Raw genomic sequence first — 55684 nt, 5'->3', positions numbered from 1 at the left:
CGAGCCCGTGAGCTAGCGCACGGACGTGATGTAGGCGTCGACGTTCACCGGCGAGAGCACCTCGCGCGCGACCATGATGGCGGCTCCGAGTACGGCCGCGCGCTCGCCCGCCTGCGTCTGCACGATCGCGAGGTGCTGGGTCGCGAGAGGGATCGACCGCCGGTAGACGACCTCACGGACTCCGGCCAAGAGGTGCTCCCCGGCGCGCGCGATGCTGCCACCGAGCACGATGATCGAAGGGTTCAGCAGGTTCACCACGGTCGCGAGCACCTCACCGACGTCGCGGCCCGCCTGCCGGGTGGCCTCGATCGCCGTCACGTTACCGGCACGGACGAGTTCGACGACGTCCGAGCTGCTGTCTGCGGCAATGCCCTGGCCGCGGAGCGCCTCGGCGATCGCGGACCCGCTGGCGAGGGCCTCCAGATCGCGCTCCTCGCCGGGGGCACGGGTGGATTCGGGGGAGTAGGGCACGCGGACGTGGCCCATGTCGCCCGCCGACCCCTGCGCTCCCCGCTGCAACTGCCCGCCCGCGATGATGCCGGCGCCGATGCCGGTCGCCACCTTCACGAACACCAGGTCCGTCGCGTCGGGAAAGCTCGTGGCCTGCTCGCCCAGGGCGAGGACATTCACGTCGTTGTCGACGAGGACGGGAACGTCGAACGCCCGTTGCACGTACCCGGGGACATCGAAGCGGTCCCACCCGGGCATGATCGGGGGATTGTAGGGGCGACCCGTGGAGTGCTCCACGGGTCCCGGGACGCCGATGCCCACGCCGACGAGCCGGATCCCACGCGCCTCACCACCCTCCAGCAGACGGCGCCCCTCCGTCAGGACCGCGTCGAGCACGGGCACAGGTCCGGCGCTGATGTCGAGGTCCTGAGTGCTCAGTGTCAGGATGCGGCCACCGAGATCGGACAGCGCGATGGTCGCGTGCGAGGCGCCGAGGTCAGCCGCGAGGACCACGCCCGCGCGAGGATTGAAGGCGACGCGGGACGGCGGACGGCCACCCGTCGAGGCTCCCTCGCCCGCAGGCATGACCAGGCCGGACGCGACGAGTGCATCGACGCGGGAGGAGACCGTCGAGCGGGCCAGGCCCGTGAGATGCACCAGGTCGGCCTTGGTGCGGGCGTGCCCGTCGAGGAGCAGCTGAAGGATGTCGCCGGCTCCCGGGGACGCGCCGGCGGACAGTCGGTCGGCGTCGCTCATGGACCTCAGTTAACCACTTCCGGTGCGCTGATGCGCAACATTTGATTTCTGACAAAAAACTTCTGACGAAGGACTAGCAAAAGTAGGTGAACCTGTGTCAGGATCATCCGCATGACAACGGACGTCACTGACACCGGCGTCGGAATGATCCGATCCGGCTTCCTCGGCGGGGGCTTCATGGCCCAGGTGCACAGTCGCGCGGCGCGCGCGGCCGGAGCCGCGATGGCAGCCGTCGCCAGCTCATCGCCCCAGCGTGCGGAACGCGCGGCGCAGCAGCTGGGCATCGGCCGCGCCGTCGGAAGCGTCGAAGAGCTGCTGGCGGGGGACAGCGACATCGTGCACATCTGCACGCCCAACGCCACCCACGCCTCGCTCGCCCTGCAGGTGATCGCCGCGGGCAAGCACGTCATCTGCGAGAAGCCACTCGCCACGACCCTCGTCGACGCGCGCGCACTCGCGGATGCGGCCGCGGAACGAGGCGTGGTCGCCGCCGTGCCGTTCGTCTACCGCTACCATCCGATGGTCCGTGAAGCCAGGGCACGCATCGCGGCGGGGGAGATCGGCTCCCTGCTCACGGTGGATTGCGGTTACCTGCAGGACTGGATGCTGCTGCCCACCGACGACGACTGGCGGGCCACCTCGGCATCGGGCGGCCCTTCGCGCGCCTTCGCCGACATCGGCTCGCACCTCTGCGACCTGCTCGAGTTCGTGACGGGGGACCGGATCGTCCGCCTCACCGCGCGCACCCGTCGGGTGTTCGACGAGCGCGGCGGGCACCCCGTCGCGAACGAGGACGCCGTCGCGATCCTCGTCGAACTCGCCTCCGGCGCCATCGGCACGCTGCTCATCTCGCAGATGGCCGCCGGACGCAAGAACGCCCTCACGCTCGAGCTGCACGGCGCTGACGCGAGCATCCGCTTCGACCAGGAGCGTCCCGAGGAGCTCTGGGTCGGCGGACGCGAGGAGAACCGGCATCTCTTCCGCGACCCGAGCACCGCCCATGAGGGCGTCGCACGGTTCTCGCGGGTGCCCGTCGGGCACGCCCAGGGATACCAGGACGCCTTCAACGGATTCGTCGCCGACGCCTATGCCGCGGTCGCAGGCGAACAGCCCGACGGACTTCCGACCTTCGCCGACGGCGTGCGCGCCGCGCAGCTGACCGAGGCGGTCCTCCTCGCCGCCCGCGAGGAGCGCTGGATCGACGTCGGCGCCCTCGACACCTGAAACCCACCTCTCGAACCGAACAGGAACAGCAGCATGTCAGACGTCTACGATCTCGTCATCGTCGGATCGGGGCCGAACGGCACCATCATCGCCCGCGAGGTGCACGAGCGGAATCCCGACGCGAGGATCCTCGTGCTCGAGGCGGGCTCACGCATCACGGGAGTCGACGGCGAGCACCTCGTCGAGGTCGACGAGAACGCCATGAACGCCTCCTACGAGGACCTCATGCGCCGTGCGCGGCAGATCGAGTACGTCAAGGGCGCCGCCTCGATGAACAGCATTGAGGGCGACAGCTGGGACCCGTCGTCGACCGGCGTGTTCCCCGCCGCGTTCTTCGGGCACAACTTCGCACAGTTCCCCGGCGCCTCGCTCGCGTGGAACATCGGCGGCATGGGCGTGCACTGGACGGCGGCCACGCCCTGGCCCTACGCCGAGGAGGTCCCCGACTTCCTGCCGCGCGACGAGTGGGACGCCGATCTGGAGACCGCCCGCAGCCTGCTGCGCACCTACGTCGGGCCGCTCGTCGAGAACCCCTTCACCGAGCCGATCTTCGAGGCCATCAGGGCCGCCGTGCCGAGCCCGGATCCGGAACGGGAGTTCGGGTACATGCCGATGGCGGGCGTGCCGCATGCCGACCGGCCATTCGCCCGCACCGGCCCGCGCGACATCGCGCCCTACCTGTTCGACGCCAGCGAGCCGGGCCTCGAGCTGTGCACCGGCGTGTTCGTCACCCGGCTGGAGCACAACGGCAGCCGGGTCACCGGCGTGGTCGCCCGAGACCTGGTCGGCGGTGAGGAGATCGTGTTCCACGGGCGCGAGGTGCTGGTCGCAGGCGACGCCCTGCGCACGCCGCAGCTGCTGTGGGCATCCGGCATCCGCCCCGAGGCGCTCGGGGTGCGGCTCAACGAGCACGCATCCATCGACGGAGACGTCGTGATCGACGCCGCGCGCCTCGGTCTCACCGACGCCGACATCCCTACACCGCCGGCCGGCGAGCCGTTCATCGGCTCCTACTGGAGTCCGTCGATCGGAGCCGAGCGTCCCGCGCACGGCCAGCTCATGGAGCGCGAGTTCGAAGGCCAGCACCTGCTCGGCGTCGGCTGGTACTGCGCGACCGAGATCCGACCCGAGAACCGGATCGAGTTCTCCGATGAACTCACCGACGCCCTGGGCATGCCCCACATGACCGTGCACTTCTCCTACTCCGACAAGGACATGGACGTGATCCGCCAGACCATGCAGGTGCAGCGGGCCGCGGCGAACGCGATCGGCTCCTTCCCAGACGGCGACTCCGAGATCCTCCCGCCCGGGGCATCCCTGCACTACACCGGGTCGGTCCGCATGGGGGCGGCCGACGACGGCACGAGCGTCGTCGGCCCGGACGGCCGCGTGTGGGGCTTCGAGAACCTGTCTCTCGCCGGGAACGGCGTGATCCCGACCGCGCTCACCTGCAACGCCACCCTCACCGGCGCCACGATCTCGGTGCGCATCGCCCGCGCGCTGAGCTCCCGGCTCTGACCACCGACACCCCCACCCGAACACAGCACCACCCGACAACAAAGGAGTTGATAGCGATGCACACCCTTTCCCCGCGTCGCCGGAAGGCCATAGCCGCCGGCGTCGCGATCGTCGCCTCCGCCTCACTGCTGCTCACCGGCTGCGGCCGCGGCGGCGACAGCACCGGGTCGTCCGGCGCCGACGGCCCGAAGATCGACGACAAGCCCGCCACCGGGACGCTCGAGATCTGGGCGGAGGGCGCCGACGGCGCGAAGCTGCCCGAGATGTTCGAGAAGTTCAAGAAGGACAACCCCGACCTCAAGATCAACATGACGCAGGTGCCCGACACCGACTTCGTGTCGAAGATGACGGCGGCCATCACGGCCGGCACGGTTCCCGACCTGATCTACTCGTTCACCGAGCACCAGTCAGGCCTGCTCTCCACCGGAGGGTTCGACGCGGTGCCGGACGGCCTCGTGAACAAGGACGACTTCTTCCCGGCGATCTGGGACAACTCGGTCATCGACGACGTCGCCTACGGAGTGCCCTGGTACGCCTACGCCGACATGACGATCTACCGCAAGGACCTGACCGAGAAGGCCGGCGCCGAGGCGCCGACCGACTGGGACGGCCTGCGCTCCTTCGGTGAGAAGCTCAAGGAGTCGGGCGTCGAGTTCCCGCTCGCGCTCTACGTCAACTACGACTCGTACACCGCGCGCCAGCTGCTCACCTTCGCGAAGCAGAACGGCGGCGGCTTCATCTCCGACGACCAGAAGACCTGGACAATCAACTCGCCCGAGAACGTCGAGGCGCTGGAGTACTGGTCCGGTCTGATCAAGGACGGGCTCGCCTCGCCCGACGGCCCCGAGTTCCTCGACACCGTCTCGTGGTCCACGACCGGCAAGAACGCCGCGATCATCGACGGCGGCCCGTGGTTCATCGGCTGGTTCGACGATGCGAACGGCAAGGGCTGGGCCGAGGAGCACATCGGCGTCGCCGTCGGGCCGGCCGGCCCGAGCGGCGAAGAGGCGACGACGGTCGGCGGCGGAAGCTGGCTGGTGCCGACGGACTCGAAGAACAAGGATGCCGCGTGGAAGTTCACGCGCTTCATGTCGCAGCCCGAGAACCAGGTGCAGTGGTACAAGATCTTCCACAACATGCCCGCCCTGAAGGCGGCGTGGGATGACCCCGCCATGCAGGACGACCCGGTGCTCGACACGGTCAAGAAGGGCCTGGAGACCGGAGTCACCCTTCCCAAGGTCTCGACCTGGACCCAGGTCGGCGACGTCATCGGGCAGCAGATCGAGAAGGTCGTCCGCGGCGGCGTCTCGGCCAAGGACGCCCTCGACGAGGCGCAGAAGCAGGCCGAGTCGATCGGCACGGGCAGCTGACACGCCATGTCCACCACGGCAACCCGTGCCCTGACCACCGCGGAGGCGCCCGCGCGGCGCCTCCGCGGCAGCAGGAGATCGCATGAGGGCACCAGGGCGGAGGCCGCAGCCGCCTGGGTGTTCCTGACACCATTCCTGGTGCTGTTCGCGCTGTTCACCGCGATCCCGACCGTCCTGGCCGTCGGCGCCAGCATGACCGACATGACCGCGCGCGACATCCGCGATCCGCTCGGGGTGAACTTCACCGGGCTGGACGCGTTCGCGCGGATCCTCGGGAACCCGGCATTCCAGAGCGCGTTCCTCAACACGATCATGTTCGTGGCGCTGTGCGTGCCGCTCAGCATGGGGCTCGGGTTCGCGCTCGCCCTGATGCTGAACCGCGGCATCCGGCGGCTGCGCACCTTCTTCCGCGCCGCGGCCTACGTGCCGGTCATCACGAACATCGTCGCCGCAGCCGTGATCTGGCAGTACGCCTTCTCGATCTCCGGTCCGATGAACAACGCGCTGGGTGGCCTCGGTCTGCCGCAGCCGAACTGGCTCGGTGAGCCGGGATGGGCCATCACCACCGTGGTGATGATGGGCGTCTGGCGCACCACCGGAACCTGCATGATCCTCTTCCTGGCCGGCTTGCAGGCCGTGCCCGAGGAGATCTACGAGGCCGCATCCACCGACGGCGCTGGTCGCTGGCGGATGCTGTGGTCGATCACTCTCCCGCTGCTGCGGCCGACGACCCTGCTGGTCACCGTGCTGCAGACAGTGTCGTTCCTGAACATCTTCGAGGAGCCGTACCTGCTCACCAGAGGCGGGCCGCTCGGCTCCACGAAGTCGATGGCCCTCTGGGTGTACGAGCAGTTCGGGTTCGGCAACATCTCGGCGTCCATGGCGGGCTCCGTGCTGCTCCTGCTGCTCGTCGGCATCGTCGCGATCATCCAGTTCCGAATGCTGAGGCCGAAACATTGAGAACTCCATCTCCGACCCGCCAGGCGCTGACCTACGCGGCGCTGGCCGCGATCACCGTCTTCATGCTGCTGCCCTTCGTCTGGGTGGTCTTCGGCTCGTTCAAGACACAGTCCGAGTTCCTGCACAGCCCGGGTGCGTGGTTGCCCGAAGCGTTCCAGGTGCAGAACTACGTGCAGCTGTTCGCCGACCGCGGCTTCGGGCACTACATGATCAACAGCCTCGTCGTGTCGGCCGTCGCGGTCATCGGCAACGTGATCTTCAGTGCGATGGCCGGCTACGCACTGGCCAAGCTGCGCTTCCGGGGGAAGGGCATCGTCTTCCCGCTCGTCATCGGCTCGATGATCGTGCCCTACGTGGCCCTGTTCGTGCCGCAGTTCATGGTCGTCGTGCAGATGAAGCTCGTCGACACGCTCACCGCCATCGTCCTGCCGGTGCTCGTGCTGCCGCTGAGCGTGTTCATCATGCGCCAGTTCGCGCACTCGGTGCCGTTCGAGCTGATGGAGGCGGCGCGCCTGGACGGCGCGGGGGAGGCGCGGCTGTTCTTCCGGATCTTCCTGCCCTTGACCGGACCGGGCCTCGCCACGGTCGCGATCCTGTCGTTCCTCAGCTCCTGGAACAACTTCCTCTGGCCGCTGGTCGTCGCCCAGTCCCAGGGCACGTACACCGCGCCCGTCGGCCTCTCGGTCGCGTCGCAGGCCTCCAACACGATCTCGTTCGGCCTGCTGCTCGCCGGCGCGGTGATCGTGCTGCTGCCGATCCTCATCCTGTTCCTCTTCCTGCAGAAGTACTTCATCCAGGGCGTCGCCGCCACCGGACTGAAGTGACCGGCAGAGCCGCACGACCACCACAACCGACCAGAAAGGCTCCGCCATGCCCGTGAAGGACCTGAGGTTCGCCCTCAACGCGATCCAGTGGATCAACGTCAAGGAGGACCCGGCCGACCTCGACAGCGCCAGCCTCTGGCGTTTCGCCGACCCGGCGTTCGTCGCCGAGTACCCCGACGTGCTCGGCGCGATCCGGGATGCCGGATTCCGGGCCACGATGATGGAGGTGCTCGACACGCAGACCCTGCAGAGCTATGCGCGGATGGTCGAGGAATCGGGACTGGAGCTGGCCCCGGGCTACGCCGAGGTGCCGCTGCCCAGCGACCACGGCGACCGGCTGCAGAAGGGCTCCTTCGAGCGCATCCACTGGTTCGACGGGATCCGCCGCAAGGCAGAGGAGTCCAACTTCTTCGGCCTGGACACCATCTTCCTGGCTGCCGAGGTCAACCAGCAGGGCGTGCGCTGGCAGAAGCCGGCCGTCGGGCACGACTTCTCGCAGGATCGGCTCGACGAGCAGACCGAGATGATCGCCGAGGCGGTCGGCGTCCTGGTCGCCGAGGGCGTGCGCCCCGGGCTGCACAACCACGTCGGGACCTGGATCGAGACGCAGCACGAGTACGAACACGTGCTGAACAGCATCGATGCGTCGCGGCTCGGCGCGTCGTTCGACATCGGGCACCTGGAGTGGGCCGGTATCTCGGCGCGCGACACGATCGCGCGCTGGGCGGACCGCGTGCAGGACCTGCACCTGAAGGACCTCGACCTCGAGATCGCCCGGCGCAGCCGCGACGAGGGCCTCAGCTACGAGCGCGCCACGGATCTCGGGCTGTACCGTGAGCCGGGACTGGGGCAGCTCGACCTGCCCGGCATCCTCGAGGCCCTGCCCGCCGACTTCGGCGGATGGGTCATCATCGAGGTGGACAGGGCGAGCATGGATCCGGTGGACAGCGCCAGGCACACGGCCCGCTGGGTCGACGAGCTCACGGACTGAGAGGAGACGGCGATGGCACTCACGCAAGACCATTTCTCACTGAACACGCTGCAGTGGATCACCGTCTCGCTCGGCGACTCCACCGGCGAGCCGGGAAGCGTCGGCTGGGAGTTCGACCGCCCGCGGTTCCTGGAGCGGCAGCCGGTCGTGCTGCAGCAGGTGCGCGACGCGGGTTTCTCGTCGGTCATGCTCGAGGTGCTGCCGACACAGACGCTGCAGTCGTACGCCCGCGTGGTCGGGGCTTCGGGGCTCCGCGTGACCCCCGGTTACGTGCACATCGGCCTGCCCGAGGAGTTCGGCCGCGATCATGCCGGAGACGACGAGGCGCACTTCCGGTGGTTCGACGGCATCCGGCGCCGCGCGGAGGAGAGCCTTTTCATGGGTCTGGACCGCGTGTTCCTCGCGGCGGACATGGCGCCGGGGCGCCCGCGGATCGACGAGGCCGCGGCGATCGGTCACGCCTTCGACGCAGCGCGCCTCGACCGTGTCGCGAACATCATCGGCGAGGCGGCAGAGGTGCTCGCCGCAGAGGGCGTCACGCCTGCGCTGCATAATCACGTCGGAACCTGGATCGAGACCGAGGACGAGTACGAGCACGTGCTGAACGCGGTGCCCGCATCGATCCTCGCGGCCGGTCCGGATCTCGGGCACCTGGCGTGGACGGGAGCCGATGTGGTCGCTTGGGTGGCGGCGCACGCCGACCGCATCTCGGATCTCCACGTCAAGGACATGGACCTCGCGCTCGCCGCCGAGGCGCGGGATGACCGCACGCCTTACTTCGACGTCATGGCCCGGCGGTTCTTCCTGGAGCCGGGGCTCGGCGACGTGCCGATCGCCGCGGCGCTCGCTCAGCTGCCCGAGGACTTCGACGGCACCGTGCTGATCGAGGTCGACAAGCCCAGCATGGAGCCGTTCGCGAGCGCCAGGGCGAGCTGGTCGTGGATCGCCGAGAACTATCCGAAGGAGAGCGCATGAGCACCCATCCCGTCACGCTGTTCACCGGTCAGTGGGCAGACCTGCCATTCGAGGAGGTCGCCAGGCTCGCCGCGGAGTGGGGCTACGACGGCCTCGAGATCGCGGCATCCGGCGACCACCTCGACCTGAAGCGCGCCGACGAGGACGACGCGTACGCACGCGAACGACGCGAGATCCTCGATCGGCACGGCCTGAAGGTGTTCGCCATCTCCAACCATCTCGCGGGTCAAGCGGTCTGCGATGCCCCGATCGACTTCCGCCATCAGGCGATCCTGCGCGACTACGTGTGGGGCGACGGCGAGGCCGAGGGCGTGCGACAGCGCGCCGCCGAGGACATGAAGCGCGCCGCGCGGGTGGCGCGCAAGCTCGGCGTCGACACCGTCGTCGGCTTCACGGGGTCGTCGATCTGGCCGTTCGTGGCGATGTTCCCGCCCGTGCCTGCGTCGGTGATCGAAGCGGGCTTCGAGGACTTCGCCGCCCGCTGGAACCCGATCCTCGACGTGTTCGACGGCGAGGGTGTGCGGTTCGCGCATGAGGTGCATCCCAGCGAGATCGCTTACGACTACTGGAGCTCGGTGCGCGCGCTGGAGGCGGTCGACCATCGCGAGGCGTTCGGGTTCAACTGGGATCCCTCGCACATGATGTGGCAGAACATCGACCCAGTCGGCTTCATCGTCGACTTCGCCGACCGCATCTACCACGTCGACTGCAAGGACACCCGGATGCGGCCGCAGAACGGCAGGGCGGGCGTGCTCGGCTCGCACTTGCCGTGGGGCGACCCGCGGCGCGGGTGGGACTTCGTCTCGACCGGTCACGGAGACGTGCCGTGGGAGGACGCCTTCCGTGCGCTCGACGCGATCGGATACGACGGACCGATCTCGATCGAGTGGGAGGATGCCGGCATGGACCGCCTGCACGGCGCGGCGCAGGCGGTCACGTACGTGCGGTCACTGCTGTGGCCGCAGCCTGCGGCGTCTTTCGACGCGGCGTTCTCGAACCAGTGAGGCGATGCCTCACCGCTCGCGCAGGCGCACCAGCCGCTCGTGCCCGCTCTCCTCGAGCTCCGCGATGTCGTCGCGCGAACGGAGGAAGTCGTTGAAGGAGCGGAAGCCGAGCGCCTTCTCGCTGAACGAGGGGTCCATGCGGCGCATCTGGGTCTTCACCGCTGAGGCGTGCAGCCACTCGTCGGCATCCGCCTTGTCATGGCCGAGCTGCAGAGCGCGCTCCAGCAGCAGCGTCGCCTCGCCCTGCTCGTCGGGCTTCGTCGTGGCCTTCGATCGACGAGTGGTCGCCGGCTTCTGATCGGCCTTCGCCTTGGCATCCTTCGCCTGGCCGGCAGGCGCGGCATCCTTCTTCGGCCGCACCACGCCGGGCAGCGAGTCGTAGGTCGCGAACTCGTCGCAGGCCGCGGCGAGCGACTTCGCCGTGGAACCGGCGACCCCCACCCCGATCACATAGCGGCCGAGCCGCTTGCAGCGCTGCGCGAGCGGCACGTAGTCGCTGTCGCCGGCGACCACCACGACGTGGGTGAGGTCGGGCAGCCGGAACATGTCCTCGACGGCATCCACGGCCAGGCGGATGTCGGCGCCGTTCTTCGCGTACGCCGCTGCGGGGAACAGCTGCACCAGGTCGACCGCGCGGGCCACCAGCTGCGAGCGGTACTCGGCGTTCACCGGTGACGACCAGTCGGCGTAGGCGCGTGTGAGCACCAGAGTGCCGAACGAGGAGGCGTAGTCGATGATCGCGCCGACCTCGATCATCGCCTGCTTGAGCCGCTCGACCACCTCGGCGTCGTGCGGGTCGTCGGTGATCCTCTGGCGGTCCTTGCCATAGGCGTTGCGGCCGTGCACCCGGTCGTACCAGGAGATCACGATGTTGTCGAAGTCGAGGTAGACCGCGACTCGTCCGGTCGTCTCCGCCATGATCAGCGGGCCTCTCCCCGCAGGGGTGCGTCGTCGACGCCCGGGTAGACGACCCCGATCTGCCGGCGGATCTCGTCGAGCGTGCCCATGATCGCGACGGACTCGGCGATCGGCAAAGCCAGAAGAGGACCTGCTGGATCGCCGTGCAGGACTGCCTTCTCGGCGGCGGCGGCTTCGAGGTGCAGGCCGCGCGGCCCGCCATCCGGCATCCGACCGTCGAATTCCTCGATCAACGTTCCGTCGGTGGAGAAGACGCGCAGAACGCTCGGCGCCCAGAAGAACCGTTCGATCTCGACCCTCCCTTCGGTGCCGACCACGTAGGCGGCGTTCGGGCCCGCCGCGCGGGAGGAGGAGACGCTGGTCGACACCGCGCCGCCGGCGTGCGTCATGACCGTCGCGACCTCGGCATCCGCTCCCGTCTCGATCAGGCGGGCGGATGCCAGGATGGTGGCCGGCTCGCCCAGCACGTCCCAGATGAACGAGATCGGGTAGATGCCCAGGTCCAGCAGTGCACCGCCCCCGAGTTCCAGCGCGTTCAGGCGATGCGCCGGATCGGTGGGCAGGCTCTGCGTGTGGTCGGCCATGACCGAGCGGATCTCGCCGAGCGTGCCGTCAGCGATGATCTCGCGGAGGCGCACCATGTGCGGCAGGTAGCGGGTCCACATCGCCTCCATGACGACCAGGCCCTTCTCTGCGGCGATCCGCTGCAGGTCCCCGGCCTGCGCCTGCGTGACGGTGAACGCCTTCTCGACGAGCACGTGCTTGCCGTGCTCCAGCGCGAGCCGGGCGTTGTCGTGGTGCATGGGGTGCGGGCTCGCGACGTAGACGATGTCGATGTCCGGGTCGGCGACGAGCGACTCGTAGGAGGCGTGCGCACGGGGGATGTCGAAGCGCGCGGCGAACGCGTCGGCGGATTCCTGCGATCGGGAGCCGACCGCCTGCAGGTCGTGTCCCGCGGCGCGCAGGTCGGATGCGAAGGATGCGGCGATGCCGCCCGTGGCGAGGATGCCCCAACGAAGACCGGTCATGGGATCAGCGTATCGGGCGTCGCCGTCCGTCTCGCGCGAGGTTCCCGTGCGCCCTTCGTCTCGTCGCTCCGCTCCTCGCTCAGAAGCAGGAGAGGGGACTCAGGGGGCTGTCGCCAGCGAGCGCTGACCCACCAGCGGGAAGACCTGCTCGGCGATGCGGTCGAGCTCTTCGTCCAGCGGCGACGCCTGGATCAGCAGCAGGCTGATGCCGGCGTCCGCGTACTCGTCGATCCGCTCGGCGACCTGCTCGGCCGTGCCGACGAGATTCGGGCGCAGGCCGCGCGTGCCGACCGAGTACTCCCGACGGGACAGCTCCAGCGACAGGTTCGAGTTCTGCCTGAACTGCTCGAAGGAGGCGTAGCCGGGGGAGTTCGGGTCGACGGTGGTGATCCGGTCCAGCTCACGCTGCGCTTCGGCCTCGGTGTCGCGCACGATCACGTACGCGGGCATCCCGAACTCGGCGATCGGCCGGCCGTGCAGGCGCTCGGAGCGGGCGTTCATGTCGGCGACGTTGGCCCGCACCTCATCGAGCGTGCCGCCGTGCATCACGTACGCGTCCGCGAAGCCCGCGATCGCCTCCCGGCCGGCGTCGCTCTCGCCGCCCGCGAAGATCACCGGGTGGCTGGAGGGCTTGGGCTCGACGATCGTGCCGTCGAAGTCGTAGTGGTCGCCGCGGTAGGTGAACGGAGTGCGCTCCCACAGCCCGTTCAGCACCTCGACGAACTCGGTCGCCTGGGCGTAGCGGGCGTCGTGCGCGGGGAAGACTCCGCCGAACTGCCGTGCCTCCTCCGCCCACCACGCCGCGACCACGTTCAGCGCCACGCGCCCTGGAGCGATGCTGTCGAGCGTGGACACGGTCTTGGCCAGGACGGCAGGCAGGTGGAACCCGGGGCGCACCGCCGTCATCACCCGCAGACGGTCGGTCGCGGCGAGGATGGCCGCGGACAGCGACCACGCCTCCAGACTCGGGGCATCCGTGCCCTTGCGGTCGTTCAGATACAGCTCCGGGACCAGCGTGGTGTGGAAGCCGAGGCGGTCGGCCTTCACCGACACCTCGCGGATGTACTCCCACGTGGCGGCCATGCGGCCCTCATCGCGGACGTTGCGCAGGAACCCGCCGTAGACGGGCGTCCAGTATCCGAGGTCGATGGCCATGAGGGTCCTCCTGGTGCTTCGGGTTCAGAGTGCGGCGTTCAGGCGATCGCGAGCGCGCGATCGAGGTCGGCGATCAGGTCGGCGGGATCCTCGATCCCGATCGACAGGCGCACGGTGTTCAGCGAGATGCCCGCCGCCGCACGCTGGGCGGGGGTCAGATGCGAATGGGTCATGGATGCGGGGTGCGCGACCAGGGAGCGGGCGTCGCCGAGGTTCGCGACCAGGCGGAACACGCTCAACTCGTCCACCAGCCGGGCGATGCGCGCCGGGGCCTCGTCCTCGGGCCCGTCCACGTCGAAGGAGAACACCGAGGGCGCCCCCTTGGGCAGGTAGCGCTGAGCGAGAGCGTGCCACGGGCTGCCCGCGAGGCCGGGATGGTTCACCCGGGAGATAGCCGGATGCTGCGCCAGATGCTGTGCGATCGCCAGCGCGCTCGAGGACTGGCGGGTGACGCGCAGGTCGAGCGTCTCGATGCCCTGCAGGATCTGCCAGGCGTTGAACGGCGACAGCGAGGGCCCGAGGTCGTGCACGTACTTGGACTTGACCAGGGCTGCGAAGGCCTGCCCCTGCCCGAAGCGCTCCCACAGCACGAGCTCTCCGAACCGCTGGTAGGGGGCCGTGAACTGAGGCCAGCGCTCCGGTTCCGCGCCGAAGTCGAAGGTGCCCTGATCGACGACCACCCCGCCCAGCGAGGTGCCGTGACCGGAGAGGAACTTCGTCGCCGAGTGCACCACGAAGTCCGCGCCGTGATCGCCCGGGCGGATCAGCGCAGGGGTTCCCACCGTGCTGTCCACGACGAGCGGCACACCTGCCTCATGGGCGATGTCGGCGATCAGGCGGATGTCGAGCACCTGCGCGACCGGATTGGCGACCGTCTCGGCGAACAGCGCCCTGGTCTGCGGCGTGACGGCGGCCCGCCAGGCATCCGGATCATCCTGATCGACGAAGGTGACCGGGATGCCGAAATCGTCGAACGTCTCCTGCAGCAGGTCGACGGTGCCGCCGTAGAGCTGATCGGCGGCGACGATGTGCCCGCCGCGACCCGCGAGGGCGAGCAGGGTCACGGCGACGGCCGCCTGACCGGATGCGACGGCGACCGCGCTCGCACCGCCCTCGAGGGCGGCGACCCGCTCCTCGAGGATCTGCTGGGTGGGGCTGGCGTTTCGGCTGTAGATGATGCCCGCCTTGCGCAGCGAGAACAGATCGGCGGCCTCCTGCAGAGAGGAGAACTCGTAGGCGGCGGTCTGATGGATGGGTGGCACGGCGCTGAAGGAGGGGAGACCCACCGCATAGCCGCCCTGCACCTGAGTCGTGGCGAATCCCCCGGTCATGCTGCAGCTCCCCGTTCGCGCGCGGGCACGGCGCGGCGGATGACCGGCTCGTGAACGTCGCCGGCGCGGAGCCGCTCCAACCACAGCACGATGCTCGCGGCCACGCTGCGATGACTCGCATCGTTCAGGGCGTCGTGCAGGCCGCCCACGGTCTCGACGACCTCGAGGTCCGGGATCGACGTCAGCGCCGCCGTGGCCTGTGCGAACGGAGAGACGGGATCCGCCCCGCCGTGCACGGCCAGCACCGGCACCGCGATCGCGGCGAGGTCGGCGGGCGCGGGAAGGGACGCGATCACGTCTCCTTCGGAGTGGTCGCCGTGCTGCTCCGCGAGGACGCCGAGGTGCACCGGGCACGCCGTGCGCTCGGCATCCGTCGGAGTGCGCTCGGCGTCGACCACGACGCCTGCGACGATCGCCGCGTCTGCGACGTCGCCATGCGTGAGGGCGGTGAGCACCGCCGACGCTCCGGTGTCGGAGCCGACCAGCACGCGAGGGGCGTCGTCCTGCGCGGAGAGCCAGCCGGAGGCCGCATCCGCGGTCCCGAACACACCGACCGCGTACCCGTCGGCGCTGATGCGCGATCCGAAGCGGCGGTACACCGCGGCGGTCTCATCGCGCCCGGCGACCAGCGCGAGCGTCCCTCGGACGCGGGAGGGCGGGTTGAAGACGGCGGCGGGCTCGGAACTCATGCGTTCCATCTTCGGGACACGTGCTCCGGTGCGCCTCGGATGTGTCGAACTGTTGCGTACCGTGACCTCGCGCTTCAGATCGCTTGTGGAGCCGGGTTCCGCGCTCCTAGCTTCACTGCCATGACCTCACACAACCGACTCCCTGCCCTCGCCGTGCTCGCCGTCGCGACTCTCGCGATGGCCGGCTGCAGCGCGTCGGCGGGTGCGACACCCTCGGAGACCACCTCGCTCACCTGGGGCTGGCGCCTGCCGACCAGCTGGGATCCGGTCACCTCGACCGCCGGCTGGGACACCCACGCGCTCGCCCTCGTCTACGACGGACTCACCCAGCTCGACCCTGCCGGCGAAGTCGTCCCTGGCATCGCCGAGAGCTGGGACTACAGCGCCGACGGCACCGCCATCACCTTCCACCTGCGCAAGGGCGCCGAGTTCAGCGACGGCAGCCCGATCGACGCCGAGGCGGTCAAGGAGAACCTCGAACGCGGCCGCGACCAGGAGAACTCCACCCTCGCCGGGCAGCTGCGCATCGTGACCTCGGTCGACGTGAAGGATGCGAACACGGTGACCGTGCATCTGGATCAGGCCGACTACCAGGTGCCCTACCTGTTCGCCGGCAAGACCGGGTTCATCGTGAACCCCGCCGCGTTCAAAGACGTCGCCTCGCTCGCCACGCAGCCGGAGGGCTCGGGGCCGTTCGAGCTCACCGAGTACGTCCCCAACGCCCGCGCCGACCTGCAGAAGAACGACCATTACTGGAACGCCGACAACATCTTCATCGATCAGTTCCACGTGGTGCCGGTCACCGACGACGCGACGGTGGTCGCGGGCATCGACACCGGGCAGTGGGATGTCGCGATCATCCCGCCCTCGCAGGCGAAGGCGGCCGAGGGCGCGGGCCTGGACGTCGAGGAGATCAAGGCGCTCACCGTGCGGGCGCTGGACGTCAACAGCACGGTCGCGCCCTTCGACGACCAGCGCGTGCTGCAGGCGATCAGTCATGCGACCGACCGCAAGGCCCTCATCAAGGCCGCGTACTTCGGTCGCGGCACGCCGAACTGGCAGCCATTCCCCGACGGCTACTCCGCGCACGACAAGAGCCTCGACGACCTGTACCCGTACGACGTCGCCGCGGCCAGGAAGCTGCTCGCCGAGGCCGGGCATCCGGACGGTCTGAAGCTGGAGCTCGCGCTCAGCGAGGACGACACGGCGCTCGCCGAGGTGCTGCAGGCGCAGTGGGCGAAGGCCGGCATCGACGTGAAGCTCAACGTGCTCCCCGCCACGGCGATCTCGCAGAACTACGTGCAGCGCACCCATCCGTTCGTGCTCGACAGCTTCTCCGGGCGGCAGTCGCCGCTGCAGGCGCTCGAGGTGCTCTACGGACCCGAGGGCCTGATGAACCTCGGCCGGCAGACGCCGGCGGAACTGACCGCCGCCATCGATGCCGCACGGGCGACGCCCACGGACTCCCCGGAGTACGAGAAGCGCATCCAGCACGCGGTGGAGCTCGGCGTGAAGCTGCAGCCGAACACGTTCCTGTTCAGCTGGCCGCGCATCCTCGCGCACCCGTCGAAGGTCACCGGCATCCGTCACTGGCTCGACGTGCAGCGCTGGGAAGACGTCAAGGTGAAGGGCTGACCATGACCGTCGTCACCGAGCCGGGCACGGAGACCGGGCCCGCCGCCGGCGCAGCGCGCGCTGCGCGGCCGGATGCGGGGAGCACCGCCCCGGCCCCGCATCCGCTGCTCGCCGTGGCGGGCCGCGTGCTCGCCACGGCGGCCACGGCGGCGACGGTGTTCGTGATCGCGACCTTCGCGACCTTCGCCCTGGGCGCGGCATCCGGCTCCAACCCGGCCGCCGTCGCCCTGGGCGAGGTCGCGACCCAGGCCGACATCGACCGGCTGAACCACGTCTTCGGGCTGGACCGGCCCTTCCTCGTGAGGTACTTCGACTGGCTGGGCGCGGCGCTGACGGGCGATCTGGGCACCAGCTGGTTCACCACCATCCCGGTCTCGACGAGCATCGCGCAGGCGTTCCCGGTGAGTCTGTCGATCGCGACCGGGGCCACGCTGTGCGCGCTGGTCGGTGGCTCCGCGCTCGGCATCCTGGCGGCGGTGAACCGCGGCGGGATCCTCGACCGGGTCGTCACGCTGCTCAGCAGCATCGCCACCACCGTTCCGGCGTTCGTCGTCGCGATCGCGCTGATCCTGCTGTTCGGTCACGCCATCCCGCTGTTCCCGGTGGCCGGCTACGTTCCGCCGACGAAGGACGTCGGCGCCTGGCTCGCCTGCCTGGTGCTGCCGTCGGTGGCGCTCAGCCTGGACGCCGGAGCCGACATCGCGCGACAGCTGCGCACCTCGCTGGTGGGCGCGCTCACCGAGAACTACGTCATCGGCGCCCGCGTGCACGGCCTGAGTCCTGCGCGGATCGTGTTCCGTCACGCGCTGCCGAACGCCACCGCTCCCGCGCTCAGCGCGCTGGGCGTGCACGTGCCGCGGCTCGTGGGCGGCGCGGTCATCACCGAGGTGATCTTCGGGATGCCCGGGCTCGGGCGTCTGGCGAACACCTCCGCCCTGCAGGGCGACGTGCCGGTGGTGCAGGGCGTGCTGCTGGTGGCCATCGCCGTCGTCGTGGTCTCCGGCGTCGTCATCAACCTCGCCATCCGCCGCAGCACCGGAACCGGAAGGAACGCCGCATGAGCCCCTCCGCCCCTCTGGGTTCGGGCCCTGTGCGCTCCGGCGCCTCCCGCTCTGGTGCCTGGACCGTGCGCCTCGCGCTCGGCCTGGTCGCGATCGTCGCCGTGCTGGCCGTGGCGGGCCCCGCACTCGCGCCGTACGACCCGCTGGCCCAGGACACCGCGCTCGCACTGCACGGCTCCTCGCCCGCGCACCTGCTCGGCACCGACTACCTCGGCCGTGACGTGCTGTCGCGGCTGCTCGCCGGTGCGCCGGCCTCGCTGCTGAGCGCGCTCGCGGCGGCGCTCATCGGGCTGCTCGTCGGCGCCCTGCCCGGGGCGCTCAGCGCCTTCCTGCCCCGACCGGCCGAATGGCTGGCGCTGCGGGTCGTCGACGCGCTGCTGGCGCTGCCGTTCATCCTGTTCGCCATCGTGTTCGCGGCGCTGCTCGGCAATGGGCTCGTGCAGGCGACCACCGCGATCGGACTTCTCATCGCCCCGGGGTTCTTCCGCATCTCGCGCGCCGCCACGCTGCGGGTGCGCGACGCGCAGTACGTGGAGGCCGCCACCCTGCTGGGCGCATCGGCCTGGTGGGTGCTCGGCCGGCACGCCTGGCGGCAGGTGGCTCCGACGCTGGTCGTCGCGGGGATCAGCGCGCTGGGCTCTGCTCTGCTCGCCGTCGCCTCGCTGACGTTCCTCGGTATCGGCGTGCAGCCTCCGGCCCCCACCTGGGGAGGAATGCTGGCCAGCGATCTGGGCTACCTCGCCCAGCGACCGGAGGGGCCCCTGGCCCCGGCGCTGGCCATCGTGCTGACCGTCGGTGCGCTGAACCTGCTCGCCGATGCCGTCCGCGATCGCACCGGCACGGCGCGGGTGCGGCGCCGGGCGGGTGCGAACCGGAAGGAGACCGCCGATGTCTGACGCCCTCGGACCCCGCATCCTTCTGAAGGAGGATCGCCGCTCTGAAGGACGCACGGCCCAGGATTCTCCTTCAGAATCGCGATCGTCCTGGAACCGCGAACCCCTGTCGCCCTCGTTCGACGAGGGCTCCTCCGTCCGCGCGGCCGTCGCGGGCGTGGACAGGCTGGTCATCGCAGCCGCCGACGGGACGGAGCTCGTGCACGGCGTCTCGCTGTCGGTGCGACCGGGCGAGGCACTGGGGGTGGTGGGGGAGTCCGGAAGCGGCAAGACCCTCACCTGCCGCGCACTTCTGGGCATCCTCCCCGAGGGGCTCTCCGTCACAGGAGGGAGCGTGCAGGTCGAGGGGCGCGACCTCACCGCGGCATCCGAGCGGGAGTGGCGGTCCGTGCGGGGCACGCGCATCGGCGCCGTCTTCCAGGATCCGGCGTCCTACCTGAACCCCGCCATCCCGGTCGGCGCCCAGCTGCAGGAGACCCTGCGGGTGACCGCAGGCGTGCCGCGGGCCCAGGCGCGGTCGCGCGCGCGAGAACTGCTCGACGACCTCGGCATCCGCCGCGTCGACCTCGTGCTGCGGCAGCGCGTCGCCGAGCTGTCCGGCGGGATGCTTCAGCGCGTGCTGATCGCGATGGCGCTCGCCGCCGACCCGGCGGTGCTCATCGCCGACGAGGCCACGACCGCGCTGGACGTGACCGTGCAGGCCGAGCTGCTCGAGCTGCTCGCCCGGCTGCGGCGCGAGCGCGGGCTGGCGCTCATCCTGGTCTCGCACGACCTCGCGGTGGTCGCGCAGGTGTGCGAGCGCGTGCTGGTGTTCCGGGACGGCCGCGTCGTCGAGGGCGGGGCGACCTCGCGCGTGCTGCATGCGCCGGGGCATCCGTACACCCGCTCGCTGCTCGCCGCGCACGCGGCGTACGGACTGGAGAGGTTCCTGCGATGACGCACGACGAAGGCCGCGGTCCGCTGCTCGACCTCCAGGACCTGTCCGTCGACTACGGGCCGGTGCGCGTGCTCGACCGGCTGTCGCTGCGACTGCGCGCCGGCCAGGTCGTCGGCGTCGTCGGCGAGTCGGGATCCGGCAAGACCACGCTCGCCAAGGCGGTGCTGCGCACGGTCGACGCGGCGGACGGCCGCGTGCTCGTGGACGGGCAGGACATCACCCGGCTGCGCGGAGGCGCCCTGCGGCGCTGGCGGCGCTCGGGCACCGTGCAGTACGTGTTCCAGGACCCGCTGCGGTCGCTGGATCCCGGCATCCGCATCGGCGAATCGATCGCGGAGGGGCTGCGCATCGCGCGCATCCCGGCGGACCAGGCCCGCGAGCGCGTGGACGCCGCGGTCGAGGCCGTGGGCCTGGATGCCGAGCTGCTCACCAGGCTGCCCGCCGGGCTCAGCGGCGGTCAGCGTCAGCGCGCCGCGATCGCCAGGGCGCTCGTCGTGCAGCCGCGCTTGCTCGTGCTCGACGAACCGGTGAGCGCACTGGACGCCGCCAGCCGGGATCGGGTCGTTCAGGCGCTCATCGCCCTGCGCCGCAGCCGCGACGAGCAGCTCGGGATGCTGGTGATCTCGCACGACATCGGCTCGCTCGCCGCCCTGAGCGACCGGCTCGTCGTGCTGCACCACGGCCGCATCGTGGAGGACGGTCTCACCTCCCAGATCGTCGCGAGGCCGCAGCATCCGTACACCCGACGTCTCATCGATTCGGTCCCCGTGATCGACATCCGCCAACCCAACCGACCCGCACCCCTCGCAAGGAGCTGACATGCCCATCGAACTGCTCGGAATGATCGCCACGACCGCAGGGTCCGAGACCAAGGCGGTGGACGGCCCGGTCGTCGACCCCGCCTACGTGAAGGAGTTCTCCCGCGCCCACGAGGAGGCGGGGTTCGACCGCATCCTGATCGGCTACAGCGCCAGCTCGCCGGACGGCTTCGCCGTGGCCGCCGCCGCGCTGCACGCCACCGACTCGCTCAAGGTGCTGATCGCGCACCGACCGGGATTCGTCGCGCCGACCCTCGTGGCACGCAAGCTCGCCACCCTCGACCACCTCACCGGTGGTGGGCGCGTGGCGATCCACCACATCTCCGGCGGCAGCGAGGCGGACCAGCGCCGGGACGGCGACTTCAGCGAGAAGTCCGACCGCTACCGTCGCACCGGCGAGTTCATCGAGGTGCTGCGCCGCACCCTCACCTCGGAGGAGCCGTTCGACTACGAGGGCGACTTCTACCGATTCGAGGGCGCGTTCTCGGCGGTCAAGCCGGCGACCGAGGCGGGGATCCCGATCTTCTTCGGCGGACTTTCGGAGGGCGCGGTCGAGGTCGGCGCCAACGGCGCTGACGTCTACATGCTGTTCGGAGAGCCGCTGGCCGACGTCGCCGAGCACATCCGCACGATCCGGGCGGCCGCGGCCAAGGCGGGCCGCCATGTCGACTTCAGCCTGTCGACGCGGCCGATCATCGCCGACACCGAGGAGGAGGCATGGGCGAAGGCCGACCGCATCTACGCGGAGGCCGCCGAGCTCAAGGCCCGGGCGAGCTCCGGCGACACGCTCGCCTTCGCGAGCCCGCGGCGGCGCGAGCAGCGCTCGCTGTCGGCGGACCTGCTGCAGCAGCACGCGCAGCGCGGCGACGTGCACGACGAGCGGCTCTGGCTGGGCATCACCAAGCTGATGGGCCCGGCGGGGAACTCCACCGCCCCGGTCGGCACGCCCGCGCAGGTGGCGGAGGCGCTGCTGAAGTACTACGACCTGGGCGTGACGCGCTTCCTCATCCGCGGCTTCGACCCGCTCGGCGACGTGCGCGACTGGGGCCGCGAGCTCATCCCGCTGCTGCGTGAGGGCGCGCGCCTGCGCGACGAGGAGCGCGCCGCCGCCTGACGCACCGAGGCGGAGGGCTCAGGGGATCAGGATGATCTTGCCGTCGGCGGCGTGCTGCTCGATCAGCTCGTGGGCGCGCGCCGCCTCGGCGAGGGGCAGCTCCGGACCGAGCTCCACCTGGAAGTCGCCGGCCTCGATCAGGTTGATCGCCACACCCACGGCCTCGCGACGCCAGGCCAGCTGCTCCTCGGTGAGCGGGTCGGGGCTACCGCCGGAGTAGGCCTGGATGCCGAAGGAGGCGGCATCCGGTCCCCGCACGATCGTCGCGATCCGGGCCCGGTCGGCGACCAGCTCGAGGGAGGTCTGGATCGCCTCGTCGGTGCCGGCGCCGTCCAGCGCGACCGTGATGCCCTGCGGGGCCGCCTCGCGGACGCGGTCGGTGAGACCGTCGCCGTATGCGACGGGGATCGCGCCCAGGGCGCGGAGCTGCTCGTGCCGCGCGGGACTCGCGGTCGCGATGACCGTGGCTCCCCACAGCACGGCGAACTGGATCGCCGCCTGGCCGACCGCGCCGGAGCCGGCGTGGATGAGCAGGGTGTCGCCCTTGCGCACGCCGAGCGAGCGCAGCGACTGGTAGGCCGTGCCGGCCGGGATGCTGAGGGCGGCGCCCTCCGCCGAGGTGACGCCGTCGAGCAGCCGGGTGATGTTGTACACCGGCACTGCGAGCGCGGATGCATAGGTGCCCCGGGTGTCGCCGATCGCCACGCGCTCGCCGACCGCGAAGCCGGTGACGCCCTCGCCGATCGCCGTGATCGTCCCGGCGCCGTCGAATCCGACGTGGCGCGGTTCGGTGATCGGCGGCAGAGGGCGCTTCCCGGAACGCTGCTTGACGTCGATCGGGTTGACGCCGGCGGCCTCGATCCGCACGATCACCTCGCCAGGGCCGGCGACGGGATCGGGCACCTCCACCAGCCGGAGGACGTCAGGGGAGCCGAGTTCGGTGTGGACGATCGCGCGAGCCATGATGCCAGGCTAACGCGGCTCGCCGGCGACGGCGGCGTTCTCTCAGCGAGCCGAGAGCGCCTTCATGATCCGCTGCGGCGAGACGGGCTGCGCCGTGCCCAGGCGCTGCGCGAACACGCTCACCCGGTACTCCTCCAGGAGCCAGCGCACCTCCACGAGGGCGGCCGGGGCGTCGGAGGCGGGCGGGATCGTGCCGCCGGCGTCCTCGAACGCCTTCGCCATGCGCTCGTACTCGGTCATGCGAGCGCGGTCCCTGCCGGGTTCGTTCGCGAGCGTCTTCAGCCGGTCCAGCATCCCGTCCAGGTAGCGGGGCAGGTGCGCGAGCCGCTCCACGCCGGTGGCCGATATGAAGCCGGGGCGGATGAGTCCGCTCAGCTGGGAGCGGATGTCGTTCAGCGGGCCGAGCAGCGCGAGCGAGTTCTGCGACTTGATGCCGCGCTCCACGTCGCGGCTCTTCGTCAGGATGCGGGCGACCAGCGACACGCATGCGAACAGGCTGTCCACGAGGGCGGCGTTCACGGCATCCCGCACCCGCCGGAACTCCGCCTCGGTGCGGATGAGGCCGCCGGGCACCTCGCCCTCGATGAGCCCGCGCACGACGGCAGTGCGGGCGTCCTCGATCAGCGCCGCCACGTTCTGGTAGGGCGACGCGGCGAGGGCGAGCTTCTCCGCCGAGGTGAGATGGTTCTGCACGTAGGACGCGGGGGAGGGCACGTTCAGCAGCACCAGGCGCAGCACCCCGTCGCGGGTCGCGGATGCCGCGGCGTCCGCCGTCGCCTCCAGTCGCACCGACACGTTCGCGCCGCGGTCGACGATGGCGGGGTAGCCGCGCACCACGCCGCCCGCGACCTTGGTGTCGAGCACGTCGGGAAGATCGCCGAAGGTCCAGTCGGTCAGGCCGTCGCGCTCGATCGGACCTCGGGCAGATGCCGCGGCGACGGACGCGGCGTCGGGCCTGCGCGCACCCTTCGCGGGGGCATCCGGCCGCGCGATCGAGCGCGCCACGCTCTGCCGCGAACGGTCCGAGAGTCGCTGCTGCAGGGTCGCCAGGTCCCGGTCGGAGCCCACAATGCGACCGCGCTCGTCGACCGCGCGGAAGTTCATCCGCAGGTGCCCCGGCACACGGTCGTCCTCGAAGTCGGATGCCGCGACGCGCTGGTTCGCGATCGGCTGGATCAGCCGGGCCAGCGACTCCTTGAGCGAGCGCTCCGGCATGCCGGCATGGTTCTCGGGGCCGTCCTGGGCGAGCTGCTCGCCCAGCTTCGCGGCCCAGTCCGCGGCAGGCACGACATGGCGGCGGACGGCCTTCGGCAGCGCGCGGAGCAGGGCGGTGATGAGCTCGTCGCGCAGCCCGGGCACCTGCCAGTCGAATCCGGTGTCGCGGATCTGCTGCAGCAGCGCGAGTGGAAGCACCACGCTCACACCGTCGTCCTCCGCGCCCGGCTCGAAGCGGTAGGCGAGGCCCAGCACCTGGTCGCCCTGCGTCCAGCGGGTGGGGAACTCGGACTGGTCGGCGCGATCCTCGTCCTCGAGCAGGTCGCTCTCGCGCATGACGAGCAGCTTCGGCGTGGACGCCAGGGCGTCGCGCCACCACTTCTCGAAGGAGCGCACGTCGAACACCTCGTGCGGGATGCGCTGGTCGTAGAAGGCGAACACGGTCTCGTCGCCGGCGAGGATGTCACGGCGGCGCTCGCGCTCCTCCAGCTTCTCCAGACGGCGGCGCAGCTCGGCATTCGCGCGCCAGAAGGCGCTGACCCTCTTGTCGATGCGCGAAGGATCCCACTCGCCCTCGACCAGGGCGTGCCGCAGGAACAGCTCGCGCGCGCCGGCGCGGTCGATGCGCGCGAACTGCACGCGCCGCCGGGGGATGATCTCCACCCCGAACAGCGTCACCTTCTCGAACGCGACCGCGGCCCCGGCATCCTTCGACCAGTGCGGCTCGGTGACCTGCCGCTTGGCGAGGTCGCCCGCGATGGACTCCGCCCAGGCGGGGTCGATCGCCGCGACCGTGCGCGCGAACGTGCGCGAGGTCTCCACGATCTCGGCGGCCATCACGGCCTGCGGGGCCTTCTTGCGCAGACCCGAGCCGGGGAAGATCGAGAAGCGGATGCCGCGGGCGCCGCGGTACTCCGCGATGCGGCGCTTCTCGCCCTTCTTCGGCTTGTCCTTGTTGGCGCTCCCGGCCGCGGTCCGCTCGTCCAGGACGCCGATCTGCGAGAGGAGCCCCGAGAGGATCGCGCGGTGCACGGCGTCCGTGTCGGTGCTGGAGGGTTCTTCGTCGTGGGCGGTTCCTGAGCGAGGAGCGGAGCGACGAGACGAAGGATTCACGAGTGTGCGCAGCTGGCGGTGCACGTCGAACCATTCGCGCACACGCACGTAGTTCAGGTGCTCGCTGCGGCACATCCGGCGGAACGCGCTGGAGCCGAGCTCTCGCTGCTGCTCGCGCAGGTGGTTCCACAGCTTCAGCAGCGAGAGGAAGTCGCTGGTCGGGTCGACGAAGCGCGAGTGCATGCGGTCTGCCTCGTCCCGCACCGACTGCGGGGCATCCGCCGAGGGACGCTCGCGCACGTCCTGGATGGACAGGCCGGCGACGATCGGCATGACGTCGCGCAGCACGCCGGAGCCCGCGGCGGCACCGGCGACCAGCATCCGCGCGAACCGCGGATCCATCGGCATCCGGGAGATCTCCCGGCCGATCCTCGTGAGGCGGGGCTGTGCGCCACGGGTCAGGTCCACCGCACCGATCTCGGTGAGCAGGTCGAGGGCGGCCTTGACGCCGCGCGAGTCCGGGGGAGTGAGGAACGGGAACTCGGTGATGTCACCGAAGCCGAGCGAGAGCATCTGCAGCACGACCGAGGCCAGCGAGGTGCGCAGGATCTCGGGCTCGGTGAACTCCGGGCGCTTGGAGAAGTCGTCCTCGCTGTAGAGGCGGATCGCGATGCCGTCGCTGGTGCGCCCCGCGCGGCCCGAGCGCTGGTTCGCGGATGCCTGCGACACCGCCTCGATGGGCAGGCGCTGCACCTTGGATCGTGCGCTGTACCGCGAGATGCGGGCCGTGCCGGTGTCGATCACGTACTTGATGCCGGGCACCGTGAGGCTGGTCTCCGCGACGTTCGTGGCCAGCACCACCCGGCGGCGCAGCCCCGCGACGCTCGAGCGCTCGAACACGCGATGCTGCTCGGCCGCGGACAGGCGTCCGTACAGGGGCAGCACCTCGACCGGCGCCGTCTGCGAGCGATAGGCGCCGCGGACGGCCTCGGCGGCGTCGCGGATCTCCGCCTCGCCGGGCAGGAACACCAGCACGTCGCCCGGCGCCTCGCGGTCCAGCTCGCGCAGCGCCGTGACGATGGCCGTGACCTCGTCCTCGGGCTCTTTCTCCCGACCCTTCGACTGGGTTGCTGAGCCAGTCGAAGCATCGTCGTCCACCAGCGGCCGGTATCGGATCTCGACGGGGTAGGTCCGGCCGGAGACCTCGATGATCGGAGCATGCCTTGATTCGGCCCCTGAGCCCGTCGAAGGGTCCGAGAAGTGCGCCGCGAAGCTCTGCGGGTCGATGGTCGCCGAGGTGATGATCACCTTGAGGTCGGGCCGCTCGGGCAGGATGCGGTGCAGATAGCCCAGCAGGAAGTCGACGTTGAGCGAGCGCTCGTGCGCCTCGTCGATGATGATCGTGTCGTAGCGGCGCAGCAGCCGGTCGCGGTGGATCTCGTTCAGCAGGATGCCGTCGGTCATCAGGGCGATGCGCGTGGCATCCGACACCTGGTCCGTGAATCGCACCTTGTAGCCGACCAGACCGCCCAGCTCGACGTGCAGCTCCTCGGCGACGCGCTCGGCGATGGTGCGCGCGGCGAGCCGTCGCGGCTGGGTGTGCGCGATGCGCTCGCGGCCCAGCTCCAGACAGATCTTCGGGAGCTGCGTGGTCTTTCCCGAGCCGGTGGCGCCGGCCACGATCACCACCTGATGGTCGCGGATCGCGTCGGCGATCTCCCCGCGGGCTGCGGAGACCGGCAGCTCCGGGGGATACACGATGACGGGCGAGGACATAGCCCTCCAGCCTAACGCGAACGCGGCACCCGCTCGTTCGGGTCGAGCGGATGCCGCGGCCCTTCGTCTCGCTGCGCTCGCTCAGGGGCCGGAGAGAGGAAGGTCATTGCATGCGGATCAGAAGTGCGTGCCGCCGTCGATGCGCACCTCGGTGCCGGTGACGAACTTGCCGTCGGCGCTGGCCAGCATCGCCACGACGCCGGCGACCGACTCGGGGCCCGCGAAGCCCTGGCCGATGGCCGGGGCGAGCTTCATGAACAGGCTCATGTCGGCATCCTCGGGGAGGCCGGGACCGACGCTCTGCTTGCTCTGGCCGGATCCGTCGGTCATGCCCGACGAGATCGAGCCGGGCTGGACCGAGGTGAAGCGGATGCCCTGCTTGGCATACTCCGCGGCGAGGGCATGGGTCATCGACTGCACGCCGCCCTTGCTGGCCGCGTACGCCGCCATGTACGGGTGCGCGAACATCGCCGAGGTGGAGCTGAAGTTCACCACGGCGGAGTCGGTGCCCTCGAGCAGCGCGGGGATCGCCTCGCGGATCATCAGGAAGGTGCCAACCAGGTTCACCTGGATGACCTGCTGGAACTGGTCGAGCGTCGTCTGGTCGGTGTGCGAGGAGCGCAGGATGCCGGCGGCGTTCACCAGCACGTCCAGGCCGCCCAGCGCGTCGACGGCTGCGGCCACACCGGCCTTGACCGATGCCTCGTCTCCGATGTTGACCTCGACGGTGGTGAGGCGCTCCGCGTCGGCACCGGCCTTCTCGACCGTGTCGGCGAGGCCCGCAGCGCTGACGTCGACGGCGACGACACGGCCGCCCTCCGACAGCATCCGCAGCACGGTGGCCTGGCCGATGCCGGAGCCGCCCCCGGTGACGAGTGCGCGGCGACCTTCGTAGCGGTTCATGATGATTCCTTTCCTCGGCGGGTCCGGGATCGGATCCGTCATGATGCTCGATTACCTAAGTGGCACAACGTGCCATGTTGTCATTCAACAGACAGTTTGTCCAGCTATTCCCGTACCATCGGATCCATGGACGACGAGTCAGGGCTGCGTGCCCGACGCCGGGCGCAGACGCGACAGGACATCGCCGCTGCGGCCGCCGCGCTGTTCGCCCGCCACGGCGTCGCGCAGGTCACCACCGCGCAGATCGCGGATGCGGCCGGCGTCTCGCTGCGCACCTTCTACCGCTACTTCGACACGAAGGAGCAGGCCGTCGCCCCCGTGCTCGAGATCGGGGCCGCGCGCTGGCAGGAGCTGCTCGCCTCCGCGGACGGCGAGGCCCGCGCCGCGATCGCGGCGGCGATCGACGAGGTGCTGACCGTGGACGGAGCGGATGCCGTCGAGCAGATGCTCGGCATCCGGCCGCTCCTGCGCGCACTGCCGGACGACACCGAGCTGCGGGCCGTGTGGCATCGGGTGAATCACGACTCCGAGGAGCTCATCTGCGGCATCATCGCCGAGCACGAGGGATGGGCATCCGATCGGTTCCATGCGCGGCTGCTCGCGGTCGCCGCCACCGAGGCGATCCGCATCGGCCTGGAGGAGTGGGCGGCATCCGAGGCCGGCACGACCGGCGGCGGTTCGCCGGCGCAGCTGGCGCGGCTCGCGTTCGACGTCCTCGCGCCGCGATAGAGGTCCAGGCCGGGATACTGGATGCCATGCCCATTCCCGTGATCCTTGACTGCGACCCCGGCCACGACGACGTCTTCGCGATCTGGCTCGCCGCCGCGAACCCCGCGATCGACCTGCGCGCCGTCACGACGGTCGGGGGCAACGGCCTGCTGGAGCACACCACGCTGAACGCGCGCGTCGCGCTCACGGTCGCGGGTGTCGACGGCGTTCCGGTCGCGAGCGGCGCGGCCGGCCCCGTCGCCGGTTCCCCGCACCCCGCCGAGGACATCCACGGCGCCAACGCGCTGGGTGGGCCCGTGCTCCCCGAGCCGACCGTGCCGCTCGACGAGCGGGACGCGCAGACGCTCATGCGCGACGTGATCGCGGCATCCGAGGCGCCCGTCACGATCGTCGCGACCGGGCCGCTGACGAACATCGGCCTGCTGGTGCGCGATCACCCCGACCTGATCCCCGGCATCGCGCGGGTGATCTGGATGGGCGGCTCCACGACGCGCGGCAACGCCACGCCCTACGCCGAGTTCAACGCCCTGACCGACCCGGAGGCCATCGCACTGGTGCTCGACAGCCGTGTGGACTTCACGATGGTCGGGCTGAACATCACGCATCAGGCGCTCGTCACCCGCGAGGTGCGCGAGCGCATCGGGCGGATCGGGAGCCGCACGGCGGCGTTCGGCTCGGAGCTGCTGGAGTTCTTCTGCTCCACGTACGAGGTGGCCCAGGGGATGCCCGACGGGCCGCTGCACGACCCGATCACCGTGGCGATGCTCATCGACCCGGCGGTGGCGACCACGGTGCGCTCGCACCTCGACATCGAGGTCGACGGGACCCACACCCGCGGCGCGACGAGTGTGGACCTGATCGACGCACTGGGTGCCGAACCCAACGCGACCATCGCGATGGACCTCGACGCCGACCGCTTCTGGGCGCTCGTCGAGGAGGCGGTCGCCGCGCTCGCCTGAGGCCGCGGCATCGGGTGGACTCCGTCATCGCACCTGTCATCACAACCCCGTACGCTGGAGCCATGACGACTCCCACGGTTGAATTCAACGACGGACACAGCATCCCCCAGCTCGGCTACGGCGTCTTCAAGGTGCCGGCCGACGAGGCCGAGCGCGTGGTCAGCCAGGCCTTCGAGGCCGGCTACCGTCACATCGACACCGCGGCCATCTACGGAAACGAGGAGGGCGTCGGCGCCGCCATTGCGAAGAGCGGCATCGCCCGCTCGGACCTGTTCATCACCACCAAGCTGTGGAACGACCGCCACCACGACGACGAGCCCGACAAGGCCATCGCCGAGAGCCTCGAGAAGCTGGGGCTCGAGCAGGTCGACCTGTACCTGGTGCACTGGCCGACGCCGGCCAAGGACGACTACGTGCACGCCTGGGAGAAGATGGTCGGCATCCGCGAGCGCGGTCTCGCCCGCTCGATCGGCGTCTCGAACCACCTCGTCCCGCACCTGGAGCGCATCGTCGAGGCGACCGGCGTCGTCCCGGCCGTGAACCAGATCGAGCTGCACCCCGCCTACCAGCAGCGCGAGATCACCGACTGGGCCGCCGCGCACGGCGTGCTCATCGAGTCGTGGGGTCCGCTCGGCCAGGGCAAGTACGACCTGTTCGGCGCGGATGCGGTGGCGTCGGCTGCTGCGGCCACCGGACGCACCCCGGCCCAGGTCGTGCTGCGCTGGCACCTGCAGAAGGGCTTCATCGTCTTCCCGAAGTCGGTGCGCCCCGAGCGGATGGCCGAGAACATCGACGTCTTCGACTTCGAGCTGACCGATGCGCAGATCGCCGCGATCGACGCCATGGACCCGGGCGACGGCTCGGGTCGCGTCAGCGCCCACCCGGACGAGGTCAACTGACCTCTTCCCGCCGTCCCCGGCCACCCGCCGGATGACGCCATGTTTCGACTGCATGACGCCCCGTGTCGCTTCCCGTGACGCGGGGCGTTCTGCTCACTACCGTCGGAGGCATGCCAGCCCGCTACCGCGTCGTCGCCGTCTCCGGATCCCTGCACGAGCCCAGCAAGACCACCGCCCTGCTGCGCGCCATCGCGGACGCGGTGGCGGAGCGGATCGACGTGGACGTGCACATCATCGAGCTCACCGAGATCGGACCTGGACTCGCCGGCGCGCTGCGGCGCGACGATCTGCCTCCCGCGGTGGAGGCGCATCTGCAGGCGATCGAGGAGGCCGACCTGCTCATCGTGGGGAGCCCGGTGTATCGCGCCTCGTTCACCGGGCTGTTCAAGCACCTGTTCGACTTCATCGGCCAGTACGCCCTGGTCGGCAAACCCGTCCTGCTGGCCGCCACCGGCGGCGGGGAACGGCACGCCCTGATCCTCGAGCACCAGCTGCGCCCGCTGTTCGCCTTCTTCCAGGCGCTCACCCTGCCGCTGGGCGTCTACGCCAGCAACACCGACTTCGACGGCTACGAGATCCGGTCGCCGCAGATCCTCGACCGCATCGCGCTCGCCGCCGAGAGGGCGCTGCCGTTGGTCGGCTTCGCGCCGGTCGCCGACCCGCGCGCGCTCGCCGCGTTCTGACGGCCCGCGTCCCGGAGCCCGCGGCGTACCGTGGGTGCCATGACCAACCGGCTCGCCGACACCCTCAGCCCCTATCTGCGCGCGCACGCCGAGAACCCGGTGGACTGGCGACCGTGGAGCACCGGGGCGTTCGACGAGGCCGTGCGTCGTGGCGTGCCGCTGCTGATCTCGATCGGCTACTCCACCTGCCACTGGTGCCACGTCATGGCTCGCGAGTCCTTCTCCGATGCGGCCACGGCAGCGCAGATCAACGAGGGCTTCGTGGCGGTGAAGATCGATCGCGAGGAGCATCCGGAGGTGGATGCGGCGTTCATGGCCGCGGCATCCGCGTTCACGCAGAACCTCGGCTGGCCGCTGACCGTGTTCACCACGCCGCAGGGCGGAACGTTCTACGCCGGCACGTACTGGCCGCCGGAGGCGCGCGGCGGAACGCCGGCCTTCCGCGACGTGCTGACGGCCGTGCGGGAGGCATGGACGGACCGGCATGACGAGGTGCTCGCCTCGGCGGATGCCGTGGCCGACGCGCTGCGGGCTGCCGCGCGCTCGCCGGAGTCGCAGCTCCCCGACGTCAGCGCGCTGCGCGCCGCGGCGGGCACCATCGTCGAACGGGAGGACCGCCTGTTCGGCGGCTTCGGCGGGGCCCCGAAGTTCCCGATGGCCACGACGCTGCGATTCCTGCAGCATCCGGCGGCCGGCGGAACGGACGCCGTGGATCGAGCGCTCGCGGCGATGGCCGGGTCCGAGCTGAGAGACCCCGTCGACGGCGGCTTCTTCCGGTACGCGACCCAGCGGGACTGGACCGTGCCCCACTACGAGCGGATGCTGACCGACAACGCGCAGCTGCTGGAGGTGGCGCTGGACGCCGGGCGGGCGGACATCGCTGCGGGGGTCGCAGGCTTCCTGCTGAACGTGCTGCGACGCGACGGCGGTGCGTTCGGTGCGGCGCAGGACTCCGAGTCGTGGATCGACGGCGAGCGCAGCGAGGGCGGCTACTACCGGCGGAACGCGGCGGGCCGCGGCGAGCTCGAACCACCGGCGGTGGACGGCAAGGTGCTGACCGGCTGGAACGGCCTCGCGATCGGCGCGCTCGCGCGGGCCGGTGCCGTGCTGGGGGAGTCCTCGTGGGTGGACGCGGCCGCGGGGGCTGCGGCTCATGTGCTGAGAGTGACCCGTTCGGCGGCGGGGGATCTCGTGCGCTCGTCCCTGGACGGCGTCGCGGCGGATGCCGTGGCGACCACCGCCGACCTCGGTCTGCTCGCCGACGGGCTTTTCGCGCTTGCTCTCGCGACCGGCGACGCCGCCTGGGCGTCGGGCGCGCTCGAGGTGCTGGGAACGAGAGCCGCGTCGGATCCGGTGCTCGCCGGACAGGGCATCGTGCGGGGCGCCGATGACGGCGACGGCGATCTCCCCTCGGGGCCGGCGGCCCTGGCATCCGCTCATCTCACCGCCTGGCGGCTGGGCGCCGGCGAGTCGCACCGCGCGCAGGCCGAGCAGCTCGTGGCGAGCGTCGCGGGGCGCGTCCTGCAGCATCCGATCGCCTACGGGGCGATCCTGCGCGTCGCGGCGGGTCTCGCTCAGCCGCCGCGGCAGGTCGTGGCCGTCCTCGCCTCGCGCGACGGCGCCCTCGCAGACGCGGCGCGCGCGGCGGATGCCGATGTGGTCACCGTCGTCTCGCCCGAGCAGGCGAGGACGTTCGCGGATGCCGGATTCGAGCTCTTCGAGGGCAAGGACGCCGCCGAAGGCGTCGTCTACGACTGCCGCGACTTCGTGTGCCGGCTGCCGACCGCGGATCCGGAGGCCGTGGCCTCCCAGCGCTGAGACCTCCCCGCCCGCTTCGCATTCTGACCAGTGCGGGTGGGCAGGCATGCTCCGCGACGCGCAAGGTGCGCGTTGAGCGCGGCGCAGATTGCTTCCGACTCCGCATCGTTCTAATGTGGCCGTTCGGAGCGAGCGGCTGTCGGAGTCGTGGCGCCATCGGACGAGGAGGTCCCCATGACCGAGGTTCCCGCGATCACGACGACGACGCAGGGGCTGCATCCCGGCCTCACGCGTCGGCAGATCTCGATGATGGGCCTCGGCGGCGCGATCGGCGCCGGCCTCTTCGTAGGATCGGGCGAGGCGATCAGCATCGCGGGTCCCGCCGTGCTCGTGTCGTACCTCGTCGCGGGCACGATCGTCATCCTGGTGATGTCGATGCTCGCCGAGATGGTGGCCGCGCGGCCCAGTTCGGGCGCCTTCAGCTCGTTCGCGCAGCGCGCCATGGGGCGCAGCGCCGGCAGTGCGGTCGGCTGGTTGTACTGGATCCAGCTGGTCGTGGTGATCGCCGCGGAGGCGACGGGGGCGGCCGGTATCGTGCAGGGCTGGACTCCCGGATTCCCCGCCTGGGCGTGGGTGCTCGTGTTCGTCGCCGCGCTGACCGCCGTGAACCTGTTCGGCGTGCGCAACTACGGCCGGTTCGAGTTCTGGTTCGCGGCGATCAAGGTGTTCGCGATCATCGCTTTCCTCATCGTGGGCGCCTGCGCCATCTTCGGGCTCATCCCGAACGTCCCGGCGGTCGGCGTCGGCAACCTCGTCGCCCACGGCGGCTTTGCCCCGCACGGCATCACCGGCATCGCGGCCGCACTGCTCATCGTCGTGTTCGCCTTCGGCGGGACCGAGGTCGTGGCGATCGCCGCCGCCGAGTCGGACGACCCCGCGAACAACATCCGCCGCATCGTGCGCGAGGTGATGGTGCGCATCCTGATCTTCTACATGGGCTCGATCTTCGTGATCGTCGCCGTGCTGCCGTGGGATGCGAAAGAGGTGAAGGCCGGCCCGTTCTCCGCGGTGCTCGCCACCCTGCACCTGCCCGGCGTCGACCTGCTGATGTCTGCGATCGTGGTGCTGGCCCTCCTGTCGGCCATGAACGCGAACATCTACGGCGCCTCCCGCATGGTGTACTCGCTGGGCGAGCGGGGCCTGGCGCCGCTCGCAGCCATCCGCACCAGCGCGAAGGGCGTGCCGTACGTGGCGGTGCTGGCCTCCGTCGCCTTCGGGTTCGTGACGGTCGGGCTGAACTGGGCCTTCCCCGAGGTCGTGCTCGGACTGCTGCTGAACATCGTCGGGTCGACGGTCCTCGTCATCTGGACGGCCACAGCCATCTCGCAGATCATCCTGCGCCGGCGTGCGGACCGCGACGGCGAGGCGATGCCGATGCGCATGTGGGGGTTCCCCGTGCTGTCCTGGGCGTGCCTGGTGCTGCTGGCCGTGATCATCGCGCTGGCGATGATCGACCAGGCGGCCCGCACGCAGCTGCTGCTGACGATCGGGCTGACCGCGGTTCTGCTGGCGGTCGCGCGGCTGACCCGCGGCTCCTCCCGTCCCGGCGTGCCGAGGGCGCTGACGGAGCAGCATCCGCCGACCCGGTAGCCTTGCCAGTCGAACCGGCACGCCCGCCGGCCACCCACACGATCCCCAGGGGGACCGCATGTCCGTAGGCCTGCTCGCCGTCGTCGACGACATCCTCAGCGCTGCCGTCAAGGCATCCGCGAAGGCGGCCGGCGTCGTCATCGACGATGCCGCCGTCACACCGCAGTACGTGCAGGGGCTCACCCCCGCGCGCGAGCTGCCGGTGGTCGGCAAGATCGCCCTCGGGTCGATCGCGAACAAGTTCATCGTGATCATCCCCATCGCGCTGCTGCTCACCGCCTTCGCGCCGTGGGTGCTTCCGTACCTGCTCATCGTCGGTGGCACCTACCTCTGCTTCGAGGGCGCCGAGAAGGTGCTGGAGTGGTTCGGATTCGGGCACGGCCATGGCGACGAGGGGGAGCGCGACGAGAACCGGCTGGTCTGGGGAGCGATCCGCACCGACCTGATCCTCTCCACCGAGATCATGCTCATCTCGCTGGCGAGCCTGGACAAGAACCTCGGCATCTGGCAGACGCTCGGCGTGCTGGCCGTCATCGCGCTGATCATGACGGGCGTCGTGTACGGCGCCGTCGCGCTGCTGGTGAAGATCGACGACATCGGGCTCGGCATGGCGAAGAGCCCGGTGCGCCGGGTGCGCCACACCGGAGCGCGGATCGCGCGCTCCATGCCGGCGGTGTTCCGGGTGATCAGTGTGGTCGGCACCGTGGCGATGCTCTGGGTGGGCGGTCACCTGGCGATCGTGAACCTCGGCGAGGTCGGTCTGCACTGGCCGGCCGACCTGCTGCACGGCGTGGACGAGCTGCTCGCCCCGCTGGGCGCGGTCGTCGCCTGGGTGGGCGACACGGCGGTCTCGGCGGTCGCAGGTCTGCTGCTCGGCCTGGTGGTCGTCGGCGTGGTGCTCGGCGTCGGGCGGATGCTGGGGAAGAGGCCGCGCCTGGACGAGGGCCACCGTGCGCCGGAGGACGCGTCCGCCGCGCACTGAGCCCTGCTCTGCTCAGGACTGGTTGCGCGGATGCCGACGGGCGGCGCGCTCGTTGCCGCGCCGGTAGTTCCCGGTCAGGCGCGCCATGAGCAGCTGCGGATCCTCGGCGTCGATCCGCGCCAGGAAGTCGGCCGCCTTCGCACCCCGCAGGGTGGCGGCGCGGATGCCGTGATGCAGGATCACGATCTCGTCGCCGCGGACCAGATGCTCGAAGCCGTGGGGTGCGGGCATGCGCTCAGATCCAGCCCGGAAGCCAGTTGTGGATGAGCCAGAACTCGTAGGGCACGCTCATGCCCGTCCACACCGGGTAGTAGAAGACCGACACCAGCACGACGACGCACAGGTACACGACGACCGTGCGCTGACCGGCCTGCCTGCGGTGCAGCGGAGCATCCCTCCGGCCTGCGAGCTCCCGCAGCGCGACCGCGAGCCCGATCACCAGGAACGGCACCATCGCGATCGTGTAGAACTGGAAGATCGTGCGGTTGCCGACCAGCAGCCACGGCACATAGGTCGCGACAAGTCCCACCAGCGGCAGGGTCAGGGCGGGCCCGGCGGGCTTCCGGTCGATGAGCCCGCGCACGAACCGGTAGAGCAGGTACAGTGCGGCGGCGATGCTCGCGTACCAGATCAGCGGGTTCGGCACGGAGGAGATCACCGCGATGCAGTGGTCGGTGCCGCACCCGGTGGGCTTGTCGCCGACCCAGATCGCGGTCGGCCGCAGCAGGACCGGCCACTGCCAGGCCGGGCTCGCGTAGGGGTGCGGGCTGTGCAGCCCGACGTGGAACTTGAGGATCGCCTCGTGGTACTTCCACAGGGCGACCAGCGGATCGGCATCCGCCTGCCGGCCGTACCCGCCGGAGGTGATCAGCCACCCCGTCCATGAGACCAGGTAGGTCGCCAGGGCGGGGCCCACCGAGAGGAGGAAGGATGCCGGGCCCTGCCGGAACACGGCATCCGTCGGCCACAGCGCGACGCCCGCCCGTCGTCGCGCGAGCGCATCGGTGACGACCACGTACAGGCCGAACACGGCCAGCGCGTACACCCCCGACCACTTGACCGCCGCGGATGCCCCGAAGGCGACGCCGGCCGCGATCAACCACGGTCGCGCCCACAGCACGGGTCCGTTCATCAGCGGTGGATCGTCGGGATCGCGGTCGGCGCCGATCATCGCCAGCAGCGGCATCGTGCGCCGCCGGTCCAGCAGCACGAAGAGCACGCCCAGCATCACGAAGAAGGCGAGGATGCCGTCCAGCAGCGCGATGCGGCTCATCACGATCCCGAGCCCGTCGATCGCGAGCAGGCCGCCGGCGATCGCGGCGACCGTGCGCGACCGGGTCAGCAGCAGCGCGATCAGGTAGACCAGCAGCACGGTCAGCGTGCCCAGGATCGCGGTCGTCAGTCGCCAGCCCAGGCTGGAACCAGGACCGAACGCGGCGATTCCCAGCGCGATGATCCACTTGCCCAGCGGCGGGTGCACCACGAAGGAACCCGCGCTCTGCATCGCGGAGTCGTCGCCGGTCAGCAGGTGCGCGTCGGCGTCGTCACCCCACTTCGCCTCGTAGCCCAGGTTCCACAGCGACCAGGCGTCCTTGACGTAGTAGGTCTCGTCGAACATGATCTGGTGCGGGTGGGCGAGATTCACCAGCCGTAGCACGCCGGCGAGCAGCGTGATCAGCAGTGGCGTGAGCCAGCCCAGCATCCGTGCCGTCGAAGGGTTCCCCATCGCGCGATCGCGCAGCCGCTCCCAGAGAGTCGCACGATCGTCCAGCGGCGGCAGCAGGGATGCGGGCGATGTCACCTGATCAGCCTAGGCAATCCCGTCCGTGCGCCCGCATAAGCTGATCGGGTGATCATCCTGGCGGCGACCCCGATCGGCAACCTCGGCGATGCGTCCCGGCGCCTGATCGAGGTCCTCGAGAACGCCGAGATCGTCGCCGCCGAGGACACCCGCACCACGCAGCGGCTCCTGCAGGCGCTGAAGATCGAGAACCGGCCGCGGCTGATCGCCCTGCACGACCACAACGAGAAGCACAAGGCCGCCGAGCTCGCCGAGCTCGCGGAGGAGCAGGACGTCGTCGTGGTCAGCGATGCCGGGATGCCCGCCGTGAGCGATCCCGGCTACGGCCTGGTGGCCGCTGCCGTGGAGCGCGGTGTGACGGTGACCGCGATCCCCGGGCCGAGCGCGGTGCTGATGGCACTGGCGATCTCGGGTCTCCCCACCGACCGCTTCACGTTCGAGGGCTTCCTGCCGCGCAAGCCGGGGGAGCGGCGCTCGACCCTGTCGACGCTCGCCTCCGAGCCCCGCACCATGGTGTTCTTCGAGTCCCCGTCGCGCCTGGCCTCCTCGCTCGCGGACATGGGCGCCGCCTTCGGCGCCGACCGGCGCATCGCGGTCTGCCGCGAGCTCACGAAGCTCTACGAGGAGGTGCGCCGGGGCACGGCATCCGAGCTCGTGGAGTGGGCCGAGCAGGGGGTGAAGGGCGAGATCGTCGTGGTCGTGTCCGGCGCGTCGCCCGTCGCCGTCTCGGCTGAGGACGCCCTCGCTCAGGTGCAGGCGCTGGTGGCATCCGGCACCCGACTCAAGGACGCCTGCGCCGAGGTCGCCGCAGCGACGGGCCTGAGCTCCCGCGACCTCTACCAGGCCGCCCTCGCCGCCCGATGAGCGTGACGTTCTGTCCCGCTGGCTCACTGTGCGGCGAGTGCACCACTTGATGACGAGTGCACCACTTGTCGACGCAGGCAACCGGTGCACGCGTCGGTAAGCGGTACAGTCGGCGCGTGACGGACTCACCGATCGCCGCGGCGTACGACGCGAGAGCTGCGGAGTACATCGCGCTCATCGGCGAGGTGGATCAGCTCGCAGAGCGGGATCGCGAGGAGATCGGCGGATGGGCGGATGCCGTTCCCGGGCGCATCCTCGACGCCGGCTGCGGACCGGGCCTGTGGACGCGGTTCCTGCACGATCGCGGGCACGAGGTGCTCGGCATCGACCTCTCCGATCAGTTCATCGCGCACGCGCGGGCACGGCATCCGCACCTCGAGTTCCTGCATGGCTCGTTCGAGGAGCTCCCGCTCCCGGATGCATCGCTCGGCGGCATCCTCGCCTGGTACTCGCTGATCCACACGCCGCCCGAGCAGCTCCCCGCGATCCTCGCCGAGTTCGCCCGCGTGCTCGCCCCGGGTGGCAGCATCCTGATCGGCTTCTTCGACGGCGTCCCGCGCGAGCCCTTCCCGCACGCCGTCACGACCGCGTACTTCTGGAGCGCCGAGGCGCTGACCGAGCTGCTGGTCGATGCGGGTTTCGCCGTGCTCGCCACCGAGCGGCGCGGCCGCATGCCCGGCGAAGCCAGCACCCGCCCGCACGGCGCCGTGACCGCGGTCCGGCTCTAATCCGTGATCGGCGACGCCATCGCCTCGTCGACACCGGATGCCGCGACGGCGGCGAGCGCCCGCTCCAGCACCTGCAGGTCCTCCACGGTCTCGACCTCGGTCACCCTGCCCCAGTGGAGCGTCATGAACTGGAACACCGTGTTCCGGTAGTGCTCACCGTCGGGCAGGTCGCCGGAGATGAAGGAGCGCACGGCGATCCGGGTGCGCCAGGGGCCGCCGTTGACCAGTACCTCCTGAACGTCGAAACTCGCATCGGGCAGCAGCCGCAGAGTCCGCTCCCACCACCGGAGCATCGCCGCGCGCGTCGTGCGACGCCCGCCGAGAGCGTGTTCGCCGTGGAACTCGTAGACGAACTCCGGTGCGAGCCCATCGACCATGACGCGGTAGTCGCCTTGATTGATGCTGTCGAAGACAGCGCGCACCTTGGCCCGCACGATCGCCTTGTACATCTCGCCTCCCGATTACGTTACGATTAGTAACATAATGACCAATCCCGGACGACCGCGCAAGAGCGGGATCGACGATGCGATCATCGACGCGTTCGCCGAGCTCGTCACTGACCACGGATACGCGGCCGTGACCGTCGATCAGGTCGTCCGAAGGGCAGGCACGAACAAGCCGGCTTTCTATCGCCGGTTCCGTGATCTGGCCGATCTGGTGCCGCGTCTGCTGGAGGCCCGGCACGGGCTGGATGCCGACATCGACACCGGCACGCTCATCGGAGACCTCGTCGAGGTGCAGCGGCGACAGGTCGCGCTGTTCTCGGATCCGCCTGTGGCACGCGGGCTCGTCGGCTGGGCTGCTCACGCCGGGGCGCACCCGGAGTCGGCCGAGCCGTTCGTGTCCGCGTACCTCGCACCCCGTCGGGCGTTCACGCACGTCATCCTCGCTCGCGCTGTCGCGCGGGGCGAGATCAGGGCCGGTGCGGATGCCGAGTGGATCGCCGATCTGCTGACGGGACCGCTGCTCATGCGCATCGTGCTGCCGGGGATGCCGCCAGTGACCTCAGTGCTCGGCGCCCAGGCCGTGCATGCCGCGCTCGACGCAGTCGGGTTCGACGGCGACCGTGGTGGAGTTGTGCTCTGATGTGCCGATCAGCCGCGTCGCTCGATGGCGATGCGGACGATGCGGTAGATCGCGATCGCCGTGAGCAGCCCGCAGAGCACGAGGACGATGATCACGCCCGGTCCGAGCACCGGCTCGGTCACGCAGTGGCTCTCCGCACCTGAGCCCGGTGCCGCGTCCATGCAGTAACCGGTCTGCATCCCGATCGACAGGAACGCTACGAGCGGCGCGACGATCACCAGCAGCCCCCACGGCCACAGCGCCGTGCGCTCCTCGGTAACCATACTCCACAGCATCCCACCGCTGTGCGCTTCGCGCGGAGATGTGCACCAGACGCGGCCGAATCGTCACCATCCGTCCGCGCGAAGCGCACTTTTCCGCGCGAAGCGCACACCTCTTCACCCGCTCGGCCGCTGAGGGCAGCCCCGCAAGCGCGTCCATTCCCTCGAATAGGGCAGGAAGACGTTCCCGGAGCGAGCATCGGGGAGGGACCCGCGAAGCGGGAGGGGCACCCGTTCTGCGAGCGCAGGGAACGTCCTCCTGCCCGCGTCCAGTCCGCGCCCCGACTCACAGAGGGTCGTGGTCATGCGACAAACCGCTCCCCGCTTCCCGCCTAGAATCGATCCCATGCCTGCAGGCGAGTCTTTCTACATCACCACGCCGATCTACTACCCCAGCGACGTGCCGCACATCGGCCACGGCTACACGTCCGTCGCCGTGGACACTCTTGCGCGCTGGCACCGCCAGGCCGGGGACGACACCTGGATGCTGACCGGCACCGACGAGCACGGGCAGAAGATGCTCCGTGCCGCCGCGGCGAACAACGTCACCCCGCAGGAGTGGGTCGACAAGCTGGTCGGCGAGAGCTGGTTCCCGCTGCTGAAGACCCTCGACGTGGCCAACGACGACTTCATCCGCACCACCCAGGAGCGGCACGAGAAGAACGTGCAGGTGTTCTTCCAGAAGCTGTACGACGCGGGCTACATCTACGCCGGCGAGTACGAGGCGCTGTACTGCGTGGGCTGTGAGGAGTTCAAGCCCGAGTCCGAGATCGTCGATGGCACCGGTCCCTTCGAGGGACTGAAGGTCTGCGCGATCCACTCCAAGCCGCTCGAGCTGCTGCAGGAGAAGAACTACTTCTTCAAGCTCAGCGAGTTCCAGGACCGCCTGCTCGAGCTCTACAAGACCGAGCCCGACTTCGTGCGCCCCGACTCGGCGCGCAACGAGGTCGTCTCGTTCGTCAGCCCGGGGCTGAAGGACCTGTCCATCTCGCGCTCCACCTTCGACTGGGGCATTCCGCTTCCCTGGGACGAGTCGCACGTCATCTACGTGTGGGTCGACGCCCTGCTCAACTACGTCACCGCCGTCGGCTACGGCTCCGACGAGTCGACGTTCGACCGCCGCTGGCCCGCGTATCACGTGGTCGGCAAGGACATCCTGCGCTTCCACGCGGTGATCTGGCCCGCGCTGCTGATGGCGGCGGGGCTCGAGGTGCCCAAGGGCGTCTTCGCGCACGGCTGGCTGCTGGTCGGCGGCGAGAAGATGTCGAAGTCCAAGCTCACCGGCATCGCGCCCACCGAGATCACCGACGTGTTCGGCTCGGACGCCTACCGCTTCTACTTCCTCTCGGCGATCGCGTTCGGCCAGGACGGCTCGTTCTCCTGGGAGGACCTGTCGGCCCGCTACCAGGCGGAGCTCGCGAACGGCTTCGGCAACCTCGCATCGCGCACGATCGCGATGATCGAGAAGTACTTCGAGGGCGTCGTCCCCGAGGCATCCGACTACACCGACGCCGACCTCGCGATCCAGAAGACGGTCGCGGATGCCGCGTCGAAGGCGGATGCCGCGATCGGCCACTTCCGCATCGACGAGGCGATCCATTCGATCTGGACGATCGTGGACGCGCTGAACGGCTACATCACGGAGAACGAGCCGTGGGCGCTGGCGCGCGACGAGGCTCAGCGTGCGCGCCTTGGCACCGTGCTGTACACCTGCGCCGAGGGGCTGCGGGCGCTCGCCGTGCTGCTCTCGCCGGTCATGCCGCAGTCGACCGGCAAGCTGTGGGAGGCGCTGGGCGTCGAGGCCTCGCTGGGTGCGCTGGCCGCGCAGCCGATCCGCGAGGCCGGTGCCTGGGGTGCGCTGAAGCCGGGCACCACCGTGTCGGCGCTCGCCCCGCTGTTCCCGCGCGTGGAGCAGACTGCTTAGTCCGATCGAGACCCTTCCGGCTGCTGAGCGACGAGCGCAGCGAGGAGACGAAGTATGGCCGACACCTACGTGCGCGAGCGCTCCACGAAGGGGCGCAAGGACCTGAGCTACCCGGCGGCACCGGAGCCGCTCACGGTCCCGGTGTACGACAACCACTGCCACCTGGAGATCACCGACGGCGTCGAACCGCTCTCGCTGCGCGAGCAGCTGGACCGGGCGGGCGCCGTCGGCATCGCCGGCGTCGTGCAGGCCTCCGGCGACATCGAGTCCTCGCGGTGGGCGGTGGATGCCGCGGCATCCGATCCCCGTGTGCTCGCGGCCGTGGCGATCCACCCGAACGACGCGCCGACCTACCAGCAGGACGGGCGCCTCGATGAGGCGATCGCGGTGATCGACGAGCTCGCCGCGCACCCGCGCACCCGGGCGATCGGCGAGACCGGGCTGGACTACTTCCGCACGGACGAGCCGGGCCGCCCCGCGCAGCACGAGTCCTTCGAGGCTCACATCGCGCTGGCGAAGAAGCACGGCATCGCCATGCAGATCCACGACCGCGACGCGCACGACGATGTGCTGGAGACCCTCGCCCGCGTCGGGGCGCCGGAGCGCACCGTGTTCCACTGCTTCTCGGGCGACGAGGCGATGGCCAGGACGGCGGCGGATGCCGGATACTGGCTCTCCTTCGCGGGCAACATCACCTTCAAGAACGCGCAGAATCTGCGCGACGCGCTGCACGTGACGCCGCTGGATCGCATCCTGGTGGAGACGGACGCGCCCTTCCTGACGCCGGTGCCGCTGCGCGGACGTCCCAACGCGCCGTACCTCGTTCCCGTGACCATGCGGTTCATGGCGGCCGAGCTGGACATGGACCTCGACGAGCTCTGCGCGCAGATCGCGGCGAACACGCTCGCGGTGTACGGCTCCTTCGACTGAAAGCGGCACTCATGCTCTTCCTCGACGAGATCACGCTCGAAGACGACCATGTGCGGCTCGAGCCGCTCAGCCACGAGCACGCCGAGGAGCTCGGCCGCGCCGCGGCGACCCTGACGCACGCCTGGTACACGTCGGTCCCGACCGCCGAGGGCGTGCCCGCCGAGATCGACCGTCGCCTGGCCGCGCGGGAGGCGGGCAGCATGAATCCGTTCGCCGTCCGCCGCCTCGGCAGCGGCGAGGTGATCGGCATGACCACGTTCTGCAGCATCGATCAGCCGAACCGTCGCGTGGAGATCGGCTACACGTGGATCGGCGCGCAGGCGCACGGCACCGAGGTCAACCCGGCGATGAAGCGACTCATGCTCGCGCACGCCTTCGAGCGCTGCGATGCGATCGCCGTGTCGCTGATGACGCACTTCCACAACCGGCAATCGCGGGCGGCCATCGAGCGCCTCGGCGCGAAGCTCGACGGCGTGCTGCGCAATCACCGGATCCTTCCGGACGGCTCGCTGCGCGACACGGTGGCGTACTCGATCCTGCCGCACGAGTGGCCGGCGGTGCGCAACGGGCTGGATGCCCGCCTGGCGCGCTACTGAGCAGTGTCTCCGGCCGGTGACTCGTCGGCCGGTGCGTCCTCCAGCACGGGCTTCGCCGCGGCGATGTGCGAGATCTGCCGCCACATCAGCAGGAGCGTGAGCGCCGCACCGCCGAACGCGAACCACCACGGCGCGGTCAGACCCCACGCCTGCGCGATCAGACCGCCGACGGCCTGCCCGATGACCATGCCGCCGAACACGCCCACCATGTTGACCGACCCGACCCGGCCCTGCAGCTCGTGCGGCACCAGCCGCTGGCGCACGGTCGTGGAGATCGTGCCCCAGACGAACGCGTAGGCGCCGAACCCGAACATGATCCCGAGCGCCACGACCCCGTTCGTGGTCAGCGCGAAGGCCAGGTGCATCAGCACCTCGAGCGACAGGCAGATCTTCATCAGGGTGGCGAAGGACACGTGCCGCTCCAGCCACCCGAAGCTGAGCGTGGCCGCGAGCCCGCCCAGAGCGGATGCCGTGGTCAGTGCACCGAAGCCGACCGGACCCATCCTCAGGTGCTCGGTCGCGTAGAGGACCAGGATGCCCCAGGGCGCCGCCCAGGTGACGTTGAACGCCAGGATGATGATGATCAGCGTGCGCACGGGCTTGTTGCGCCACGCCCAGCCCACACCCTCCGCGATGTCGTGCCCGACGTGCGACTTCCGGGGCTCTGAGCCGCCTGACGGGTCCGTGCCCGCCGATGAGCGCGGAGGCACCGGCTGCCGGGCGATCCGCCCCACCAGCACCAGGGCCGCCGACACCGCCAGCACCTGCACCAGGAACGGCCAGAAGTGGCCCACCGCGAACAGGAAGGCGCCCAGGGGTGGTCCGGCAAGCTGGTTCGCCACGAGGAAGCCCGCCTGCAGACGGGCGTTGCCGATCCCCAGGTCGGCGGGCTTCACCATCATCGGCAGCAGCGTGCTCGTGCTGGTGTCGGCGAAGACCTCCGCCGTGCCGTACAGGAACGACACCGCCAGCACGATGGCGATGTTCGCGGTGCCCGTCACCAGGAAGGCCACCAGCGCCAGCACGATCACGGCGCGGATGCCGTGGGCGAGCATGACCAGCATCCGCCGCTCCACGCGATCCGCGATCGCGCCGGCGTGCAGACCGAACAGCAGCCAGGGCAGGAACTGCAGCATGGCGCCGGAGGCGACCAGCACCGGGGACGACGTCATCGAGGCGATCAGCAGCGGAGAGGCGGCGAGGGCGATGCCGTCGCCAATGTTGCTCGTCCACGCGGCCGACATCAGCCAGCGGAAGTCCCGGCCGAGCCGGCGCGGCGCGATGAGCTCTCCGAGTGCGGTCACCCGCTCGATCCTAGGGGCGGGTTCGGACATACGCGAGAATGGACCCATGACCGTCTCCCTGCTCGGCGCCACCGAGATCCGCCGCCTCGCCGCCGAACTCGATGTGACCCCCACCAAGAAGCTCGGGCAGAACTTCGTGGTCGATGCCAACACCGTGCGCAAGATCGTGCAGGCCGCCGATGTCCAGGCGGGGGAGCGGGTCGTGGAGATCGGACCCGGACTCGGATCGCTGACCCTCGCGATCCTCGAGACCGGGGCATCCGTGACCGCCGTGGAGATCGATCACCGGCTGGCCGAGCGCCTGCCGCAGACCGCCGCCGAGCGGGGCGTGCCCGATGGCGCGCTGACGGTGGTCGATGCCGACGCGATGCGCGTCACCGAGCTGCCCGGCGACCCGACCGTGCTGGTCGCGAACCTCCCGTACAACGTCTCCGTGCCGGTGCTGCTGCACTTCCTGGAGACCTTCCCGCACCTGCAGCGCGGCGTGGTCATGGTGCAGGCCGAGGTCGCCGAGCGGCTCGCTGCCAAGCCCGGCTCGAAGATTTACGGTGCGCCCAGCGTGAAGGCGGCCTGGTACGGCCCGTGGCGGCTGACCGGGAACGTGTCTCGTCAGGTGTTCTGGCCCGTGCCGAATGTGGACAGCCTGCTGGTGGGCTTCCACCGCGACCCCGAGCCGCGGGGGGACGAGATCGAGCGCCGGCGCACCTTCGAGATCGTGGATGCCGCGTTCAACCAGCGTCGCAAGATGCTCCGCCAGGCGCTGTCCGGCATCTTCGGCAGCTCGGCGGAGGCATCCGCGGTGCTGGAGGCCGCCGGGGTCGCGCCGACCGCTCGCGGAGAGGACCTCACGGTCGATGATTACCACCGGATCGCGCGCGTCCGGCAGGACGGCTAGCCTGGCTGGGTGACCGATCCCCGCTTCCGTCCCGACGTTCCCGAGCTGCACCGGCCGTACACCGCGGCATCCGATCGCTATCAGCGATTCGAGTACCGCCAGGTCGGCTCCTCCGGCCTGTACCTGCCGCCGATCTCGCTCGGCCTGTGGTGGAACTTCGGTGACAACATCCCGATGGATGCCCAGCGGGCCCTGCTGCGGCACGCCTTCGACAGCGGCATCACGCACTTCGACCTGGCGAACAACTACGGCCCGCCGTACGGCTCGGCCGAGAAGAACTTCGGCCGCATCTTCGCCGAGGACCTCAAGCCCTACCGCGACGAGCTGATCATCTCGTCGAAGGCCGGCTACGACATGTGGCCTGGGCCGTACGGCGATCTGGGCAGCCGCAAGTACATCCTCGCCAGCGCGGGGCAGTCGCTCACCCGCATGGGGCTCGACTACGTCGACATCTTCTACTCGCACCGCGTCGACGCGGTCACGCCCGTCGAGGAGACGATCGGCGCGCTGGACACCCTGGTTCGTCAGGGCAAGGCGCTCTACGTCGGCATCTCCTCGTACAGCGCGGAGCGCACGGAGGCGGCCCTAGCCGTCGCGCGCGACCTGGGCACGCCGCTCGTGATCCACCAGCCGTCGTACTCGATCCTGAACCGCTGGGTGGAGGACGGGCTGACGGACACGCTGCGCGCGCAGGGGGTCGGCGCCATCGCGTTCACCCCGCTCGCGCAGGGCCTGCTGACCGGCAAGTACCTCGCCGACGGCACGGCCGAGCGGGCGCAGAAGCGCGGCTCGCTGCCGGATCGGCCGCTCTCCGACGAGGGGATCGCGGTGCTGCGCGGCCTCAACGACATCGCCGCGGAGCGCGGTCAGAGCCTCGCGCAGATGGCGCTGCAGTGGACTCTGCGCGATCCCGTGGTCGTGTCGGCGCTCATCGGCGCCTCGCGCCCGGAGCAGCTGGACGAGAACATCGCGGCCGTGGACGGCCCGGCCTTCACCGACGAGGAGCTCACCGCCATCGACGCCCTGGCGCACGGCATCGACGTCAACCTCTGGTCGATCTCGTCGGATCTGTGACGTGAGCTTCGCCCGCAACCCGGATGCCGTGCATGTGCGCGCGCCGGGGAAGATCAACGTCTACCTGGGCGTGGGCCCACGTCATGACGACGGCTACCACGCTCTGGCGACGGTCTTCCAAGCGGTGTCGCTGTACGAGGACGTGTACGCCTCGGCATCCGACGACTTCTCGATCGCTGTCGTCGGCGACGTCGACATATCCGGGGTGCCGCTGGACGACCGAAATCTCGCGCTGCGCGCGGCCAAGCTGCTCGCGCAGACGGCCGGCGTGACGCAGGGCGTGCATCTCGACATCCGCAAGGGCGTCCCCGTCGCGGGTGGCATGGGTGGCGGCTCAGCGGACGCCGCGGCCGCGCTGGTGGCCTGCGACGCCCTGTGGGGCACCGAGCTCGGTCCCCGCGGGCTGCACGAGCTGGCCGCCCGGCTCGGCGCCGACGTGCCCTTCGCGCTGCACGGCGGCACGGCGGTCGGGACCGGACGCGGTGACGTGCTGACGCCTGCGCTGGCGCGAGGACGGTTCGACTGGGTGCTCGTGCTCAGCGACACGGGCCTGTCCACCCCCGAGGTGTACGGCAGGCTCGACGAGCTGCGCATGCACGGCGAGGCGCTCGCCGACGATCCCACCGAGCTGCTCGAGGTGCCCGTCGCGGTGCTGCAGGCACTGCGGGCCGGAGACGCCACCGAGCTCGCGCCGGTGATGATGAACGACCTCGAGGCCGCGGCCGTCGTGGGGCGCCCTGACCTCGAGCTGACACTCGCCGACGGGGTGCGGATGGGCGCGCTCACCGGCATCGTCTCCGGTTCCGGTCCGACCACGGCGTTCCTGTGCGGGGGCCCCGAAGCGGCGCGCGCCGTGCAGGACGAGCTGAAGGCCACCGGCCGCGAGGCGCTGCATGTGCACGGTCCGGTGCCCGGCGCCCAGATCATCGGCTGAGCGCGCCCCCGCCCGGACGGGCTCAGGGCAGGGGAGCCTTCAGCAGCTCGCTGACACGGTACGGGATGACCTGGCGCAGGAACAGACTCGTCGAGGTGCGCAGGATGCCGGGGCACAGCCGCACCACCTCGGCGACGCGGTAGAGGTCGTCCGGGTCGGTGGCGACCACGCGCAGCAGCAGGTCGGTGTCGCCCGCGGGGGCGAAGCACTCCAGCACCTCGGGGATGCGACTGAGCGCGTCGATCGCGGCACCGATCTGGTGCTGGTCGAGCTCCACCTGGATCGACGCCGAGACGCCGCGGCCGAGCGCCGAAGGCAGCACGCGGGAGCTGTTCGGGCGCAGCCATCCGCTCGACTCCAGCCGAGCCAGCCGCGCATGCACGGTGCCCCTGGCGAGACTCAGATCCTGCGCGATCAGGGCGACCGGGCGCCTCGGGTCGGAGTCGAGCACCGCGAGGATGCGCCGGTCGGTGTCGTCGAGGTCGGCCATATCGATCACCACTGCTTCCTGTCGGCCCGTCTGATCGGTCGGATCGATCAATCGGAATCGATCCTATGGTGCGTGCAGACCGCTGTGTGCTGAGATCAATGTGTCAAACGACCGGTCAGCATCACGAGTGCGGATCGGCAGGCGCTCAGATGACGGTCACGAGCCGTGCGGAGAGGGTCGACGATCGGGCCGACATCCCGGGAGCGCTGCCGCGTGAATCTCAGCGGCAGCGCTCGTCTCGTCTCGGCCGTGGGATCCCGCCCGCGGCTCAGCGCACGGACCCTGTCAGCGCACGGAGCCTGTCAGCGCACGGAGCGGATCGGCAGCACGGCGAGCCCGCCGAGCACCCCGAAGACGATGGCCGCGGCGAACAGCGCGGTGTAGTTCGGGCCGCCGCCGCCGATGGCCAGCAGCGGGATGGCCAGCATCGGCACCAGGAACTGCGGCACCTGGTACGACAGCGCGACGATGCCCAGATCCTTCCCGGCATCCCGGAAATGGGGGAGCACCTCGGTCATCAGGGCGATGTCGACCGAGACGTACGCGCCCTGGGCCGCACCCACCAGTGCGATCGCGGCGAGGAACATCGGGATGCCCGGCGCGAACATCGCGAGCAGCAGCCCTGCGGCCGAGAACGCGCACGAGATCCAGATCACCGGCTTCCGCCTGCCGGTGCGGTCGGAGATCCAGCCGAAGAGGATGTTGGTGATCAGCCCGCCGACGGTGAACACGAGCAGCGCCAGCGCCTGCACACCGGAGGCCGTCTCCTTGGGGATGCCGAGCCGGTCGATGATGAAGAACAGCAGGTAGGTGGCCACCGAGAACACCGACATCGTCACCAGCAGCCTGCAGGTCCACGCCCAGAAGAAGTCCGGATGCCGGCGAGGGCTCAGCCAGTACGTCGACAGCACGTCCCGCCAGCTCCACGCCGGCCGGGGCTCGACGCGCACGATGTCATCCAGCCCGAGGAACAGGAGCGCCGACAGCACCGCTCCGATCGCGCCGGGCACGACGAACCACAGCCACTGCTCGTCGTTGGGCAGCGCGGCGATGATCTGCGTGCCCAGGATCAGGCCGATGCTGGCGGACGCGCTCGCGATCCCGGAGACGCGGGCCCGGATGCGCGCCGGGATCTGATCCGCGAGTAGGGCGTGCACGGCGGCGTTGGTCGCCCCGAAGCCGATCTGCACGATCGCCCAGCCGAGGGCGATCGGCCAGAGCGACTGCGCGAAGCCGAGCACGATCGCACCGACGAGCCCGGCGATCGCTCCGCCGAGGATCCAGGGACGCCGGATGCCGAGGCGTGAGCGGGTGCGGTCGCTCAGCCGGCCGAACAGCGGGGTGACGATCATGACCACGACGCCGCCGATCAGCGTCGCGATCGAGAGGTTGATCTCCTTGGTCGAGTCGTCCAGGAACGCGAACGCCTTGGGGATCGCGGCTCCGCCGATGGTGCTGAGGGCGAGGTTGGTGCCGAACCAGCTCAGCACGAACAGCGGGATGAAGACCCTGGGCTGAGGGGAGCCGGGGACCTCGCGGTCCGGCGAGAGCGCGGAGGCGGTGGAGGTGGAAGACATCATCGTCCTTTCACATGCGGGTGGGTCGGGTTCAGGCGCGGTAGGCCAGGGCGAGCTCGGTGGCGAAGGCGTGCTGCCAGTCGCGTGCTCCCTGCCAGCGGGCGGTGAGGCCGGGGGAGCCGTGCACATGACCGGCTCCCAGATGCACCGTCGTCGGCACATCGACCTCGCGCAGCCGGTCGGCGTAGGCGAGCGCGCTGTCGCGCAGCGGGTCGAACTCCGCCACGAGCAGCAGCGCGGGCGGCAGTCCGCTCAGATCGGGTGCGTCCAAGGGGGACGCCTCGGTCAGTGGCGCGCCGCCGCGGTAGACGTCGGCGAGGTCCGCCACATCGTCGAGGCCGAAGCCCCGCCCGTACCGGGTCGCCGAGTCGCCGTACGGATGCAGGGCGGCGGGCAGCACCTCGAGCGCCTGATGGTGCACCTGCTCGCCTTCCGCGCACAGCCGGCGTGCGGCGGTGGCGGCGATGGTGGCACCGGCGGAGTTGCCGCCGATGCCCAGGCGATCGGGTGCCACCTCGAGCTCGATGCAGCGCGCCCGCAGGTCGCGCAGCGCCTCGACGGCGTCGTCGACGGGAGCCGGGAACGGATGCTCGGGGGCGAGGCGGTACTCGAGGGAGAAGATCTGCACACCGGACGCCAGGGCGAGCGCAGCCGAGGTGCGATCGTTCAGGATCTCGTCGATGGTGCCGCCGAAGAAGCCTCCGCCGTGGCACCAGAGCATGGTCGGCTGGGGACCGCGGGCACTCGCGCTCCGGAACCAGCGTGCTCGCAGCACGCCTTCGTCACCGCCGGCCAGGGCAAGATCGCGGATGCTCACCCCTTCCGGGACGGGCAGCGTGAACTCCTGCGCAAGCGCGTCGCTCAGCATCCGTGCGGCGAGGCGGCGAGGAGCGAAGCCGTCCGCGGCATCCGAGACCGGCAGTCCGGCCGCCACCTCCTCGACGCGCTGTGCCCAGGCGCGGATCTCGGGGGCGAGCGCCGCCGGGGCCGTTTCCTGCGCCTCCATATGGTCAGCTCCCGACCGGGGTCTCGGCCGTGGTCATGACCGGCGCGCCGTGCAGCGCCCGCAGTTCGGCGACGATCGCGCGATGCGCGCTGTCGGCGGCCTGCACGTGGCCGGTCGCGCCCAGCGAGGTGTGCGTCTGGCCGATGAAGCGCACGGCGGTGACCGGCACGCCCGCCGCGGACAGCGCGCGGGCATAGGCCTCTCCGTCTCCCCGCAGCGGATCCAGCTCGCACGTGCAGATCCAGGCGGGCGGAAGACCGGTGTGCGATGCGGCCAGCAGCGGCGAGACGTGCGGGTCGCGAGCGGTCCGCCGGCCGCGACCCACGTACTGCCGCACCAGCATCCGCCCCACCCTGCGCACGATCACGCCGGGCATCCCGGGCGAGATCCCGCGCATGTCGGCGTGGCCCATCGTCAGGTCGAGGGCGGGATTCTCCAGCAGCTGGAGGCGGATCGGATGCCCGCTGCGCTCGCGGTTCATGATCGTGACGGCCGCGGCGATGTTGCCGCCGGACGAGGCGCCGCCGATCGCGATGCGATCCGCATCGATGCCGAGCTCCGCCGCGTGCGCGAACAGCCATTCCAGTGCCGCCCAGCCCTGCTCTGGCTGAGCCGGGAAGCGCACCTCGGGCGCGTGCGAGTAGTCGACGGCGACGATGACCGTCCCCGAGTCGTGCGCGCGATCGCGGAACCGGGCATCCCACGAGACCCAGTCGATGCCGGCGATGGTGAAGCCGCCGCCGTAGAAGTAGAGCATCGCGGGGAGGTCGCGGCCCGCCTCCGCCGGGGATTCATCCGGCCAGTACACGCGCACCCGCACATCCGGATGCCCCGACACCGCGACCACGTGGTCGGCGCTCGCCGTGGGGCGCGGCGTGATGCCCAGCTCCGCCGACAGGCGGTCGTCGTTCTCCTGCGCCACCCTGCGGCGACCGGCTGCCGAGCGGGGCTCGCGGGCCAGGAGCGGCGCGATGCGCGCCTCGAAGGCGGCGACCGCGGAGTCGAGCTGCGGGCGGTGGAAGTCCTTCTTCGTGAATGACATCGGGCATCCTCTCTGGTGCTGTGCAACGATTGTCCGGGATCGAAGCACTTCGATGAACCGGAGCCCGCGCATGAGTCAGACACCCGCCAAGGCCACCATCTACGACGTCGCCGAGCGCGCCGGCGTCAGCATCTCGACCGTGTCGCTCGCGGTGAACACGCCGCACCGGGTGCGCGCCGAGACGCGGGAGCGCATCGTCGCCGCGGCGGCCGCGCTCGGATACCGGATGACCTCAGACGGGCGATCCGGCGTGTCCCGGATCGCGGTCGCCGCGCCCTACACCAGCTACCCGACCTACCTGCGACGGCTGGCTGGCATGCTGCGCCGCGCGCGCTCCGCCGCCGTCGACCTCGTGCCCTACGACCTCGACTCCGCCGCGAGCGCCACGGCGCCCCTGCTGGAGTCGCTGCCCGCGCGGGCGGATGTCGCCGGGCTGATCATGATGGGCGTGCCGCTCGGCGGCGCGGCCCTGCGCGCCAGTCGCGCCGCCCGCCTGCCCCTGGCCTTCGTCGACATCGTGAGACCGACGCGATCAGGGGCGTCGTCGGTGCTCGTCGACGACCTCGCAGGCGGGCGGATGCTCGGCGCCCACCTGCGCGAACTGGGACACCGCCGGGTGGCGTTCGTGCACGAGGTGCAGCGTTCGCAGGGATATGTGTCGGCCGGGATGCTGCGCGCGGACGGGATGGCCGAGCAGCTGCAGCTGCTGCCGGTGGCATCCGCCGGGCCCGACAGTGTCGAGGCGGATGCCCTGCGCTCGGCGGCGGCGAAGGGCGTGACGGCGTTCGTGGCGAATCATGACCGGCTGGCCGCCGCCGTGCTGAAGGCGGTCTCGGGGACCCCGGAGCTCGCGGACACGACCGTGACCGGCTACGACGACGGCGAGCTGGCCGAGGCGCTGCAGCTGACCACGGTGCGGCAGCCGTTCGAGGAGACCGGCCGCGTGGCACTGGAATCCGTGCTGGAGCGCATCGCCGACCCGAGCCGAGCTGCGTCGAGGACGGTGCTGGAGCCCACGCTCGTGGTGCGGGCGTCGTCGCGGCCGGCATCCGCACGCCCCGCCTGAGCCGGCCGCCGACGTGGAGGGGCCCGGCGGATCGCGAACACGATCCACCGGGCCCCTGAGCTGCACCCGCGCGTCAGGCGCGCTGGCGGCGCTTGTTCCAGACGTCGAAGGCCACGGCCAGCAGCAGCACCATGCCCTTGATGAACTGCTGGGAGTCGGTGCCGACGCCCATCAGCGACATGCCGTTGTTCAGCACGCCCATGATCAGACCACCGGTGATCGCGCCGACGATGCGGCCGACGCCGCCCTGCACGGCCGCGCCGCCGATGAAGGCCGCGGCGATCGCATCCAGCTCGAACAGGTTGCCCGCGCCCGGACCGGCGGAGTTCAGGCGGCCGGTGAAGACGAGACCGGCCAGGGCCGACAGCACGCCCATGTTCACGAACAGCCAGAAGTCGATCCGGCGCGACTTGATGCCGGACAGGTCGGCCGCGTGCCGGTTGCCGCCGATGGCGTAGATGTGGCGACCGAACACGGTGCGGCTCATCACCAGGGTGTAGCCGACGATCAGCACGGCCAGCACGATCAGCACCACCGGGGTGCCGCGCGATCCGTCGGCCATGCCGAGCAGGTAGGTGAGGTACGCGATCAGGGCGACGCCGCCGATCAGGCGCACCAGGAACCAGGTGCGCGCCTCGGTCTCCAGCCCCATCTTCGCCTGCTTCGACCGCTCGCCGAGCTCGTAGCCGACGAACAGCACGAGGGTCACGACGCCCAGTCCGAAGGTGATCCACTCCACCGGCGAGGTGGAGGCGGGGAACAGCTGCGGGAACAGGTATCCGCCGCCGAGCAGACGGTACTCGCTCGGGAACGGAGTGATCTGGGTGTTGCCGAGCACCATCTGCGTCAGGCCCCGGAACAGCAGCATGCCGGCCAGGGTGACGATGAACGCGGGGATGCCGACCACCGCGACCCAGAAGCCCTGCCAGGCGCCCACCAGGGCTCCCACGAGCAGCGAGGCGATGATGCCGAGCCACCACGGCCAGCCCCAGTGCACGACCATCACACCCGACATGGCGCCGACGAACGCGGCGACCGAGCCCACCGACAGGTCGATGTGCCCGGCGATGATGATCATCACCATGCCGATCGCGAGGATCAGGATGTAGCTGTTCTGGACGATGATGTTGGCGACGTTGCCCGCGGTGAGCAGCTTGCCGCCGGTGACGACCTGGAAGAACACGACGATGGCGATCAGCGCCAGGAAGATGCCGATCTGACGCATCCGCGAGGTCAGCTGGGAGAGCACCTCGTTCGTCCGGGGTGCGGTCTCGCTACGGGTGGACATGGTCGGCTTCCTTCTCCTTGGTCATGTACTGCATGAGGGTCTCGGGAGTGGCATCCGCGATGTCGACCTCCCCGGTGATGCGCCCCTCGGAGAGCGCGTAGATGCGATCGCAGATGCCCAGCAGCTCGGGAAGCTCGGACGAGATCACGATCACGCCCTTGCCCTGCGCCGCCAGCCTGTTGATCAGCGAGTAGATCTCGTACTTCGCTCCGACGTCGATGCCGCGGGTCGGCTCGTCGAGGATGAGCACCTCGGGATCGGCGAAGAGCCACTTGGACAGCACGACCTTCTGCTGGTTGCCGCCGGAGAGCTTGCCGACCACCGATGACACCGAGGGCGCCTTGATGTTCATGCTCTTGCGGTACCCCTCGGCGACGACCACCTCTTCGCGGCCGTTCACCCAGCCGCCCCTGGCGATCTTGCCGAGGGCGGCGACGGAGATGTTCCTCTTGATGTCCTCGATCAGGTTGAGCCCGTACTGCTTGCGGTCCTCGGTGGCATAGGCGATGCCGGCGGCGATCGCGGCCGACACGGTCCGCGTGTTCACCTCCTGCCCGCGCACGAAGACGCGACCGGTGATGTTCGTCCCGTAGCTGCGGCCGAAGACGCTCATGCCCAGCTCGGTCCGCCCGGCGCCCATGAGCCCTGCGATGCCGACGACCTCGCCGGCGCGCACGTTCAGGTTCGCGCCGTGGATGACGGTGCGGCTCGGGTCGGCGGGATGATGCACCCACCAGTCCTCGATCCGGAAGACCTCTTCGCCGAGGTCGACCGAGCGGTCGGGGTAGCGGTGCGCGAGGTCGCGCCCCACCATGCCCTTGATGATGCGATCCTCGCTGACGTCCTCGCTGAGGAGGTCGAGCGTCTCGATCGTGCGGCCGTCGCGGATGATGGTGACCTTGTCCGCGATGTCCTTGATCTCGTTGAGCTTGTGGCTGATGATGATCGACGTGATCCCCTGGCCCTTCAGGTGCCGGATCAGGTCGAGTAGGTGCGCGGAGTCGTCGTCGTTGAGCGCCGCGGTCGGCTCGTCGAGGATGAGGAGCTTGACCTCCTTCGACAGCGCCTTGGCGATCTCGACGAGCTGCTGCTTGCCGACGCCGATCTCGTTCACGGGCGTGGACGGGTCATCGCCCAGTCCGACCCGTGCGAGCAGCTTCTGCGCCTCCAGGTTGGTGGCGCGCCAGTCGATCAGGCCGTGCCGTGCCCGTTCGTTGCCGAGGAAGATGTTCTCGGCGATCGAGAGGTACGGGCTCAATGCGAGCTCCTGATGGATGATGACGATGCCGTGGTCCTCGGAGTCGCGGATGTCGCGGAACTGCGCCACCTCGTCCTCGAAGACGATGTCACCGGTGTAGGTGCCGTGCGGGTACACGCCCGAGAGCACCTTCATGAGCGTGGACTTGCCGGCGCCGTTCTCGCCGCAGATGGCGTGCACCTGGCCCCGCTCGACTTCGATCGTCACGTCCTGCAGCGCCTTGACGCCGGGGAACTCCTTCGTGATGTCGCGCATCTCGAGGATCGTGCTCATGCGTTTCTCCTCCCTTCTGCCTGAGGAATGCCGGGGTGGGGGGGCGGCGCCGGGGGGGGACCCCCCC

The 55684-nt window shown here is 70.3% G+C and carries 51 protein-coding genes; 31 read left to right on the top strand and 20 right to left on the bottom strand.

Features of this window, described 5'->3' with window-relative positions; all coding sequences use genetic code 11:
- Window positions 1-12 precede the first annotated feature (12 nt).
- Entirely contained in the window at window positions 13-1206 is a 1194-nt protein-coding gene (locus tag ACTJJ4_RS15045; RefSeq protein WP_440944070.1) for an ROK family protein, read from the bottom strand.
- Between the two features lie 111 nt (window positions 1207-1317).
- Here ACTJJ4_RS15045 and ACTJJ4_RS15040 point away from each other — a divergent pair, with 111 nt between their 5' ends.
- The 8 genes from ACTJJ4_RS15040 to ACTJJ4_RS15005 are packed head-to-tail and all read left to right on the top strand — an operon-like array spanning window position 1318 to window position 10072.
- Window positions 1318-2430: a Gfo/Idh/MocA family protein gene (locus ACTJJ4_RS15040; protein ID WP_440944069.1), complete on the top strand. Its 1113-nt coding sequence runs from the start codon at window positions 1318-1320 to the stop codon at window positions 2428-2430.
- Window positions 2431-2463: 33 nt separating this feature from the next.
- Window positions 2464-3948: a GMC oxidoreductase gene (locus ACTJJ4_RS15035; RefSeq protein WP_440944068.1), complete on the top strand. Its 1485-nt coding sequence runs from the start codon at window positions 2464-2466 to the stop codon at window positions 3946-3948.
- A gap of 56 nt (window positions 3949-4004) precedes the next feature.
- Window positions 4005-5318: a sugar ABC transporter substrate-binding protein gene (locus tag ACTJJ4_RS15030; protein WP_440944067.1), complete on the top strand. Its 1314-nt coding sequence runs from the start codon at window positions 4005-4007 to the stop codon at window positions 5316-5318.
- Between the two features lie 6 nt (window positions 5319-5324).
- A complete protein-coding gene (locus tag ACTJJ4_RS15025) occupies window positions 5325-6278 on the top strand; it encodes a carbohydrate ABC transporter permease (protein WP_440944066.1) in 954 nt (317 codons plus the stop codon).
- Complete coding sequence (locus tag ACTJJ4_RS15020; protein ID WP_440944065.1) at window positions 6275-7102, top strand: carbohydrate ABC transporter permease; 828 nt, start codon at window positions 6275-6277, stop codon at window positions 7100-7102. The genes ACTJJ4_RS15025 and ACTJJ4_RS15020 overlap by 4 nt, the downstream gene beginning before the upstream one ends.
- Before the next feature lie 46 nt (window positions 7103-7148).
- Window positions 7149-8093 (top strand): sugar phosphate isomerase/epimerase family protein, encoded by a 945-nt coding sequence (locus ACTJJ4_RS15015; RefSeq protein ID WP_440944064.1) that lies wholly within the window; start codon window positions 7149-7151, stop codon window positions 8091-8093.
- 12 nt (window positions 8094-8105) lie between these two features.
- Window positions 8106-9068, top strand: coding sequence for a sugar phosphate isomerase/epimerase family protein (locus ACTJJ4_RS15010; protein WP_440944063.1), 963 nt, complete (start codon window positions 8106-8108; stop codon window positions 9066-9068).
- Window positions 9065-10072, top strand: coding sequence for a sugar phosphate isomerase/epimerase family protein (locus tag ACTJJ4_RS15005; RefSeq protein WP_440944062.1), 1008 nt, complete (start codon window positions 9065-9067; stop codon window positions 10070-10072). The genes ACTJJ4_RS15010 and ACTJJ4_RS15005 overlap by 4 nt, the downstream gene beginning before the upstream one ends.
- A gap of 9 nt (window positions 10073-10081) precedes the next feature.
- Here the strand turns inward: ACTJJ4_RS15005 and ACTJJ4_RS15000 are convergent, their stop codons facing one another.
- The 5 genes from ACTJJ4_RS15000 to ACTJJ4_RS14980 form a co-directional block, all read right to left on the bottom strand.
- Window positions 10082-10990 (bottom strand): NYN domain-containing protein, encoded by a 909-nt coding sequence (locus ACTJJ4_RS15000; protein ID WP_440944061.1) that lies wholly within the window; start codon window positions 10988-10990, stop codon window positions 10082-10084.
- Between the two features lie 2 nt (window positions 10991-10992).
- Window positions 10993-12018: a Gfo/Idh/MocA family protein gene (locus tag ACTJJ4_RS14995; RefSeq protein WP_440944060.1), complete on the bottom strand. Its 1026-nt coding sequence runs from the start codon at window positions 12016-12018 to the stop codon at window positions 10993-10995.
- A gap of 99 nt (window positions 12019-12117) precedes the next feature.
- A complete protein-coding gene (locus tag ACTJJ4_RS14990; protein ID WP_440944059.1) occupies window positions 12118-13173 on the bottom strand; it encodes an LLM class flavin-dependent oxidoreductase in 1056 nt (351 codons plus the stop codon).
- Window positions 13174-13211: 38 nt separating this feature from the next.
- Window positions 13212-14504 carry an O-acetylhomoserine aminocarboxypropyltransferase/cysteine synthase family protein gene (locus ACTJJ4_RS14985; protein WP_440944058.1) on the bottom strand — a complete coding sequence of 431 codons (1293 nt, stop codon included), beginning with the start codon at window positions 14502-14504 and terminating at the stop codon, window positions 13212-13214.
- Window positions 14501-15193: an alpha/beta hydrolase gene (locus tag ACTJJ4_RS14980; protein ID WP_440944057.1), complete on the bottom strand. Its 693-nt coding sequence runs from the start codon at window positions 15191-15193 to the stop codon at window positions 14501-14503. Before ACTJJ4_RS14980 ends, ACTJJ4_RS14985 begins: the two co-directional genes overlap by 4 nt.
- Window positions 15194-15313: 120 nt before the next feature.
- On the opposite strand from ACTJJ4_RS14980, the gene ACTJJ4_RS14975 reads away from it, so the two are divergent.
- Genes ACTJJ4_RS14975 through ACTJJ4_RS14950 form a run of 6 tightly spaced genes read left to right on the top strand, consistent with a single transcriptional unit; the run spans window position 15314 to window position 21651 of the window.
- Window positions 15314-16828: an ABC transporter substrate-binding protein gene (locus ACTJJ4_RS14975; protein WP_440944056.1), complete on the top strand. Its 1515-nt coding sequence runs from the start codon at window positions 15314-15316 to the stop codon at window positions 16826-16828.
- Between the two features lie 2 nt (window positions 16829-16830).
- Window positions 16831-17889 carry an ABC transporter permease gene (locus tag ACTJJ4_RS14970; protein WP_440944055.1) on the top strand — a complete coding sequence of 353 codons (1059 nt, stop codon included), beginning with the start codon at window positions 16831-16833 and terminating at the stop codon, window positions 17887-17889.
- A complete protein-coding gene (locus ACTJJ4_RS14965; protein WP_440944054.1) occupies window positions 17886-18785 on the top strand; it encodes an ABC transporter permease in 900 nt (299 codons plus the stop codon). Before ACTJJ4_RS14970 ends, ACTJJ4_RS14965 begins: the two co-directional genes overlap by 4 nt.
- Window positions 18778-19719 carry an ABC transporter ATP-binding protein gene (locus ACTJJ4_RS14960; RefSeq protein ID WP_292701002.1) on the top strand — a complete coding sequence of 314 codons (942 nt, stop codon included), beginning with the start codon at window positions 18778-18780 and terminating at the stop codon, window positions 19717-19719. The genes ACTJJ4_RS14965 and ACTJJ4_RS14960 overlap by 8 nt, the downstream gene beginning before the upstream one ends.
- Window positions 19716-20537 carry an ABC transporter ATP-binding protein gene (locus ACTJJ4_RS14955; RefSeq protein WP_440944053.1) on the top strand — a complete coding sequence of 274 codons (822 nt, stop codon included), beginning with the start codon at window positions 19716-19718 and terminating at the stop codon, window positions 20535-20537. Before ACTJJ4_RS14960 ends, ACTJJ4_RS14955 begins: the two co-directional genes overlap by 4 nt.
- Window position 20538: 1 nt before the next feature.
- On the top strand, window positions 20539-21651 hold the full coding sequence (locus ACTJJ4_RS14950) for an LLM class flavin-dependent oxidoreductase (protein ID WP_285636298.1): 1113 nt from the start codon (window positions 20539-20541) through the stop codon (window positions 21649-21651).
- An 18-nt stretch (window positions 21652-21669) separates the two neighbouring features.
- Here ACTJJ4_RS14950 and ACTJJ4_RS14945 read toward each other — a convergent pair whose 3' ends face one another.
- The 3 genes from ACTJJ4_RS14945 to ACTJJ4_RS14935 form a co-directional block, all read right to left on the bottom strand.
- Window positions 21670-22614 (bottom strand): quinone oxidoreductase family protein, encoded by a 945-nt coding sequence (locus ACTJJ4_RS14945; RefSeq protein ID WP_440944052.1) that lies wholly within the window; start codon window positions 22612-22614, stop codon window positions 21670-21672.
- Between the two features lie 42 nt (window positions 22615-22656).
- Window positions 22657-26658, bottom strand: a complete 4002-nt coding sequence (gene hrpA / locus ACTJJ4_RS14940) for an ATP-dependent RNA helicase HrpA (RefSeq protein WP_440944051.1) — start codon at window positions 26656-26658, stop codon at window positions 22657-22659.
- Window positions 26659-26775: 117 nt separating this feature from the next.
- Window positions 26776-27561, bottom strand: a complete 786-nt coding sequence (locus ACTJJ4_RS14935; RefSeq protein ID WP_440944050.1) for an SDR family NAD(P)-dependent oxidoreductase — start codon at window positions 27559-27561, stop codon at window positions 26776-26778.
- Between the two features lie 126 nt (window positions 27562-27687).
- Between ACTJJ4_RS14935 and ACTJJ4_RS14930 the strand changes: the two genes are divergently transcribed.
- From ACTJJ4_RS14930 to ACTJJ4_RS14900, 7 genes are all read left to right on the top strand, one after another.
- Window positions 27688-28290, top strand: coding sequence for a TetR/AcrR family transcriptional regulator (locus ACTJJ4_RS14930; RefSeq protein WP_440944049.1), 603 nt, complete (start codon window positions 27688-27690; stop codon window positions 28288-28290).
- Between the two features lie 26 nt (window positions 28291-28316).
- The gene (locus ACTJJ4_RS14925; protein WP_440944048.1) at window positions 28317-29249 is read left to right on the top strand and encodes a nucleoside hydrolase; all 933 of its coding nucleotides are present in this window, start codon (window positions 28317-28319) and stop codon (window positions 29247-29249) included.
- Window positions 29250-29311: 62 nt separating this feature from the next.
- Window positions 29312-30148 (top strand): aldo/keto reductase, encoded by an 837-nt coding sequence (locus tag ACTJJ4_RS14920; RefSeq protein WP_440944047.1) that lies wholly within the window; start codon window positions 29312-29314, stop codon window positions 30146-30148.
- A 110-nt stretch (window positions 30149-30258) separates the two neighbouring features.
- Window positions 30259-30831 carry an FMN reductase gene (gene msuE, locus ACTJJ4_RS14915; protein ID WP_440944046.1) on the top strand — a complete coding sequence of 191 codons (573 nt, stop codon included), beginning with the start codon at window positions 30259-30261 and terminating at the stop codon, window positions 30829-30831.
- Between the two features lie 39 nt (window positions 30832-30870).
- On the top strand, window positions 30871-32649 hold the full coding sequence (locus ACTJJ4_RS14910) for a thioredoxin domain-containing protein (RefSeq protein WP_440944045.1): 1779 nt from the start codon (window positions 30871-30873) through the stop codon (window positions 32647-32649).
- Between the two features lie 174 nt (window positions 32650-32823).
- Window positions 32824-34239: an amino acid permease gene (locus tag ACTJJ4_RS14905; RefSeq protein ID WP_440944044.1), complete on the top strand. Its 1416-nt coding sequence runs from the start codon at window positions 32824-32826 to the stop codon at window positions 34237-34239.
- A gap of 58 nt (window positions 34240-34297) precedes the next feature.
- Window positions 34298-35221 carry a DUF808 family protein gene (locus tag ACTJJ4_RS14900; protein ID WP_440944043.1) on the top strand — a complete coding sequence of 308 codons (924 nt, stop codon included), beginning with the start codon at window positions 34298-34300 and terminating at the stop codon, window positions 35219-35221.
- Between the two features lie 12 nt (window positions 35222-35233).
- Here ACTJJ4_RS14900 and ACTJJ4_RS14895 read toward each other — a convergent pair whose 3' ends face one another.
- Both ACTJJ4_RS14895 and ACTJJ4_RS14890 read right to left on the bottom strand, forming a co-directional pair.
- Complete coding sequence (locus ACTJJ4_RS14895) at window positions 35234-35452, bottom strand: hypothetical protein (protein WP_440944042.1); 219 nt, start codon at window positions 35450-35452, stop codon at window positions 35234-35236.
- A 4-nt stretch (window positions 35453-35456) separates the two neighbouring features.
- Entirely contained in the window at window positions 35457-37022 is a 1566-nt protein-coding gene (locus ACTJJ4_RS14890; protein ID WP_440944041.1) for a dolichyl-phosphate-mannose--protein mannosyltransferase, read from the bottom strand.
- 48 nt (window positions 37023-37070) lie between these two features.
- Between ACTJJ4_RS14890 and rsmI the strand changes: the two genes are divergently transcribed.
- Both rsmI and ACTJJ4_RS14880 read left to right on the top strand, forming a co-directional pair.
- Window positions 37071-37886 carry a 16S rRNA (cytidine(1402)-2'-O)-methyltransferase gene (gene rsmI / locus ACTJJ4_RS14885; protein ID WP_440944040.1) on the top strand — a complete coding sequence of 272 codons (816 nt, stop codon included), beginning with the start codon at window positions 37071-37073 and terminating at the stop codon, window positions 37884-37886.
- Between the two features lie 116 nt (window positions 37887-38002).
- The gene (locus ACTJJ4_RS14880; RefSeq protein ID WP_440944039.1) at window positions 38003-38614 is read left to right on the top strand and encodes a class I SAM-dependent methyltransferase; all 612 of its coding nucleotides are present in this window, start codon (window positions 38003-38005) and stop codon (window positions 38612-38614) included.
- Here the strand turns inward: ACTJJ4_RS14880 and ACTJJ4_RS14875 are convergent.
- Window positions 38611-39063, bottom strand: coding sequence for a nuclear transport factor 2 family protein (locus ACTJJ4_RS14875; RefSeq protein ID WP_440944038.1), 453 nt, complete (start codon window positions 39061-39063; stop codon window positions 38611-38613). The genes ACTJJ4_RS14880 and ACTJJ4_RS14875 overlap by 4 nt on opposite strands.
- Before the next feature lie 34 nt (window positions 39064-39097).
- Here ACTJJ4_RS14875 and ACTJJ4_RS14870 point away from each other — a divergent pair, with 34 nt between their 5' ends.
- Entirely contained in the window at window positions 39098-39700 is a 603-nt protein-coding gene (locus ACTJJ4_RS14870) for a TetR/AcrR family transcriptional regulator (RefSeq protein WP_440944037.1), read from the top strand.
- A gap of 8 nt (window positions 39701-39708) precedes the next feature.
- Here the strand turns inward: ACTJJ4_RS14870 and ACTJJ4_RS14865 are convergent, their stop codons facing one another.
- The gene (locus ACTJJ4_RS14865) at window positions 39709-39963 is read right to left on the bottom strand and encodes a hypothetical protein (RefSeq protein WP_440944036.1); all 255 of its coding nucleotides are present in this window, start codon (window positions 39961-39963) and stop codon (window positions 39709-39711) included.
- A gap of 343 nt (window positions 39964-40306) precedes the next feature.
- On the opposite strand from ACTJJ4_RS14865, the gene metG reads away from it, so the two are divergent.
- From metG to ACTJJ4_RS14850, 3 genes are read left to right on the top strand one after another with little or no spacing between them, the layout of a single operon-like run.
- Window positions 40307-41884, top strand: a complete 1578-nt coding sequence (gene metG / locus ACTJJ4_RS14860) for a methionine--tRNA ligase (RefSeq protein WP_440944035.1) — start codon at window positions 40307-40309, stop codon at window positions 41882-41884.
- Window positions 41885-41938: 54 nt separating this feature from the next.
- Window positions 41939-42814: a TatD family hydrolase gene (locus tag ACTJJ4_RS14855; RefSeq protein ID WP_440944034.1), complete on the top strand. Its 876-nt coding sequence runs from the start codon at window positions 41939-41941 to the stop codon at window positions 42812-42814.
- A gap of 11 nt (window positions 42815-42825) precedes the next feature.
- A complete protein-coding gene (locus ACTJJ4_RS14850) occupies window positions 42826-43410 on the top strand; it encodes a GNAT family N-acetyltransferase (RefSeq protein WP_440944033.1) in 585 nt (194 codons plus the stop codon).
- Here ACTJJ4_RS14850 and ACTJJ4_RS14845 read toward each other — a convergent pair.
- Window positions 43404-44714 (bottom strand): MFS transporter, encoded by a 1311-nt coding sequence (locus tag ACTJJ4_RS14845; RefSeq protein ID WP_440944032.1) that lies wholly within the window; start codon window positions 44712-44714, stop codon window positions 43404-43406. The two genes, ACTJJ4_RS14850 and ACTJJ4_RS14845, sit on opposite strands and share 7 nt — an antisense overlap.
- Before the next feature lie 46 nt (window positions 44715-44760).
- On the opposite strand from ACTJJ4_RS14845, the gene rsmA reads away from it, so the two are divergent.
- Genes rsmA through ACTJJ4_RS14830 form a run of 3 tightly spaced genes read left to right on the top strand, consistent with a single transcriptional unit; the run spans window position 44761 to window position 47617 of the window.
- On the top strand, window positions 44761-45609 hold the full coding sequence (rsmA, locus tag ACTJJ4_RS14840; protein WP_440944031.1) for a 16S rRNA (adenine(1518)-N(6)/adenine(1519)-N(6))-dimethyltransferase RsmA: 849 nt from the start codon (window positions 44761-44763) through the stop codon (window positions 45607-45609).
- Window positions 45610-45618: 9 nt separating this feature from the next.
- A complete protein-coding gene (gene mgrA / locus ACTJJ4_RS14835) occupies window positions 45619-46683 on the top strand; it encodes an L-glyceraldehyde 3-phosphate reductase (RefSeq protein ID WP_440944030.1) in 1065 nt (354 codons plus the stop codon).
- A gap of 1 nt (window position 46684) precedes the next feature.
- Window positions 46685-47617, top strand: a complete 933-nt coding sequence (locus ACTJJ4_RS14830; protein WP_440944029.1) for a 4-(cytidine 5'-diphospho)-2-C-methyl-D-erythritol kinase — start codon at window positions 46685-46687, stop codon at window positions 47615-47617.
- A 22-nt stretch (window positions 47618-47639) separates the two neighbouring features.
- On the opposite strand, the gene ACTJJ4_RS14825 is transcribed toward ACTJJ4_RS14830, so the two are convergent.
- The 4 genes from ACTJJ4_RS14825 to ACTJJ4_RS14810 all read right to left on the bottom strand — a co-directional run bounded on the left by ACTJJ4_RS14825 (window position 47640) and on the right by ACTJJ4_RS14810 (window position 51732).
- Entirely contained in the window at window positions 47640-48107 is a 468-nt protein-coding gene (locus ACTJJ4_RS14825) for an Lrp/AsnC family transcriptional regulator (RefSeq protein ID WP_292701220.1), read from the bottom strand.
- A 302-nt stretch (window positions 48108-48409) separates the two neighbouring features.
- On the bottom strand, window positions 48410-49684 hold the full coding sequence (locus ACTJJ4_RS14820; protein ID WP_440944028.1) for an MFS transporter: 1275 nt from the start codon (window positions 49682-49684) through the stop codon (window positions 48410-48412).
- Window positions 49685-49715: 31 nt separating this feature from the next.
- Window positions 49716-50690 carry an alpha/beta hydrolase fold domain-containing protein gene (locus ACTJJ4_RS14815; RefSeq protein ID WP_440944027.1) on the bottom strand — a complete coding sequence of 325 codons (975 nt, stop codon included), beginning with the start codon at window positions 50688-50690 and terminating at the stop codon, window positions 49716-49718.
- A gap of 4 nt (window positions 50691-50694) precedes the next feature.
- Window positions 50695-51732 carry an alpha/beta hydrolase gene (locus ACTJJ4_RS14810; protein ID WP_440944026.1) on the bottom strand — a complete coding sequence of 346 codons (1038 nt, stop codon included), beginning with the start codon at window positions 51730-51732 and terminating at the stop codon, window positions 50695-50697.
- A 70-nt stretch (window positions 51733-51802) separates the two neighbouring features.
- On the opposite strand from ACTJJ4_RS14810, the gene ACTJJ4_RS14805 reads away from it, so the two are divergent.
- A complete protein-coding gene (locus ACTJJ4_RS14805; protein ID WP_440944025.1) occupies window positions 51803-52798 on the top strand; it encodes a LacI family DNA-binding transcriptional regulator in 996 nt (331 codons plus the stop codon).
- A 73-nt stretch (window positions 52799-52871) separates the two neighbouring features.
- Here ACTJJ4_RS14805 and mmsB read toward each other — a convergent pair whose 3' ends face one another.
- Window positions 52872-54086, bottom strand: a complete 1215-nt coding sequence (gene mmsB / locus ACTJJ4_RS14800; RefSeq protein WP_285636220.1) for a multiple monosaccharide ABC transporter permease — start codon at window positions 54084-54086, stop codon at window positions 52872-52874.
- On the bottom strand, window positions 54073-55617 hold the full coding sequence (gene mmsA, locus ACTJJ4_RS14795) for a multiple monosaccharide ABC transporter ATP-binding protein (RefSeq protein WP_440944024.1): 1545 nt from the start codon (window positions 55615-55617) through the stop codon (window positions 54073-54075). Before mmsA ends, mmsB begins: the two co-directional genes overlap by 14 nt.
- Window positions 55618-55684 lie beyond the last annotated feature (67 nt).

Origin of the sequence: Microbacterium sp. 22195 (genome assembly GCF_052056515.1) — a bacterium.
Taxonomy (GTDB): domain Bacteria; phylum Actinomycetota; class Actinomycetes; order Actinomycetales; family Microbacteriaceae; genus Microbacterium.
The sequence above is the reverse complement of the archived record's forward strand: the minus strand, read 5'-3'. Positions and strand labels throughout refer to the sequence as shown.

What these genes read in the sequence shown, in the direction of transcription:
- ACTJJ4_RS14850 (WP_440944033.1), top strand. Translation starts at nt 42,826, where the DNA reads ATGCTCTTCCTCGACGAGATCACGCTCGAAGACGACCATGTGCGGCTC.
- ACTJJ4_RS14980 (WP_440944057.1), bottom strand. Translation starts at nt 15,193, where the DNA reads ATGAGTTCCGAGCCCGCCGCCGTCTTCAACCCGCCCTCCCGCGTCCGA.
- ACTJJ4_RS14930 (WP_440944049.1), top strand. Translation starts at nt 27,688, where the DNA reads ATGGACGACGAGTCAGGGCTGCGTGCCCGACGCCGGGCGCAGACGCGA.
- ACTJJ4_RS14990 (WP_440944059.1), bottom strand. Translation starts at nt 13,173, where the DNA reads ATGGCCATCGACCTCGGATACTGGACGCCCGTCTACGGCGGGTTCCTG.
- ACTJJ4_RS15010 (WP_440944063.1), top strand. Translation starts at nt 8,106, where the DNA reads ATGGCACTCACGCAAGACCATTTCTCACTGAACACGCTGCAGTGGATC.
- ACTJJ4_RS15015 (WP_440944064.1), top strand. Translation starts at nt 7,149, where the DNA reads ATGCCCGTGAAGGACCTGAGGTTCGCCCTCAACGCGATCCAGTGGATC.
- ACTJJ4_RS15025 (WP_440944066.1), top strand. Translation starts at nt 5,325, where the DNA reads ATGTCCACCACGGCAACCCGTGCCCTGACCACCGCGGAGGCGCCCGCG.
- ACTJJ4_RS15035 (WP_440944068.1), top strand. Translation starts at nt 2,464, where the DNA reads ATGTCAGACGTCTACGATCTCGTCATCGTCGGATCGGGGCCGAACGGC.
- ACTJJ4_RS14870 (WP_440944037.1), top strand. Translation starts at nt 39,098, where the DNA reads ATGACCAATCCCGGACGACCGCGCAAGAGCGGGATCGACGATGCGATC.
- ACTJJ4_RS14825 (WP_292701220.1), bottom strand. Translation starts at nt 48,107, where the DNA reads ATGGCCGACCTCGACGACACCGACCGGCGCATCCTCGCGGTGCTCGAC.
- rsmA (WP_440944031.1), top strand. Translation starts at nt 44,761, where the DNA reads ATGACCGTCTCCCTGCTCGGCGCCACCGAGATCCGCCGCCTCGCCGCC.
- ACTJJ4_RS14995 (WP_440944060.1), bottom strand. Translation starts at nt 12,018, where the DNA reads ATGACCGGTCTTCGTTGGGGCATCCTCGCCACGGGCGGCATCGCCGCA.
- mmsA (WP_440944024.1), bottom strand. Translation starts at nt 55,617, where the DNA reads ATGAGCACGATCCTCGAGATGCGCGACATCACGAAGGAGTTCCCCGGC.
- ACTJJ4_RS14820 (WP_440944028.1), bottom strand. Translation starts at nt 49,684, where the DNA reads ATGTCTTCCACCTCCACCGCCTCCGCGCTCTCGCCGGACCGCGAGGTC.
- ACTJJ4_RS14810 (WP_440944026.1), bottom strand. Translation starts at nt 51,732, where the DNA reads ATGTCATTCACGAAGAAGGACTTCCACCGCCCGCAGCTCGACTCCGCG.
- ACTJJ4_RS14905 (WP_440944044.1), top strand. Translation starts at nt 32,824, where the DNA reads ATGACCGAGGTTCCCGCGATCACGACGACGACGCAGGGGCTGCATCCC.
- msuE (WP_440944046.1), top strand. Translation starts at nt 30,259, where the DNA reads ATGCCAGCCCGCTACCGCGTCGTCGCCGTCTCCGGATCCCTGCACGAG.
- ACTJJ4_RS14975 (WP_440944056.1), top strand. Translation starts at nt 15,314, where the DNA reads ATGACCTCACACAACCGACTCCCTGCCCTCGCCGTGCTCGCCGTCGCG.
- ACTJJ4_RS14985 (WP_440944058.1), bottom strand. Translation starts at nt 14,504, where the DNA reads ATGACCGGGGGATTCGCCACGACTCAGGTGCAGGGCGGCTATGCGGTG.
- ACTJJ4_RS14865 (WP_440944036.1), bottom strand. Translation starts at nt 39,963, where the DNA reads ATGGTTACCGAGGAGCGCACGGCGCTGTGGCCGTGGGGGCTGCTGGTG.
- ACTJJ4_RS14935 (WP_440944050.1), bottom strand. Translation starts at nt 27,561, where the DNA reads ATGAACCGCTACGAAGGTCGCCGCGCACTCGTCACCGGGGGCGGCTCC.
- ACTJJ4_RS14950 (WP_285636298.1), top strand. Translation starts at nt 20,539, where the DNA reads ATGCCCATCGAACTGCTCGGAATGATCGCCACGACCGCAGGGTCCGAG.
- mmsB (WP_285636220.1), bottom strand. Translation starts at nt 54,086, where the DNA reads ATGTCCACCCGTAGCGAGACCGCACCCCGGACGAACGAGGTGCTCTCC.
- ACTJJ4_RS14925 (WP_440944048.1), top strand. Translation starts at nt 28,317, where the DNA reads ATGCCCATTCCCGTGATCCTTGACTGCGACCCCGGCCACGACGACGTC.
- ACTJJ4_RS14900 (WP_440944043.1), top strand. Translation starts at nt 34,298, where the DNA reads ATGTCCGTAGGCCTGCTCGCCGTCGTCGACGACATCCTCAGCGCTGCC.
- metG (WP_440944035.1), top strand. Translation starts at nt 40,307, where the DNA reads ATGCCTGCAGGCGAGTCTTTCTACATCACCACGCCGATCTACTACCCC.
- ACTJJ4_RS14945 (WP_440944052.1), bottom strand. Translation starts at nt 22,614, where the DNA reads ATGGCTCGCGCGATCGTCCACACCGAACTCGGCTCCCCTGACGTCCTC.
- hrpA (WP_440944051.1), bottom strand. Translation starts at nt 26,658, where the DNA reads ATGTCCTCGCCCGTCATCGTGTATCCCCCGGAGCTGCCGGTCTCCGCA.
- ACTJJ4_RS15005 (WP_440944062.1), top strand. Translation starts at nt 9,065, where the DNA reads ATGAGCACCCATCCCGTCACGCTGTTCACCGGTCAGTGGGCAGACCTG.
- ACTJJ4_RS14855 (WP_440944034.1), top strand. Translation starts at nt 41,939, where the DNA reads ATGGCCGACACCTACGTGCGCGAGCGCTCCACGAAGGGGCGCAAGGAC.
- ACTJJ4_RS15045 (WP_440944070.1), bottom strand. Translation starts at nt 1,206, where the DNA reads ATGAGCGACGCCGACCGACTGTCCGCCGGCGCGTCCCCGGGAGCCGGC.
- ACTJJ4_RS15030 (WP_440944067.1), top strand. Translation starts at nt 4,005, where the DNA reads ATGCACACCCTTTCCCCGCGTCGCCGGAAGGCCATAGCCGCCGGCGTC.
- ACTJJ4_RS15040 (WP_440944069.1), top strand. Translation starts at nt 1,318, where the DNA reads ATGACAACGGACGTCACTGACACCGGCGTCGGAATGATCCGATCCGGC.
- ACTJJ4_RS14960 (WP_292701002.1), top strand. Translation starts at nt 18,778, where the DNA reads ATGTCTGACGCCCTCGGACCCCGCATCCTTCTGAAGGAGGATCGCCGC.
- ACTJJ4_RS15000 (WP_440944061.1), bottom strand. Translation starts at nt 10,990, where the DNA reads ATGGCGGAGACGACCGGACGAGTCGCGGTCTACCTCGACTTCGACAAC.
- ACTJJ4_RS14895 (WP_440944042.1), bottom strand. Translation starts at nt 35,452, where the DNA reads ATGCCCGCACCCCACGGCTTCGAGCATCTGGTCCGCGGCGACGAGATC.
- ACTJJ4_RS14815 (WP_440944027.1), bottom strand. Translation starts at nt 50,690, where the DNA reads ATGGAGGCGCAGGAAACGGCCCCGGCGGCGCTCGCCCCCGAGATCCGC.
- ACTJJ4_RS14805 (WP_440944025.1), top strand. Translation starts at nt 51,803, where the DNA reads ATGAGTCAGACACCCGCCAAGGCCACCATCTACGACGTCGCCGAGCGC.
- ACTJJ4_RS14965 (WP_440944054.1), top strand. Translation starts at nt 17,886, where the DNA reads ATGAGCCCCTCCGCCCCTCTGGGTTCGGGCCCTGTGCGCTCCGGCGCC.
- ACTJJ4_RS14970 (WP_440944055.1), top strand. Translation starts at nt 16,831, where the DNA reads ATGACCGTCGTCACCGAGCCGGGCACGGAGACCGGGCCCGCCGCCGGC.
- ACTJJ4_RS14920 (WP_440944047.1), top strand. Translation starts at nt 29,312, where the DNA reads ATGACGACTCCCACGGTTGAATTCAACGACGGACACAGCATCCCCCAG.
- ACTJJ4_RS14910 (WP_440944045.1), top strand. Translation starts at nt 30,871, where the DNA reads ATGACCAACCGGCTCGCCGACACCCTCAGCCCCTATCTGCGCGCGCAC.
- ACTJJ4_RS14955 (WP_440944053.1), top strand. Translation starts at nt 19,716, where the DNA reads ATGACGCACGACGAAGGCCGCGGTCCGCTGCTCGACCTCCAGGACCTG.
- ACTJJ4_RS14875 (WP_440944038.1), bottom strand. Translation starts at nt 39,063, where the DNA reads ATGTACAAGGCGATCGTGCGGGCCAAGGTGCGCGCTGTCTTCGACAGC.